Here is a 54,766-nt window from a genome sequence, read left to right on the forward strand (position 1 = left end):
CGTATCCCGTGCTCGCCGCGACCTCCGCCGGCGGCACTCCTTTCGCTGCCAGGGCAAGGGCTTTCTCCATGCGCAGCACCCGCGCCAGCGTCTTCGGCCCGTACCCGAAGGCCGCCAGACTCCGCCGCAGCAGTTGCCGTTCGCTCAGCCCCACTGCCTCCGCCACTTCCGCCACCGCTCGGCCGTTTCGCAGCCCTTCCACCACCGCGTCCGTCACCGGATCCACCTCGATCCGCTCGCGGGCGATCGCCAGCAACGCCCCCGTCCGATCGTTCGCCGCCGATACCCGGTCACTCAGGCGTTCCACCAACCGCCGCGGCCAGATCTCGTCCAGCCCCACCCTGCTGTCCGTCAGCTCGTTCGCCGGCACCCCGAGCACCGACGGTCCCGTCCCCGGCCGGAACCTCAGCCCCGCGTACTCCCGGCCCTGCGGGCTCCGCACCTCGTGCGCCACTGTGTCCGGGCCGGCCACCAGCAGCCGCCCGTCCGTCCAGATCAGATCCAGGCACCCGTCAGGCAGGATGCGATGCGTCTGCGGCTCCTCCACCACCCGACGCCACGCCACCGCCCCGGCGAGGCCCGTCACCCACTCCCGGTACACGCCGCCAGCATGCCACCGGGGTCCGACAGTTTCAGGCCGGGAGCTCGACCTTGACCGAGCACGGGTCGTAATGATTCCGGGGGTCGTACGCGCGCAGCCCGACCGAGCACAAGATGCCGACGAGCGCCGTCTGCATGAACATCGAGACCGCGCAGGCGTGCACCGACGCCGGGTCCTTGTCCAATGGGCGACCGGCCTCAGCGGCCTCAACCACCGCGTTGTTCAGCTCGACGCTCGGCTCCCACTGAACGAAAACCCCACCACCGTCGGTGTCATGCAGCCGGTCCGCCGTCACCACCGCGCCAACGCCCCAGCCGGCATCATCGGACGACCGCTGTGCCGGCAGCCCCGCCATGGTCAACTCGGCCAAGATCCGCTGCACGAGCTGTTCCCGCTGCGCCAGCACCTCTTCGGACGCCATGCGGATGTGGTAGCCATGCGAGTCACTCACGATTCACCCTCACCGTCGAGGATGTACTCCATCGACACGCCGTCCAGCACCACTCCGTTCGGCAGTGGCACCTCGGCCGCCCGCAACTCCCGGAACCCAAAGGACCGATACAGCGGCACCCCCGGCAGCGTCGCCATCAGCACCAGGGTCTGAAACCCTTCCGCCCTAGCGGTTTCCACGCAGCGGTCGAGGATCGCCCGGCCGAGCCCCCGGCGAGTCCAGTCCCCTCGTACGAACATCGCCCGCACCCTGGCCGGCTCCGTCTCCGGGTCCAACCGGCGATCATCCCCGGGCGCCGCGCCGGACCCCGTGTACAGCTTGTCGCGCTTGCTCCAGCCGCCACAGGCCACCAGCTGCCCCTCGGCCTCGCAGACGAAGTACGTGCCGTCGTCGATCAACACGGTGTCCGGCTCCGTCAGATACCTCGCCGCCGCAGCCGTCTCTCGCTCGTCGTGGAAGCGGGGAAACACGTCGAGCACCGACCGCCGCATCAGCTCACCGATCGCCGGCACATCCACCCTCGTCGCCGCCCTCAGCACTGGCGCACCCGTCATCGCCCCAGCGTGTCACCGAGAAGTCCTTCAGGCGACCGGATATCTCACGGCACATCGACCCTGACCAGAGTGGGCGCGTCCTCGTCCTCCGGGTCGTAGGCACGCAAGCCGGCCGAGCACAGGATCCCGATGATCGCCGTCTGCATGATCTTCACAACCGCGGCGTGGTGACGTACGACCGGGTGGTCGGCTGACGGCCGGGACTTGAGTGCTTCGTAGACCGCGTCGTCGTCCAGGTCGCCGTCCGGCAGCCCCAGCACGGCCCGCTTGAGCTCCGGAGATGCGGTCCACCGGAGGAAGATGCCGCCGCCCATGTCCTCGCGCATGGGATCGTTGCAGACCTCCACGCCCGCTGGCCACGCCATATCGGCGGGATAGCGATACGCCGGCAGACCGGCCCGCGCCAGCTCGGCGAGGATGCGCTCCACGAGCAGTTCCCGCCGCGCCAGCACCTCATCGGACGCCCTGCGGTCGTGGTAGCCGGTCGGTTCAGGCATGAAGATCAACCTTGACGAGGTCCGGCGCCTCGCCGTCCACCGGGTCGTAGGCGTGCAAGCCCGCGGAACACAGAATCCCGATGATCGCCGCTTGCATGTGCCGCACAATGACTTCGTGGTGTCGTACAGCCGGATCGTCAGCGCCCGGCAATGACTTGACGGCCTCATGAAGCGCGTCGTCGTCCAAGTCGCCTTCCGGCAGCCCGGCCACCGCACGGGTGAGCGCCGGGGAGGTGCTCCATTGCACGAAGACGCCGCCACCGGCATCGTCTCGCATCCGATCTATCGAGACCTCGGCGCCGGGGGTGAGAAGCTATCAGGCGGATAGCGATACGCCGGCAGGCCGGCCCGCACGAGCTCCGCACAGATGCGCTCGACGAGGTGCTCCCGCTGCGCGAGCACCTCGTCCGACGCCGTCCTGACGTCGTAGCCAGTCGGCTCAGCCATGACCTCTCGCCGAATCGTCTCCAGGAAACTCGACCTGGACCGCATACGGTTCGTACTCGCCTTCCGGATCGTAGGCGTGCAGGCCAGCCGAGCGCAGAATCGCGATGATCGCTGCCTGCATGTGTCGTTTCACCGCGCCGGAATGGATCAGGCTGGGATCGTTCGCCCGACCCGGCAGGGCCATTGCCGCACGGCGAAGGGCCTGCTCGTCCAGCTCGCCTTCCGGCAGGCCCACCGCGGCCCGGGTGAGACCGGGGTCGGGCCGCCAGTGCACGAAGACGCCTCCGCCTTCCTCCTCTTCGGTGCGGTCAACGGAAACCTCGGCCCCGGCAACCTGCTCGTCACCGACGGAGTGCCGTCGGGCCGGCAATCCGGCCCGGTTCAGCTCGACGCGGACACGGTCGGCGAGTTCGTCGCGCCGGGCGAGCACCTCGTCGGAGGCGACCCGGATGCCGAAGTCGGACGGACTGAACTCGAAGGGGTCGGCCGAATCGGCCATCGTTGTCTCCGTGTCGGGGTCGCTGTCGGTGACCGCTGATTCGCCGGAGGGCTACCGGCCGCCGGCCGCCGCGATGAAGCTGGCGAGCAGATCGGTGGCGGCTTGCCTGGTGGCGTCGGTGCTGTTGTCGTAGGGAACCGACCACAGGACCGGGGTTCCCGGCCTGAGCTTCTGCCCGAGCGTAGTCTCGCACGCGCCACACGGCTGGCGCTCCGTGTACAGCTTCTCGATCTGGCTCGCGTCGAAGCCCTCCGCGGCTCTGGCCTCGATCTGGGCCAGGATGTCGTCCTCGGAGTGGAACTTCTCCCCCTGCTTCATCCCCTTGCTGAAACCGATGATGTAGTCGCCGAACCGGCCGTTCCACCCGGGCAGGTACGCGACCGCGACGTTGCGGCCCGCGGTGAATCCGCTGCCCACCCGCGCGCGGTAGGCCAGATTGGTGATTTCGTCGCTGTTGTAGGGGATCCAGTCTTCGGGACACGCGTTGTGCACGAGGACCGACGTGTCGCCGGCCAGCACGTAGAACGTGTGCGTGCCCTTGACGGTCAGGTCGTAGACCGTCTCGGCGGGAATGTCCTCGCGGTGGCGCACCACGGCGACAGCGGGAGTGCTGCCGTCCTCGGCGTGGACACGGTCACCCGGCTGTAGCTCGGCGGCTGTCGTCCAGCCCTTGTCGACGACGTACAGCCGGTGCCCACCGGTGGTCGTGAGCCGGCCGCCGCTGTCCAGGTCGACGTCGACCAGGCTCCGGGTCGGGTGGTGGAAAGCGGAGACCACCGGCTGGGCGGAGGTCTGCCCGGTGACCGGGTTCGTGGCCAGGACGCGGTCGCCGACGGCCAGTTCCTCGATCGGCCGACGGGTCCCGTCGGCCAGCAGCACCGGCGTACCAGCCGGGAAACTGTTGACCAGGCAGCCCATCTGCCGGAGCTCGGCCTTGAGCGCGTCGGTCTCCAGCGCGGCCTTCAGCTCCGGCGCCAGGTTCGCCGTCCTGAGGGCGGCGGCAGCCGCCTCGATCTCCCGGCCGGTGGCGATGGCCACCCGAAGGTCCCGGACGGCCTGGACGGCGGCCCTGAGCTCCTCGGGCCCGACGAGCAGCGACGCGGTCCACAGGCAGCCGGAGACGCTGCCGTAGGAGCAGGCCTTCGCGTCCGCCAGGATCCCGAACACCAGGTTGGGAACGAGGTTGGCGATGTACGCGCCGAAGCCGTCGAGCAATGACCGGACGAAGTCGGCTCTGGTGATGTGGACGGTGCGCTCGACCGGGAAGTCGGCGATCTCCCGGCGGTCGATCTGGTCCTCGTGCGTGTGTCCCGCGCAGTCCCTGACCGCGGTGTTGGGCCGCTCGCAGGTGACCGCCCAGTAGAAGACGACGCCGGCGAAGTGGACCCGGATCCGAACGTCGCACGAGCTGTTCGGATCGCTCAGATCCATCACGCAGTCGTTGAGCTGCTCGTAGGACTTCCGAGACAAGCCGTCCAGATCGACACGGACGTTGGCGCCGTCGATGCCGCCGGGACCGGCCTGGCCGAGCGCGTTGGCCGCGTCCTGGTCCCGCTGTTGCTGTTCGGCCCGCTTGGCGGCGTCCTCAGCCTGCTGGGCGAGGTCACGGGCATTGGCGGCGGCGGACTCGGCTGCGGTGGCGTCCCGGTCGGCCTTGTCGGCGGCGGACTTGGCGGCGGTGGCGGCGGTCGTGGCGGCGTCGGCAGCCTTGCGAGCCGAGACGGCGTCCTTCTCGGCCTCGGTTGCCGCCGAGGCGGCGGCGTCCGCGTCGGTACGGGCGTCACGGGCGGCGACGCCGGCCTGGAAGGCGTCGTTCTGGGTCTGCTGATCGATCGCCTTGGTGGCGTCGTCAGCCTGCTGGGTCGCCTTCGCGTCGGCGGCAGCGGCAGCGGCGGAAGCCTGTGCGGCGGCAACCGACTGGAGGGCAGCGGACGCGTCAGCCGCGGCGGTGGCCGCGAACTGGGCGGCGGCCCGGGCCGACACCTCGGCGTGCGTGGCGGCTTCGGCGGCGGCCCTGGCCGCGGTGGCGGCCTCGTCGGACCGGGCCTTGGCCGCGTTGGCCTGTTGCTGCGCAAGGGTTTCGGCGGTCTGGCTGACCAGGACTGCCATGCCCGCAGAGGAGTCGGTGAGCTGGAACGGCTTGCCCAGCCGGATCGCCTCGTTGGCCGAGGTGACCGTCGCGGCGGCGGAGTCACGGGCGGCGGTGGCGGCTTCCGCCGCGGCGAAGGCCTGCCCGGCCGTCTTGATCGCGTCGGCCTGCGACTGATCCGCCTCAACACGGGAAGCCGCCGCGTTGCTCTTGGCCTGTGCCGCGGCGGCGTCGGCCTTGTCGGCCTGGTCCTTGGCCGACTGCGCGTTCCGAGCGGCCTGGCCCGATGCCACGATCGCATCGGCCGCCGCGGCGTGCGCGGTCATCATGGCGGCACGGCTGGTATCGGCATCGGAAGTCGCGGACTTCGCTGCTGCCTCGGCTCGCGCGGCCGCGCCGTCGGCCTGGGTCGCGGCCGCCCGGGCGGCCTTGGCCGCGTTCTCGGCCTGGTCCGCATCGGCCCGTGCGGTCGTCGCCGCCGCACCGGCCTGGCTGGCCGCCGACCTGGCTTGATCAGCCGCCGTACGAGCGCCTTGGGCGGCGTCGGTTCCGTCGGCGGCAGCAGCCCAAGCATCACAAGCAGCGGCACGGGCTTCGGCCGCCCGCCGTGCATTCTCCGCCGCCACCGCGTTGTTACGAGCCAGCACGGCCCTGGACTCGGCGTTCTCCGCGGCTTGCCGCTTCTGTGCCGCGGTGCCCGCCGCGGCCTGGGCGTCGGACTTCTTGCTTTCCGCGGTGGCCTGCTTGGCCTTGGCATCGGCTTCGGCCTGCTGTGCCTTGGTCCGCTGGTTCTCGGCCTCGGTTCGGGCCGCGCCGGCCTTGGCCCGCTCGGCTTCGGCCGCCGCACGCTGGTTGTGGGCGTCGTTCGCGGCGCTCTGCGCGCTCTGCTGCGCGTTTTCCGCGGCAGTGCGGTCATTGTGGGCACGCGTTGCCGCGGCGGCGGCCTGAGCGGCCTGGGCGGCCGCGGCCGTGGCGGCGGCGTGCGCCTGGTCGGCCGCTTGCTTCGCGGCGGCTTCCCGGAATGCGGCCTGGGTGGCGTGCGCCTGCGCGGATGCGTTGGCCCACAACGCGCCCGCGTCAGCGGCCGCGGCCTTGCTGGCGTTGAGGGCGGTCTGCGCCGCTGACGCCGAAGCCTGCGCGGCTGCGGCGGACGCTGCGGCGACCTGGGCGGACTGCTGCGCGTAGGCCAGGCCTCGCCCGTACGGCGTGCCGTTCGCGGCGGCAATCGCCGCCGCCTGTGCCTGCGCCGCGATCGCGTTGTCGGACTGGGTCTTCGCCGAGGTGGCGGCCTGCTGCGCCACCGGAACCTGCGCGGCGACGCGCTGCTTGGCGGTCGTCAGGTCCCGCGCCGCCTGCGCGAGCAGCGCCTGCGAGGGATAACCCGGATCGGAGGGCGAATGCTGCTGCCAGTTGCGCTGCCAGTCCAGCAGCCGGCTCACCACGGCGGCCTGGCCGACCGCCTCGATCATCGCGTCGGTCGCCGACTTCAGGTCCTTGGCCGCCTGCGCCTCGGCCGCGATCAAGGCCGCTCGCTGCGGCGCCTGCGCGGCGTACTCGGCTTCCCATTCCGTGTTGGCGGTCGAGACCACCGCGCCGAGCACCTGGTTCGGATCGGCTGGGTTGTCGCTGTCGCAGCTGGCGTAGCGGACCTTCAGCGCCTCGACTTCCATCCGGAACTCGGCCGAAGCTGTGGCCGGCGCGGTCTTCGCGAAGCCGCCGTACTGGAGGAACTCCCGGATGTCGTCGGCGGAGTGGCCGTTGACCACGGCATCGCCGAAGTAGAAGAGGGCGGCGTCGTCGTTCTTCTTCTGGTTCAGCACCACGGTCGCGGCGTCGATCGCGGCCTGGTTCGCCTTCGGCGCCATGTCGGCATGGATGGCGGCGTACGTCATGTTCTGCCGCTGGGCCAGGTACTGGTTGATGTCGTCTTCGAACCAGGGGATCACGCCGGCGTAGTACGGCTTCAGCACCGTTTCCCAGCCGGCGTGCCGAGCGGCCGCGGCCTGGGTCTCCGTGCTGTTGTCGGTCTCGTCGCGCCGATACGCGTCGCCGATCGTGCCGAGCGTGTACTCCAGGCCGTAGGCCGCCGTGCGCAGGTCCGCGTCCGAGCCGACCAGCGCCGTGTCGGCGGCGGCCTTGAGCTGCGGGCCACCGGCGTGCATGACCAGGCCGACCCGGCAGCGGTCGGTCCTGGCCTGGGTGCCCAGCGCGGACCGCAGGGCGGGCGGATTGTCGGCCGGCTGCGCCGCCGGGGCGGCGGTGCTCGCGATCGCCGCCGCGTCGGCGGTGGACGCCACGCTCAGCAGCACCGTCGCCAGTACGGCCGCGGCCAACGACCGCGACGTGCCCCGTCTCTTTCCGGGCACGCGAAACAGACCTCTTCTTGCCACCATGTCCCCCCTGACAAATCAGACAACCAGCCTGATCCTGATCAATGCGGGACACTAGCCACCAACTACGCAAACCGACAACGGTTGCACCAGAGTTACGCCGTGCGACGCACAGCCGTCGACGACCCGGTCGGCATTCGGTCTAAGAAACCCAGGCGGCGCAGCACTTTTCCGAGCACGACCGGACGACCGGCGTCGGGCAACCCGAGCGGGCATCACTCACTTGCGACGGGGAAAGTCTTGCGCTGGAAGCAAAAGCCGCTCAGGTGGCGACGATGTGGGCGCCGGGAATGGTCAGCGTGCCGCCGATCTGGTCGGCGTTGGTCACGACCACGTTCTCGAAGGTGACCTCGGGCGGCGTGATGAGCGGCGGGCTGGTGGCCGTGTAGTCGATGGGCAGCCGCAGCGGGGGCAGGCCCGGAATGATGGTGACGGCGGCGGTGCCCTTGATCTCGGCGGTGAGCATGGTGATGGTGTCACCGCTGAGGGTTGAGGTGCTGCCCGCAGCGGCGGTGGTGACGATCTTGTGGCCGCCACCGCGATCGGCGGTCTGGACCAGGTTCTTGATCTTCACGGACGTGGCCGTGAACTTGAGGACCTTGATGGTCCTGCCGCCGACGACGGTGTCGACGACGCCGTGATAGGCGAGGCCGGACATGGCCACGGAAGGCGACTCGAGGGTCCACACCCGCGTCCCCGCCGGCAGGGCGGGCGGGGACGGGGTGGCGGTGGTGGTGCTGGTCTCCGCCGCCGAGGTGGTGGTGGACGTGGCCGTCGCGCTGGTCGACGACGACGGCAGTGTCGTCGAAGTGGGCGCGACGGTGGTCGTGGTGGTGGCAGTGGCCGCCGTGGTGGTGGACGTCGCGGACGTCGAACTGGGGGTCGGATCGGCGAGCGCGCGAGGGGAGTCGCCGAGGCCGTGGGCGGTGAGGCCGAGCAGCAGCACGAGTGCGGCGGCCGCGGGCGGAACAGCCTTGGCGGCCTTGCGCTTACGGGTCTTGGGCGTCCACGACAGCGCCAGCGCGGCGCCGAGCAGGCCCAGCAGGGTGCCGACCAGGAAGCCGCCGAGGTTGGTGGTGATCAGGGCGGTCAGCGACAGGATGAGTGCGGCGATACCGGCGGCGAGGCGGAACTGGGCCCGCAGCCACATCGTCAGGGCGCACACGACGAGCAGCGAGCCGATGAGCGCGCCGGACAGCCCGCCGATGGTCTGGATGGCGATCGCCATCGACCCGAGCTTGAGCGAGGCGAACGGCGGGAACAGGATGATCAGTCCCGACAAGAGCAGGAACAGCCCGGCCCAGAACGGACGGCTGCGCCGCCAGCGGCTGAACGCGCGCCAAGCCCTGCCGATCACGGAACCGGCCACGGGGAAACTCCCTTCCAAGCACGGAAGCGGCAGCACCCGGGGGAATGTGCTGCCGCGGCCGTGCGTGATGGATCTACTTGATGCACTGGTTGTTGCCGGCCACGATCCGCAGGCTCATCCCCTTGAAGGCGATGGTCTCCGCGGACGTGCCCCAGGCAACCTGCTTCAAGTTGTAGATGTCGAGCGACTTGGCCTGCATGCCGAAGTCGCCGGGACGGCCCTGCACGCCGACCGGGCCGGCGGAGACCTGGCTGGCGTCCACGCCGATGTCCGCGGTGTGCAGCGTGAAGTCGCCGTCCACCTGCGCCACGTCGGCCACCATGTTGTCGGCGTGCATGCCCTTCGGCCCGTCCGCGGTGATCCGCAGCGTCAGGTCGCCGATGAACGGGTTGTTCGGCAGGAACACCGACTGGCAGAAGTTGTCCAGATCGGCGCTGCGGAAGGCGTTGACCGCCACCGGGTGCGCCGCGTCGGCGTTGGCCGCGACCCCGCCGAACTGGGCGAATCCGTCAGCGTGCAGGTGCGTGGACGTGACCTCGAAGCTGGTGCCGGACACGGCGAACGACGCGGCGAACGCGCCCTGGCCCACCCCGACGAGCAGGCCACCGGCCAGCACGCCACCGATGGCGAACGTGCCGGCGAAGCGCAGCCAGCGGGTGCGGCCCCGGACCGGCGCGACCTCGGGTTCGACCTCGTCGCCGAACTCGACGTCGTCGGCTTCGCGCATGGCTTTCTCCTTCCAACAGGCGAAGTACCCGTCGGTAACTTCGTGACGAGACTCACTGCCCGCCGTTGCCAGCACAAGCGATCGGCTCGCCGAAACCCAGAATTCACCCCCAGAGTGAGATATTTTCACGTTCCGATCACGGCTGAAACGCATCGCCAACCGCCGGACAGGCCGGCCTTTAGGCCAGTAGGGTGCTCGCGGCGTAGCAAAGGGCGGCAAGGGGAAACGCTGTTATGAGCACGGCAGGTCGGCGTATCGGGTCGACGGTTCTGGCGCTGGCGGCCGCGATGGCTCTGCTGAGCGACTGCTCGGCGAAAGTGGCGGGCACGGCGGGTCCACTGGGGCAACTGGATCCGGGCTCGGCCGGCGGCATGCCGGTCAATTCGGGCGCCAGCGGACCCAGGGCGGGAGTGCCGGACGCGACGCTGCCGGTGGCCAACAGCGACCACGGCGAAATGGACCGGCTGGCCGTCAACACCCTTGCTGACGTGGACGATTACTGGCGGGACCAGCTGCCGAAGGTGTTCGGCAAGCAGTTCACGCCGGCGGCCAAGCTGACCTCGTACGACTCGGACGGCGTCAACGTGCGGGTCTGCGGCGGCCACGAGGACACCGCCGGACAGGTCAATGCCTTCTACTGCGACCTCGACAACAGCGTCTCCTGGGACCGCGGCGTGCTGCTTCCGGGACTGGTGCAGAGTTTCGGCCCGCTGGCCGTCACGATGGTGCTGGCCCACGAGATGGGCCACGCGGTGCAGTCGCAGCTGGGCCCGTTGTCCGGCGTCAACAATGCGACGCCCAGTATTGTCCTTGAGCAACAAGCGGATTGTTATGCCGGCGCGTTCATGCGCTCGGTGGCCGAGGACAAGGCCAAGCATTTCCAGCTGTCCACCGGCGACGGACTGAACAAGGTGTTGGCGACGACATTCTTCGTCCGCGACCAACCCGGCGACTCATTCAAGGGCAAGGGCGCGCACGGCAACGCGTTCGACCGCGTCTTCGCCTTCCAGACCGGCTTCACCGACGGCCCCAAGCGCTGCGCGCGGATCGACGTGGCCGAGATCAACTCCCGGATCACCGAGACGGCCTTCCGCGACGACACCGACGCGGCCCAGAACGGCAACGAGCCGATCACCACCGGCAACATCCAGCGCGTCGGCAAGACCCTGGACACGGTGTTCGCCCGCAACGGCGCGAAGCCGCCGACGCTGAGCACGGCCAAGCCGGCGCAGTGCAGCGACGCCAAGCCGACCTCGCCCGCGGCCTACTGCCCGTCGACCGACACCGTCTCGATGGACCTGGCCAAGCTGAAGGTCATCGGCACGCATACCAAGAAGGGCCCGGGCATCGGCGACTTCGCGGCCTTCGGCGAGGTGGCCTCCCGCTACGTGCTGTCGGTGCAGAAGACGGCCGGTCTGCCGCTGGACGACGCCAACACGGGCCTGCGCACGGCCTGCCTGGTCGGCTTCTGGGGCTCGGCGATGAAGAAGGGCGTCAACGACCTCTCGCTCAGCGCCGGCGACCTCGACGAGGCGGTGGCCGAGCTGCTCACCACGAACAGCCTGATCGCGGCCGATGTCAACGGCAAGGCGGCCGCGTCGGGCTTCTCCCGGGTGGAGGCGTTCCGGATCGGCTTCCTCCAGGGCGCCGACACCTGCACACAGAAGTTCGAGTAGTCAGCCGGCGGCGTCCCACTCCCGGGCCAGCCGGATGAGCTCGGAACGCCGCCGGCTGCCCAACTTCTCCCGGATGTTCTCCAGGTGCCGGTTGACCGTCCGCACGGCGACGCCGAGTTCCTCGGCGATCTCCCGGTTGTCGTAGCCGCGGGCCAGACAGCCCAGCACTTCGCGCTCCCGCCCGGTCAGCGAGGACCGATGCTGGAACTCGCCGACCAGCCGTGCGGCCAGTTCCGGCGGCAGCACCGGGCCCTCGGTCACGGCCAGCACGGCGTGGGCGAGCTCGGCGGTCGTCGCCGCTTTGCTCACGTAGCCGTGCGCGCCGGCCTTCATCGCCGCCAGCACCTCGCCCGGCGACGCCTGCGACAGCACGAGAACTCTGGTCTGCGGTCGGGTTCGGGCGAGATGCTCGATGAGGTCCATGCCCTGTTCTTCGCCCAGTCGGAGGTCGACCAGCACGACGTGGACAAGTTCCAGGTCCAGCACGCGCAGCGCCATGGCGGTGCTGTCGGCCTCGCCGACCACGGTGACGCCGGGGTGCTTCTCGAGGCTGGCCCGGATGCCGGCCCTGGTCACCGGGTGGTCCTCGACGACGAGCACCCGCACGATCCTGGTCGACGCTGTCATGTCCCGCTCCTCAGTTCCAGCCGCACTTCGGTCCCCCGGCCGGGACGGCTCCGGATGGTGACGCTGCCGCCCAGCCGTTCCAGCCGGGCGCGGACGCTGACCGCGAGCCCCAGCCGGCCGGACGCGGCCAGCTCGGACTCGTCGTAGGCGAAGCCGACGCCGTCGTCACGCACGTCGACCGTGATCACGGCGCCGTCGTCGAGCACCGAGATCCACACGTGTTCGGCCTCGGCATGTTTGACGACGTTGCCGAGCAGCTCGTTGACGGCCGCCGCCAGCTCAGCGGCGACATCGGCCGACACCGCGATGTGGCCGCTGTCGACCAGTCGCACCGGCCACTGCCGGAAGCCGTCGGCCACCTCGGCGATGGCCTCGACCAGGGACCGGCTGCCGGACGGGGCGCCGGGGTCCTCGGCCAGCACGAGCCGGCGCAGGCTGGCCTCCTGCCGTCCGACGTCGGCCATCAGGGCCCGCAGCTCGGCCCTGGTGACCGAACCACGGTCGGCCAGGTCGCCGCCGTGCTTGCGGATGTGGCCGAGGCGCTGGAGGACGTCGTCGTGGATGTTGGCGGCGATCCGCTCCCGTTCGCGCAGCCCGGCGACCACGGCACGGCCCTCGGCCAGACGCAGCGAGACGCGTTCGAACTGGGCTGTGGCGATGCCGACGGCCCCGCCGAGCACCACGTACGCCAGCGCGCTGCCGAGCAGGCTCATGCGATCCAGGTCGCCGGACAGGAACAGGGAGCCGTTGAGGTAGTAGCCCACCGGCAGGAACAGGGCGACGGCCAGGCCGGCGAGCAGGCCGCCGCGCACGCCGTAGACGGTCGCCCAGGCGGCGACGGCGGCCATCGGGTAGGCACCGGCGAAGGTGGGGTGGTCGGTGAGCAGCTGCCCCTGCGGGCCGACCCAGCCGGAGACCAGCAGCACGACGACGGCCAGCAGGAGGTCGACGCTCAGCACGCGGACGGTGCGGCGGACGGCGGCGACGGTCAGCCAGGCGGTCCAGCCGAGCATGGTCGCCAGCACCGCCACGGCCAGGCCGGCGCGCTCCTCCAGCACCTGGTTGCTGAGCAGGGCAATGACGGCGGTCCACCCGACGGCGAGCCACCGGAAGCTGAGAATCAGCAGCATCGGCGCGGGATGGGCCCGCGTCTCGCCACCGTCGGCCATGCGATGACCCCCATCGCGCTGTTTGCCCTACTACTTTGGAGCATCCGGCCCTACCGTGGATACACGTGAGGACGGGGGACCTTGTCGACATAGTCGGCGTTCAGGTTGCTTGGTGGCAACTCGGATTTCGTGGTCGTCGCGACGTGTTGCGGCGGGCCAGGACCGGTGGAAGCGGTTCCGGCGACGAAGTCGGTCGCGCTTGGGCCATGCAGGTGCTGCTCGCGCCCTGGTGGTGGCGGGCCGCCCGCACCGCGCTGGCCGCCGGGGCGGCGCTGCTGGTGGTCGTGGTGGCCGAGGTCGGCCTGCTGTCGGAGATCGGCGACGCCACGGTGGCCGTGCTGCTCACGGTGCTGTCCTCGTTCGGCGTGACGGCGTACATGACGTGGCGCCAGACCCGGTGGGCCCGGGAGATCGCCGGCCCGGCCGGCGCGCACGCGCGGCCCGAGTCCCGGCAGGCGCACAAGCTGAGGCTGACCGGCGCGCTGCTGCTGGCCGTGGCCGTGCTGTCGCTGTTCCTCCAGTCCGCGGCCCAGACCGCGACCGTCGACCACAACTGCCGGATCCACGCCGGACCCGTCGACCCGCACTTCCCCAGCGTGTACGAGGGCCATGCCACGACGGACATGTGCCCGGTCGGCCTCGACCCGATCCATTACAGCGGCGACGTCGCCTGGCTCCAGGGCGCGAACGGCGACTACGACTTCTGGTTCCCGCGGTTCGGTGCCACCCTCACCATGACGCCGGCCATGCGGGACGCCTGGATCCGCTACCACCAGCTGCTCGGCGATCCCATCGACGTCTCCCGCTTCGACGGCTGCCAGCGGTACGTCAACTTCAGCAACGGCTACATCCTGGACCGGCCGCTCCAGACGGCGGTGGTCGGGGAGAAGCGCTACGTGCCGTCGCTCAACACCTCGGACTGCGTGATGCCCGACGCGCCGTACCTCACCAGCGTCGTGCAGGACGACGACGGCAACCTCCAGGTGGACTGGCGCTACACCGGGCCGGCCGACGCCTACAACGTGACGTACTGGGTGATGGGGCAGCCCGGCGGACTCGGCACCGAGGCCGCCCACACCCACTACGTCTTCGACCGGCCGGAGCCGGACGCCACCTACGGCTTCCAGATCCAGGCGTGCCAGAAGCACTTCATGGCCCGGTCCACATGCACGACCTACTCCAACGCCGTGGCCGTGAAGACCCGCCCCTGGTAATGCAGGGAAGGACGCCTTACCTGCGTTGGATGCAGGTAAGGCGTCCTTCCCTGCATCAGTACAGGGCGCTGGCCAGGCTGCGGCGCGCGGCGGCGACCCGGGGGTCGTCGGCCGGGAACAGCTCGAACAGGCCGACGAGGTGCTGGCGCACCCGGTCGCGGTCGTCGCCGAAGGTGCGGCGCACGGTGTCGACCAGCCGGGTGAAAGCGGCCTCCACGTCGTTGCCGGCGATCAGCGCGTCGGCCGCGGTGAGCTGGGCCTCGACGTTGTCCGGGTCGGCGTCGGCGGCGGCCACCGATGACGGGTCCGCGGCCTCGGCCCGCGCCATGAAGCGGACCTGGGCCAGCGCCGCCTTGGCGTCGGCGTTGGCCGGCTCTGCGGCGAGAATGTCCTGGTAGGCGGCCTCGGCGGCGGCGTAATCGCCGGCCTCGAAGGCGTCCTCGGCGGCGGTGAAGCGCGGGTCCTCGGGCTCCTCGTACGGCTCGCCGCCGGCGGCGCCCTGCTCGGCGACGCGGATGCCGGGCAGCCGGTCACGCAGCGCGTCCAGCAGGGAGTCCAGCCACTTGCGGATCTCCGGCTCGGGCAGCGCGCCGGCGAAGGCGTCGATCGGCTGGCCGCCGGCGATGGCCACCACGGTCGGGATGGACTGCACGCCGAACAGCTGAGCGATACGCGGATTGGCGTCCACGTCGACCGTGGCCAGGATCCAGGCGCCGCCCGCGGCCTGGGCCAGCCGCTCCAGCACCGGGGACAGCTGCTTGCTCGGCCCTGCCCACTCGGCCCACAGGTCCACGATCACCGGGACCTGCATGGACCGCTCGACCACGTCGTTCTGGAAGCTTGCCTCGCTGACCGCGATGACGAAATCACCCGCGGGCGTGTCCGCACCGGGCGCGCCACCGGCCGGCGGCGCGGCGGGCGGCCGGCTCGCCGCGTCGGCCTTCGCCTTCAGGCCGGACAGGTCGACGGCACCGGACAGCGCCGCGGACAGAGCTGCGCTCTGGCGGGGGTTTGGCCTTGTCACCGTTCCATCCTGGCACGAACCGCCCGACGGTTGCCCGCGAGTCCGACTGACAGGACACTGTGAACGCACAGTTACCGGTCGGGACACTGGGGGTGGCCATGGTGGCCGGTGGCGAGGACGTCCCCGCCCGACTCGAACGGCTGCCCGATTCCGGCTGGCACCTGCGGGTTCGCTGGCTGATCGGGGTCGTCACCTTCTTCGAGGGCTTCGACCAGCTGGCCATCGCCTACACGCTGCCGTCGCTGAGCGCGGAGTGGGGTCTGAGCACCGGCCAGCAGGCGTTGGCCATCACCAGCGGCTCCGTCGGCATGCTGATCGGGGCGGCGTCGTCCGGCATCCTGGCCGACCGGGTCGGGCGGGTGAACGTCGTCGTGCTGGCGCTGGCCGTGACCGCGCTGTCGTGCATGGGGCTGGCGATCTCGCCCGGGTTCGGGTGGTTCCTCGTGCTGCGGTTCATCCAGGGGCTCGGCATCGGCGGCGAGGTGCCGGCCGCCGCGACGTACATCGGCGAGCTGGCCCAATCCGACCGGCGGGGACGGTTCGTGCTGCTGTACGAGCTGGTGTTCCCGGCCGGGCTGACCGCCGTGGCCATCGTCGCCGCGTGGGTCGTGCCCGTGCTCGGGTGGCGTTGGGTGTACGGCATCGGCGTGCTGCCCGCGCTGCTGGTGGGGCCAATCCTGCGCCTCGTACCCGAGTCCCCGCGCTGGCTGGCCGCTTCCGGGCGCAATGAACGGGCCGTTGGTGTCATGGAGCGCATTGAACGGGCCGTTCAACGCTCCACCGGCCGTCCGCTGCCACCCGTCGTCGCCATCACGCGGGCGCCGTCCGTGCGGCGGCGCTACCTCCGGCGGACCGTGATCGTCGGGCTGTTGTGGCTGTTCAGCTACTTCGCCAACTACGGCATCGCCAGCTGGCTGCCGACCATCTACACCGGCACCTTCGGTCTGCCGGTGTCGACCGCTTTGACCTACAGCATCGCCACCTCCGTCGCCGGTCTCCTCGGCGCCGTCGCCGTCGCCCTGCTCGTCGACCGCATCGGCCGGCGCGCCTGCCTGGCCGGCGGCAGTGCGCTGGCCGCCGTCACCTTCGGCGTGTTGGCGGCGCTGGGGGCCGGGTCGCCTTTGCAGCTGTTGGTGCTGTCGGCGGTCGGGGCCTTGTTCGTGTTCGCCGTCAACCTCGGGCTGTACCTCTACGCCCCCGAGCTCTATCCCACGCCCATGCGCGCCGCCGGGGCGAGCCTTGGCGGCGTGTGGAACCGCGTCGGGGTCATCGCCGGGCCTTTGGTCGTCGGCGCTTTCGCCGCGAACCTCGGGCTGCCGGCGGCTTTCGCCGCGTTGGGCGTGGCGATGTTGGCCGCTGCCGTCACGGCCGCGACGGCGGAGGAGACCAGGGGTCGAACCTTGGAGGAGATCTCCCCCTAGGCGTAAGTGCCGTGACCTTCCACCACAAGGCCGTCTCGCAGCACCAGCACCTCGCTGACCTCTCCCCCGGCCTGGTTCCGATAGTTGATCACCAGCACCGCCACGCCGACCCGGACGTCAACCACCTCGAAGTGGAGGTCGGGGATGCGGCGAAGGCCCTCGGCGTAGTACGCGCGCAGCGCGGCCTTGCCGTGGAGGGTGCCGGACTGGTCGCCGGTGAAGCCGGCGACCAGGGGCGAGCTCCACACGACGTCGTCGGCGAAGTGGGAGAGCAGCCGGTCCAGGTCGTGGGCGTTCCACGCCTCGACCCACTCGGCGGCGAACTGCGAGGCGAACGAGCGGTCCAAACGTCACTCCTCGGCGATGCGGGCCAGGTCGAGGCCCATCGGGTGCGGCTTGATCACGCCGACGCCGGCGGCGACGATGCGGCGGAGGAAGCCGGTGAGCAGCCCGGCCAACCGGTCGGTGCCGGCGGTGCCGAGCACCTCCCACGGCAGCTCGGCGGCGGCGTCGGTGCGGGTCTCGACGTCGTGCCGGGCCCGGGAACCGTCGGCGGTGATCCGGTTCTCCTTGTCCAACAACCCACGCTCCCGCAAACGCTTCTGCGCGGCGGCCCAGTCGTCGGCGTCCCAGCCCCGCCACATCTCCCAACCGGCCTGGTCGGAGACGTCACGGTCGGCGGAGAAGGCGACGAGCGTCTCGACCGGATCGAGCCGGGCGGCGACCAGGGCGGCGACATGCCCGTCACCACGGGATTCCCGCAGGATCGTGGCGGCGTGCCACAGCACGAGATGCGGCGAATCAGGCCACGGCAGCGCGGCGTTGGCGGCGGCCAGCGGGCGGCCGGCGATGGGGGCGGCGAGAGCGGCCCGCTGGGCCAGCTGTGAGGCCTCGATCATGTCGTCGCCGACGACGTCGTCACCGAGGATCGCCCGCAGTCCGGCGTCGGCGCCGGCCAACCGGGCCTCGAGGAACTGCGCCGGCGAGGCGATGGTCCACGCAGTGGGAATCGCCCGGGCGACCCGGCTGAGCTTGAAGTTGTAGAAGGTGGCGGCGACGACCTCGGCCGGCACGGCGCCGAGCGGCGCGGCCCGCAGCCCGAAGTAGCCCATCCAGCCGCCGCGGCAACCCAGGGCATCGGTGGCCGCCCGCGCCTCCGGCGCGAAGTACGTGACGCCGTGGTAGGGCTCGTACAGCGTCCACATCCGCCGCGCGCTCATGACAGGTAGCTCTCCACCCGCTCCACCTTGGCGTGCAGCTGATCGGTGTGTCCCGGCCGAATGTCCGCCTTGAGCACCAGCGACACCCGCGGCGCGTGCGCCTGCACGGCCTGCACCGCCCGCTTGACGACGTCCATCAGCTCGTCCCAGTCGTCACCCTCGATGGTGGTGAACATGCTGGTCGTTTCGTTGGCCAGCCCCGACTCCCGCACCACCCGCACGGCGTCGGCCACCGCCTCGGCAACGCTGTCGGACTCGCCGCCGAGCGGCGACACACTGAACGCGACCAGCATCGGCCCTCCCTGTCATGGCTGTCGGTCAGTCAACCCGCTGCGGGGCGGTCCGGCAACAAGCCGTGATCACCGACGCGTGAACTGCTAGCGTCGACAGCCATGGCCGCCACCCCACCGTTGCCGTTCGACCCGATCGCCCGCGCCGCGGGCATGTGGGCGGAGCGGGTCGGCCCGTCGGGGGCGATGGCCGCGGTCACCAGCGTCATGCGGGTGCAGCAGATCCTCCAGTCCACGGTGGACGCGGCGCTCAAGCCGCACGGGCTGACCTTCGCCCGGTTCGAGGCCTTGGTGCTGCTCACGTTCTCGCGCCGCGGCAGCCTGCCGATGCGGGTGATGGGCGAACGCCTCCAGCTGCACCCGACCAGCGTCACCAACATCGTGGACCGGCTGGAGGCCGACGGTCTGGTCAAGCGGACGCCGCACCCGTCGGACCGGCGCACCACCCTGGTGGAGATCTGCGCGGCCGGCCGGGAGCTGTGCGAGACGGCGACCAAGGCGGTGTCGGAGGTCAACCTCGGGCTGCGCGGGTTGACGGACCGGCAGACCGAACAGCTGACCGACCTGCTGTCCAAGGTACGCAAGGCGGCCGGCGACTTCGCCGACTGAAATCCGTGGTTGCCTCGGCTCTGGCCGGACACCACGGCGTCACGGCCACCGGTTTGATCAGCTAATTCCCGCAGAACAACCTCGCATCCCACCGGCACGTCTCCTTGGCACAGAACGAAAACTTCCACCAAGGGGGATTTACGATGGGGACTAGGACTGCCCTGATGGGGTTCGTCGCGGCCGGGGCCGTGTGCGCCCTGCTGGCACCGACGGCCATGGCCGCGACGGGCACCACGTCGCCGACCAGCAGCACCAGCGCGACGCCGACCACCACGGCGCCCGCGCTCAAGCCGGTGTGGATCACCGCCTCGCCGAATTCCGGGCGACCCGGCACGGCCGTGCTGGTGGACACCAACTGCACGAGCCCCAGCAGCACCAGCCTGACCGCGCTGGACTTCTTCGCCCAGGTCGACACGATCGACGGCAAGGACGGGCCGGTGTGGCGCTCCCACGGAGTCGTCAGGGACGTGCCACCGGGCGTCTACCGGGTGAGCATCGACTGCCAGGGCGGCCCGAACCACACGTCCAGCGGCAAGGCGAGCACCACGTTCACCGTGCTGCCCAAGGCCCAGGTGCCGACCAGGCCGGTCGGCGCGCCGCAGACCGGCGGCGGCTTCACCGCCACCGACTTCACCGGCTGATTCGGCACGCTAGGCAACCTCATGTCCGTTCGGGGCGTTTCCTGAGCGCACGGGAACTCCACCCAGAAGGGATGGAACATGAGGAACAGGAGTGCGCTCATCGGTGCCGCCCTGGCCGTCGGCGCGGCGGGAGCCCTGCTCGCGCCGACCGCGATGGCGACGACCGACACCACGACACCGACCACCACCACGACGCCGGCCGGCCTTGGCTGGATCAACGTCGCGCCGACCTCGGGGCGTCCCGGCGCCGCCGTGGTCGTGGACCTCAGCTGCCCGGCGCAGGGCTTCAACAACGACGCTCTCGACGTCAACGCCAAGGGCGTCCACCAGGGCGACAAGTGGCGGTACCACGCGAAGGTGAAGGACGTGAAGGCCGGCGCCTACAAGGTCACCGCGTACTGCCCGAGCCCGAAGAGCCCGAGCGGCAGCATCCCGGTCACGACCGAGTTCACCGTGCTGGTCAAGGTGCCGGTGCCGCCGCCGACCAAGCCGCAGGTGCCGACCAAGCCGGTCGGCGCGCCGCAGACCGGCGGCGGCTTCACCGCGACGGACCTGGTCGGCTGAGGTCAGGCGTCGATTGCGACGGCCCGCTGGGCCAGCCGGCCGGTCCGGGTGGCCCAGCGCTCGAACACCACCGAGCCGAACGGCGGGATGCTCGCGATCAGCGCCCACGCGGTGGTCCGGTTGTCCCAGTTCAGGGCCTTGCGGGCGAGCAGCGACAGCACCACGTAGGCGATGAACACGACGCCGTGCACGGAGCCGAAGATGTGCACACCCATGGCGTTGCCCAGGACGTACTTGAAGAACATGCCGATCAGCAGGCCGGCCCAGGAGATCGCCTCGGCCACTGCGACGGCGCGGAACCGGCCTGACGGAGTGTCGAACATGGCGTCCAGTGTGGGGCGTGAGCGCGCTCACGCCCCACCCGGGGTTTAGCTGTCCTCCCAGGAGAAGAACCGAGAGGCGGCGAAGGCGACCACGAGCGTGAAGGCGAGCAGCACCGCCGCCGGCGTCACCAGCGCCTCAATTCCCTTGCCCCGCACCAGAACGTCCACCATGCCGTCGTTGAGATGGCGCAGCGGCAGCACTTCCGACACGGTCTGGAGCCACTGCGGGGCGTTCTGCACGGGGAAGAACGTGCCGGACAGGAAGGCCATCGGCAGCACGATCACGTTGGTGATGCCGGTCGCCGCCTCCTCCGACTTGGCGATCGAGCCGACCAGCACGCCGATGGAGAAGAACGACAGCGAGCCGATGATCAGCAGCGGCAGCGCCAGCCACCACTGGCCGGCCAGCTTGAGCCCGAACACCGGCGTCATCGCCACCGCGATGAACAGGATCGCTTGCAGCACAGTGGTTCCGATGGTCACCAGCAGCCGCGACGAGATCACCGTGCCGGTGCTCACCGGGGCCAGCCGGATCCGCCGCAGCACCTGCTTCTTACGCCAGTTGACCAGCGTCAGGGCCGAGCCGAAGATGGCCGAGGTGGCCAGGCCCCAGGACAGGATGCCTGGCGTGAGGTACTGGATCGCGGTCAGCGAGGAGTCCTCCACCTGCTGCGAGTCCAGGGTCACGGTCGGCGGCTTGCCGCTGGCCGCCAGGTTGACGTGGTCGACGACCGAGCGGATCACCGCCTGCACGGTGCCGGCCTGCACGCTGTCGCTGGCCGCGTAGCGGAGCTGAACCTGGTTGCCCTGCACGGAAATCGCCGCCGGCACGTCTCCGCTGCGCACCGCCTGCACGGCCGTGTCGAACGAGTCGACGTGCTGGAACTCCACGATGCCGGTCTGTTGCAGCGCGCTGAGCACCGGGCCGTCGCCGACGACGTCGATCTTCGTCTTGCTCGACGAGCTGGAGCCGAAGATCAGGCCGAAGATGACCAGGAACATCAGCGGCATCAGGAAGGTGAAGAACAGCGCCACCCGTTCGCGGAAGAAGCCCTTGAACATGGCCACCGAGAGGCTGCGGAACGCGGTCATGCCCGGTACTCCCGTCCGGTCAGCTCGAGGAAGACGTCCTCCAGGGTCGCGCCGCGGACCTGGAGGCCTTCCAGCGCGCCGCGTTCGGCCAGTGCGGACAACAGCTTGGCCGGGTGTCGAGTGGACAGTCGCAACGAGACACCGTCGTCGGACGCTTCCTCAGCCCCGGGAAGGCTTTTCGCCTCTTCGAGCGTGATGACGCCCCGTTCGATCAGCACGTGTGTCGGCGCGTCGAGGCCGCGGACCAGCGTCGCCGGCGCGTCCATGGCCAGGATCTTGCCCTTGTCCATGATCGCCGTGCGGTCGCAGAGGATCTCCGCCTCGTCCAGGTAGTGCGTGGTGTAGACGATCGTCTTGCCACGGGCCTTGATCGCCCGCAGCACGTCCCACAGGTTGCGCCGGGCCTGCGGGTCCAGCGCCGCCGTCGGCTCGTCGAGGAACACGATGTCCGGGTCGTGGGCCAGCGCGCAGGCGATCGACAGCCGCTGCCGCTGGCCGCCCGACAGCTTGTTCTCCCTGGTGTCCGCCTTGTCCGACAGGCCGACCAGCTCCAGCATGTCCGCCGCCGTGCCGGTGCTCACCCCGTACAGCGAGGCGAACGTCTCCAGCTGCTCCCGGGCCGTCAGCTTCTCGAAGAACGACGATGCCTGTAGCTGCACCCCGATACGCGGCAGCAGCTTCGGGTTGCGCGGCCACGGCTGCTCCCCGAACAGCGTCACGCTGCCCTCGTCGGGCTTGCGCAGCCCCTCGATGATCTCCAGCGTCGTCGTCTTCCCCGCGCCGTTCGGCCCGAGGATCCCGAAGAACTCCCCCTCGCCGACGGTGAACGACACCCCGTCGACCGCCCACAGGTCGCCGTACCGCTTGCGCAGCACCTCGGCGACGATCGTGCTCCCCTTGCTCATGGCCGGAACGGTAGGTCTCCGGGGTTCGAACGGCGGGATTTCCCGGCAATACCGGAGATTTGTCAGGGGCTCCACTAGACCGATCGGGTGCACCGCCGCGGTAGCGGCCACCGGCAGTGGGCGACCGGCTACGACGGCGGCAACACGCCCCGGTCCAGGCCGAGATCGGCCCGGTCGGCGGCGGCCCGGCCGGCGCCCCAGCCGGCGGCGTTGCTGGCCGAGTACGACTTCTGCCGCGTCGCCGGATACAGCGCCGCGAACAGCTCGTCCACGACCTTGCTCCGGTCGGCCAACACGGGCAGCAACCGGTCGTCGGACTCCGACAGGGCTGACTCCGTCACGGCGGTCAGCCGCTCGCCGATCCGGTCGGCGTAGGCCATCAGGAACGACTGCCGGTACGAGCGGATCCGAGCCTGTCCGGATCGGCCGGCCGTCACCAGCGCCCGGGTGGCCTGCAACAGCAGGGAGGTGACGAGCAGCTCGGTGATCTCCAGATCCATCTCGTCGCCCATGACGGCGACGAACCCGATCTTCTCGTGGATGACCGCGCGGCACCGGTTCGCGTCGGCGACCACGGCCACCAGGTGTGCCTTGGCGCCGAGGTAGGGGCTGTCCAGCCAGATCCGTCGTGCGGTGGCCACCTGGGCCACGTGTTCGTCGGCGTCGAGCATGGCCCGCTCGACGGCATGCCGGTTCATCAGCTCCTGCGCCTTGGCCGACAGCGCCTCCGCCTCCTCGGCGAACTCGGTCGACTCGGCCTTGGCCAGCAGGCCACGCACCCGGGCCAGGATCTTCGGGTCGACACTGTGCCTGGCCGTCGCGGCGGCGGTGCGGGCCGTGCCCGGCGGCGGCACGATCACCGGCAGCTCCGGCCACATCATGATCGTCGCGATGGTGGTGAGGACCAGCGTCAGGGCGTCGGCGCGAGTGGCTTCGCGACGCTCGATCCACTGGCCGAGGTACGGCTCGCCCGGCTTCCACCACACGGCGGCGTCGATCTGCCGCAGCTGCTCCCGCCAGCGCTCGTGCACGGTCGCCTCGGCGTACTGAGCGGCATCGGCGGCGATCACATCGGTGATCAGCTCGCCGGCCGGCTCACCCAGCAGCTTGACGAGATGCCGCACCAGGTCGTACGGCAGCCAGCCGAACCGCCACATGTGGTCGACGGTGTGCCGCAGGGCCATGTCCACACCGGTGTCCACGAGCCGAACGGCCTGGCCACGCAGCCATTTCACGCACTCGGCCAGCGCTTCGGTGTCGCCGACGGCGTGGCGGTGGGCCGCATCGAGCACCGCGTTGCCCACGATTTCGGCCGGCGGCGGCTCGAACGGGTCGAAGCTGAAGTCCGAGCGCTGCTCACGGGTGGTCCGGCGATCCCGCGCCTTCTTCTTCGCCGCGCGCCGTTCCCTGTTGCGGGTGCCCACCGACCGTCCTCCTGTTCTCGCCGCGACCAGAACAGTAGCGAAGGGCCCTGACATGGTGAGGCGGGCCGTCCCGCCGGATTGCCGGGGAACGACCCGCCTCGGGTCACTCACGAAGCCGCCGCCACGTCCTTCGCGAGCGTCTTGACGTGCTCAGCCGGTGGCGATGCTGAACACGTGGAAGGTGCCACCCTGGATGGTGCCGGGCAGGGTGATCGACTTGACCTGCTTGCCGGCCTGGAGGGCGATCGGCGCGGTGGCGAACAGGTACATGGTGAGCTGCTGCGACGTGCCGCTGCCGGCGTTGCGGTACGGCATGACGACGACCGTGCGGTTGTTGTACGCCACCGGAGCGCCGCCACCGCCGAGCGCCCAGTCGGAGAAGCCGACGGAGGCGTTCTGGGTGGTGCCGTCGGTGTAGTTGATCACCAAGGTGCCGGAGGCGTTGCCGTTGCCGGCGCTGCCGAGCAGGGCCAGCTGGGTGGCCCCGGCGGGGGCGTCGACGTTGACGGTCTCGCCGCCGGCGTTGACGTTGTCGAGCTCACCGACGGGAACGTTGGGCCACACGAACTTCAGCCCGTCGGAGTCGGTGACCGTCGACCCGGGCGTCACGCCCTTGGCAGCCAAGGCATTGCGGGAGTAGCTCCACCCGCCGCCGTCGAAGTTGGCGATCTGCTGGTTGTCGTCGGGCGAGGTGCCGATGTTGTTGAACGCGGCCCGCAGACTGCCGGGCTGCGCCACCAGCACGGCCAACGTGGAACCGCTGATGGCCTTGCCGTTGACGGTGTAGGAGATGGGGATGTTGTACGTCGCCTCGGCCGTGCCGGTGGCGACGGACACCGTCACCGGGGCGCTGGCCTTCCCGCCGGGTTCGGTGGTGATGTCCCCGGACGACGGCGTGATGCTCAACCCGGCCGGAGCGCTGGCCGTCCAGTGCACGGTGGTGCCCTGACCGGACAGGTCCTGTACGCCGACGTTGGCGGTGCCGCTGCCGCCGCCGGGCACGACGAGCCGCGACGGGTCGACGTAGGTGCTCTGGTTGACGGCCCCGTCGGTGAAGGACGGCGGCGCGTCGGCGTGCGCCGAACCCCAGCTGGTGTTGGGCGTGGACGACAGGGCGAAGTCCAGCGTGCCACCGGTGTTGACGAACGACTCCGGCAGCCAGGGCTTGGTCCACGTCTGGCCGTTGAGCTTCAACGAGTCGATGTACGGCGTGGCGGTCGACGCCCCCGGCGCGTTGATGGTGATCTTCTGGCCGCCGGGACGGGTGATCACGGCGCCGGTGAACTCCGGCGTGTTCAGGGTCAGCTCGGCGCGGCCCGGGATCTCCGGGTACAGGCCGAGCGAGGCCCACACGTACCACGACGACATCTCACCGAGGTCGTCGTTGCCGACAAGGCCGTTGGGACCGGCCTTCCAGATCTGCTGGCGGATGTTGTTGACCAGCGCCTGCGCCTTGTACGGGGCGCCGGTGTAGTCGTAGATCCACGGCGTCTCCAGCGTGGGCTCGTTGCCCAGGAAGGCATGCGGGTCGCTGGTGCCGGCGTTGAGCTTGGTGAAGAACTCGTCCAGCCGCTTGTTCACGGCGTCGTTGCCGCCGAGCGCGGTGATCAGGCCGCTGTAGTTGTACGGCACCATCCACGTGTACTGCGCGCCGTTGCCCTCGGTGTAACCACCGGGGTCGGCCGGGTTGAACGGGCTGCCGAACGACCCGTTGGCGTTGCGCGGCTGAAGGTAGCCGGTCGCCGGGTTGTACAGGTTCTGCCAGTTCTGGGCCCGCTTGATGAACGCGTTGTACGTGGCCGAGTCGCCGAGACGCTTGGCCAGCTGGGCAATCGCGAAGTCGGCGCTGGTGTACTCCAGCGTGTCGGAGGCGACGCCCGGCACGTAGCCGAGCTTGAGGTAGTTGGCCAGCCCCGGCCGCTCGTCGTAGCCGACGGTGGGCTGGGATGCCCCGCGTTCCATCAGCAGCAACGCCTGGTTGGCGTCAAAACCCTTGGCGCCGAAGGCATACGCGGTCGACACGATGATGTGGTACGGGTCGCCGTTCATCACGCCGGTGTAGTCGTTGGCCACCGTCCAGCGGTCCCACGACCCGCCCTGCGCGGCGAACTGCACCATCGAGTTGGCGATGTCCGAGGTCTCGCTCGGCGCTATCAGGGCCAGCAGCTGCGCCTCGGAACGGTAGATGTCCCAACCGGAGAAGTTGGTGTATATCGCGTGTCCCTTGGCCACCTTGTGCAGCTGGCCGTCGAAACCCGGATACTGCCCGTCCGAGTCGGAGAACACGTTGGGCTGCAACAGGGAGTGGTACAGCGCGGTGTAGAAGATGGTCTTCTGGTCGTTGCTGCCGCCGGTCACCGCGATCTGGTTGAGCCGGCTGTTCCACGACGCCCGCGCCGCCGCGGCGACCTGGTCGAACGTCTTGTTCGCGTTCTCCGCCTTGATGTTCGCCTTGGCGCCGTCCAGCGACACGAACGAGACGCCGACCTTCACGTTGACGGTCGGGGACTTCGTGTTGTCGAAGGTGACGTACGCGCCGCTGCCGGGCCCGGAAACCGTGGTGTCCTGGGGCTTCACCGACTGCGAGGTGACGTCCGACTTGGCCTTGGCCGACTTCGGCGTCGCCGTGTCGGGCGCGCTGGTGACGGGAGCCTTGGGCAGCGACATGCCGCGCTCGGCGTCCTTGCCCGGCGTCACGGCGCCGTTGTGCCAGGTGCCGGTGCTGGCGAAGTTCTGGTCGAACTGCGCGTAGAAGTAGACCCGGTAGTGGTCGTCGGCGCCGCAGAAGTGGCCGCTGGCGGCGTAACCGCTGATGTAGTTCTTGCCGATGGTCACGGACGCGTCGTCGGTACCCATGATCGAGCCGGACACGTTGACCAGCAGCGTCGAGGTCGGCCCGACCGGCCAGGTGAAGCGGCCGGCGCCGGTGCGCTGGGTGGCCGACAGCTCCACCTTGGCCCCGTTGTCCAGGCTGACCCCGTACGAGCCGGCGGTCACCTTCTCGTTGGCGTGCGAGAAGGTGGAGATGTACTTCATCGGGTTGGCCGCGGGCGAGTCGGTGATGTCGCCGACCACCGGCATGAACGGCACGTCCTGGTAGGTGTCGCAGCCCGCGCCGGACAGGTGGGTCAGGCTGAAACCCTTGATCCGGTTGTCCTGGTAGTAGTAGCCGCCGTGTTGCAGGGTGACGGTGTCCGGGCTCCACTGGACCATGCCGAACGGCACGTCCGCGCCCGGGAACGTGTTGGCGGCCCCGCCGCCCGTGCCCATGTCTGCGTCACCCGGCTGGGTGCCGATGTAGGGGTCGACCCATTGGGCCAGGTCCTGCGCCTTGGGCGTGGTCGCGGCGGACGCGGTGGTGATCGCCAGTGGCGACACCACCATCGCCAGCGCCGTGCCGATCACCGCCGCGGCGCGCCAGCGCCGTCTCGGGACTCCGAACATCTTCGCGGTCGCCTCCCGTGGCTCGAACGCACGTTCGTCGAGCGGCGGGCGTGACAACCTTGTCGCGACGCCCGGCAGGTCCGCTCGACCCGGTGGCAACACTGCGGAGCGTGTTGGATCCACGTCAAGACGTCATGGACGAGCCTGTCCGCTTCCGGACAGCCCTGTGCGTCCGTATGCAGCAACAACGCCCATTCACAGTGTGAACAGGGAAAAAAGGCCTGGGAGCGGTTCCGGGACGGCCACGGTACTTGACCGGTTCACAACCATTGACAACCGGTGTGTGGATCCGGTGAGATCGCGCCATCATGACAACGTTGTCGAGCCTCGGTCCACGACGGGTCCGCCGCGCAACCATGAGCGACGTTGCGCGACTGGCCGGCGTCAGCATCAAAACGGTCTCCCGCGTCGTCAACGACGAGCCGGGAGTGCACCCCGCCACCGCCGAGCGCGTGCTGGCGGCCATCGACCAGCTCGGGTTCCGCCGCAACCTGGGCGCCCGCAACCTGCGCCGGGGCTCGTCCACCGGCACCATCGGCATGGTGCTGGAGGACGTCGGCAACCCCTTCTACTCCGGCATCACGCGCGCCGTCGAGGAGGTCGCCCGGCAGTACGGGCGGCAGGTGCTCACCGGCTCGTCCGACGAGGACCCGAGCCGGGAGCGTGAGCTGGCGCTGGAGTTCTGCGCCCGCCGCGTGGACGGCATGCTCGTGGTGCCGGCCGGCATGCAGCACGGCTACCTGGTGCCGGAGATGCGTGCCGGCATGCCCGTGGTGTTCCTCGACCGGCCCGCCGGCGACGTCGTCGCCGACACCGTGCTGGTGGACAACATCGGCGGCACCGTGCTGGCCGTGCGCCACCTCGCCGCCCACGGGCACAACCGCATCGCCTTCCTCGGCGACGCCCCGGACATCTTCACCGCCAACGAGCGTCTGCGCGGCTTCCGCGAGGGCTGCGTGCGCGCCGGCATCCGCTACGACGAGGACCTGGTCGCCATGGGTCCGCACGACGAGCGGGGCATCGCCGAGGTGCTGCGCCGCATCGGCGAGCACCGTCAGCCGGCGACCGCCGTGGTGGCCGGCAACAACCGGATCACCGTGCACCTGCTGCGCGTGCTGGCCGGCCGGGCCAACCGCCCGGCCCTGGTCGGCTTCGACGACTTCGAGCTGGCCGATCTGCTCGACCCGCCCGTCACCGTGATCGCGCACGACGCCAGCGCGATCGGCAAGGCCGCCGCCGAACTGCTGTTCTCCCGCCTCGACGGGGACACCTCCCCGCCGCGGCGGGTGGTGCTTCCGGTGCGTTTGGTACCCCGTGGATCAGGAGAAATGCGATCTTGAGCGAGAATCTGCGGCCCGTGCGGCTGGCCGCCAACCAGCCCCGGCAGTTCTACCGGGGCGGCGCGGCGATCGCCGACCTGCGCGGCCTGCCGGCGACGGCCGAGTTCGGGCCGGAGGACTGGGTGGGGTCGATCACCACCCAGTTCGGCAAGGACGCCGGCCTGTCGCCGCTGCCCGACGGCACGCTGCTGCGCGACGCCGTGGCGGCCGACCCGACGGGGTGGCTGGGCGCGGCGCACGCGGCGAAGTTCGGGGCCGACACAGCACTGCTGGTCAAGCTGCTGGACGCGGGCCAGCGGCTGCCGGTGCACTACCACCCGTCCGACGCCTTCGCGACCGACCACCTGAGCTGCCGGCACGGCAAGACCGAGGCGTGGATCGTGGTCGGCACCAGCGGGCCGAATCCGACCGTCCACATCGGATTCAAGGACGACGCCGACGCGGCCGTGGTCGACAACTGGGTGACCGTGCAGGACCGCGCGGCCATGCTGGACGCCCTGAACGCGATCCCGGTCAAGGCCGGCGACACCGTGTTCATCCCGGCCGGCCTGCCGCACGCCATCGGCGAGGGCGTGTTCATCGTCGAGCTCCAGCAGCCGACCGACTTCTCCATCACGATCGAGTGGCAGGGCTTCCTCGACGGCCCCGACTCGTGGCACCTGGGCCTCGGCCAGACGATCGCCCTCGAGGCGCTGGACCTGTCCGGCTGGTCGAACCGGCTGGACACCATCGTCAAGCACACCGCCGACGACCACTCGCCGATCGTGGACCTGTTGCCCAACAGCGACTTCTTCCGGGCGCAGCGGCTGCACGCCGACTCGCCGATCGAGCTGGACCCGTCCTTCGCCGTGCTGGTCGTGCTGGACGGCGACGGCCGTCTGCACACCGAGGACGGCGACCCGGTCGCGCTGCGCCGGGGCGACACCGTCGTGTTGCCGCACGCCGCCGGATCGTCCAAGTTGGACGGTGGTCTGGTTGCCGTCAGGTGTCTACCCCCGGAGGTGCGGACATGAGTGAGCCGCTGCTGGAGGCGAGGTCGCTCGTCAAGCACTACGGCAGCGTCGAGGCGTTGCGCGGTGCGTCGTTCCAGGTGGCCGCGGGCGAGGTCGTGTCGCTGATCGGCGACAACGGCGCCGGCAAGTCCACGTTCATCAAGTGTCTCTCCGGCGCGGAGCAGCCCGACTCGGGCGAGATCCTGTTCGAGGGCAAGCAGATCCACCTGGACTCGCCGACCGCCGCACGCTCGCTGGGCATCGAGACCGTGTACCAGGACCTGGCCGTCGCCCCCGACCTCGACCCGGCGGCCAATCTCTATCTGGGCCGGGAGATCAAGCGCAAGGGCCTGCTCGGCGCGCTCGGCATGCTGGACAAGAAGGAGATGCGCCGCAAGGCCAGCGAGGAGTTCAGCCGGCTCGGCGTCACCTTGCAGAGCGTGGACGTGCCCATCGCCGCACTGTCCGGCGGCCAGCGCCAGAGCGTCGCGGTGGCAAGGTCGGTCGTGTGGGCCAGCAAGGTCGTGTTCATGGACGAGCCCACGGCCGCGTTGGGCGTGGTGCAGCGGGAGCGGGTGCTCGACGTCATCCGCAAGGTGCGCGACCAGGGCATCGGCGTGGTGCTGATCAGCCACAACATGCCCGAGGTCCTGTCGGTCTCGGACCGTGTGGAGGTGCTGCGCCTCGGCACGCGAGTCGCCCGGTTCAAGGCATCGGAAGCGACCCTGGAGGACCTCGTCGGCGCGATGACCGGCGCGCTGGTGCAGGAGGACGTGGCATGAGCACCGTGACCGAAAAAGCCCCGAAGCAGGAGGAGAAGCGCCCGCTGCTCAAGCGGGTGGCCGGCGCCAACTCGCTGTGGATCGGGCTCGTCCTGCTGGTGCTGATCGCCGCCTTCGGCGTGATCGACCCGACCCACGTGCTGACCATCTTCAACCTCCAGACCGTGCTGATCCAGACCTCGGTGCTGCTGGTTCTCTCGGTCGGCATGACGTTCGTGATCATCACATCCGGCATCGACCTGTCGGTCGGCACAGTGCTGGTGTTCTCCGGCGTCACGTCGGCGCTGACCATGAACGCGATGTCCGGCGGCGACTCCACCAACGCCGGCTGGGGCGTGGTCATCGTCGGCGGCATCGTCGCAGTGGCCAGCGGCGCGGCCTGGGGGCTGCTCAACGGCTGGCTGATCGCCAAGGCCAAGATCCCGCCGCTGATCGTGACGCTGGGCTCGTTCGGCGCCGCGCTCGGCGCGGCTGAGCTGCTCACCGGCGGCTCGGACGTGCGGTCGGTGCCGAACACCCTGGCGAAGTCACTGGGCTCTGGCACGTCGTTCGGCGGCATCCCGAACATGGTGCTGTTCGCGATCGTGGTGACCGCGATCGGCGCGTGGCTGCTGGCCACCACCCGGTTCGGTCGCTACACCTACGCGGTCGGCTCCAACGAGGTGGCCGCACAGCGAACGGGTATCTCGGTGACGCGACACCTGGTGCTGGTGTACGTGCTGGCCGGCGCCCTGGCCGGGCTGGCCGGCTTCATGTCGATGGCGTACTTCACCACCACCACGCTGACCAGCCACGGCACCGACAATCTGAATGCAATCGCCGGCACGGTGCTCGGTGGCACCAGCGTGTTCGGCGGCGTCGGGTCGGTCATCGGCACGGTGATCGGCGTGTTCATCCCGGCAGTGCTCAACCAGGGCTTCACGATCATCGGGGTGAACCAGTTCTGGCAGCCGATCGCGGTTGCCATCGTGCTGGTGGCGGCCGTCTGGTTCGACCAGAACCGCCGCAAGGCACGCAACCTGCGCTGACCGAATACCTGAAAGGTCTATCAACGATGACAGACAGCAGGAAGATCGCCGGCCTCGCAGCGCTGGCCGCAGTGTCGCTCTTCGCCACTGCCTGTGGTGGCGGCCAGGTCGGTCAGTCCGGCGGTTCCGGATCGTCCAATGCGGACAACAAGAGTCTGGCGCTGATTCCCGGTGTGTCGGCCGAGCCGTTCTACATCTCGATGCAGTGCGGTGCCGAGGCTGAGGCGAAGGCCAAGGGCTACACGCTGAAGACGCAGGCGCCGCAGAAGTTCGCGCCGGCCGACCAGACTCCCATCGTCACCGGCATCCTGGCCAACAAGCCGGCCGCCGTGCTGATCGCGCCGACCGACGACAAGGCGCTGGCCGGGCCGATGAAGCAGCTCAAGGACGCCAGCATCAAGGTCATCGAGGTCGACACCTCGCTGCAGGACACCTCCATCGCGGAGTCCTCCATCTCCTCCAACAACGAGCAGGGCGGGCAGCTCGCCGCTCAGACGTTGGCCAAGCTCGTCGGGGACAAGAAGGGGTCGGTGCTGGTGCTCAACACCACCGCCGGCACCTCCACCACCGACGCGCGGGAGAAGGGCTTCAAGGAGGAGATCGCCAAGTACCCGAACATCAAGTACGTCGGGCAGCAGTACACCGACAACGACGCCGCCCAGTCGGCGCAGAAGGTCACCGCGACGCTGTCCAGCACGCCCGACCTGATCGGCATCTTCGCCACCAACCTCAACACCGGCGAGGGCGCGGCCACCGGTCTGCGCACGGCCGGCAAGACCGGCCAGGTCAACCTGGTCGGCTTCGACGCCAGCCCCAAGGAGGTCAGCGACCTCAAGGACGGCAGCTTCCAGGCCCTGATCGCCCAGGACCCCGCCACCATCGGCAAGGACGGCGTCGACCAGGCCATCGCCGCCCTCACCGGCGGCTCGGTGACCCGCAACATCTCCACCGACCTGGTGTCCATCACCAAGGACAACATGGACGCGCAGTCCAAGTACTTCTACAAGTCGAGCTGCTGACCGGTCACGGTGAGGGGTCGGGCAAAACCGGCCCCTCACCGGCGATCCTCAGTGACGGGATCTGGTGGCGCGGGCGGCCTTCCGGGCCCGGTCGGCCGCTTCGGCCGCGCGCCGGGCGGCGGCCTTGGCCCGACGGACTGCGCCGGATCCCTTGGGCTCCAACGCGTTCAGGCTCGCTTCCAGGGCCGTGAGCAGATCACCGGAGCCGTTGGGCTGCATCGGCACCTCGGGCCGGATCACCTCGCTGCCGGCGGCCTTGGCCTCGATCAGCTCGTCCAGGGCCTCGCGATAGGCATCGCGGTATTCGCCGGGATCGAAGTCCCCGGCCAGACAGTCGATCAACTCGGTGGCCGCCTTCAGCTCGGGCAGCCGGACGTCGACATCCTCGTCCAGGAAAGGGAAGTCGGGCGTACGGACCTCGGCCGGCCACACCATGGTCGCCAACACCAGCACGCCGTCACGAACCCGCAGCACCCCCATGGACTCCCGTTGCCGGAAGGCGACCTTCACCACCGCGACCTTGCCCGAGCGCCGCAACGCCTCGGCGAACAGGACGTACGGGCGAACGCCGTTGGCGTCGGGTTCCAGGTAGTAATTCCTGGACAGGTAAAGGGAATCGATCTGCGAGGGCGGGGCGAAGGTGTGCACGGCGATCGTGCGCAGGGTCGGCACCGGCAGCGTCGCCAGGTCATCGTCCGTGATCAGCACGACGTCCCCGCCGCCGGTGTCGGCCGCCCGCCCCACCTCAGCCGCCGGCACCTCCGCGTCGTCCAGTTCACAGAACCGCCGCAGCCGGATCCGGCCGCCGTCCGCGGCGTGCACCTGGTGCAGGCCGAGCCCGTGCTCCTCGGTCGCCCGGTAGGCCTTGACCGGGATGCTGACGAGCCCGAAACCGATGCTGCCCTTCCAGAAGCTGCGCAAAGTCGACCCCTCCTCGACGAGTGGCCACGTCATTTACGGCGGGGGAAGCACCTCGGTGGCGCGCAGGAACGCTTGTCATCCAGGGTAAGGGCCGAATTCGGAGCTTTTGCTGCTACGAACGGGTGTCGTCGTCCAGGAACGGCAGGGCCTCGGCTATGGCGTCCGCCGTAGCGGCGGCTGCGTCGGATGCCTCAATCAGTACGTCGGCCAGCTCATTGCTCTCGAACGTCTCGCCCCGGAGCTGTAGGGCATTCGTCCGCCCGCCGACAGCGTGATCGGCGAGGTTCTTCAACACCTGTTCCAGCTGCCGCTGCGCCCGCGCCAACGTGGGCACGATCAGAGCGATCTCGCCGGGATCGGAGACGTCGGCGTTGGCCAGCGCCGCCGCGCACGCCTCCAGGTGGGCCGCGGCCACCGAGGGCGGCATGATCGAAGCACCGGTCACGCCGCCATCCTGCCACCCCCGCTCGGCCTATCGTCAGCGCCTCGCCGCCACCATCCCCCGTTCGAGGCGGATTCGCGCCAGCAAATGTCACATGCGCGTCGGACTTGCCTCCCTGAGGCACATCCGGACCGCATGTGCCAAAAAGTCAGGCGGTGGCGAGGCCGGTGATGAGGTCGTCGGCGGCGGCGTAGGGGTCGACCTCGCCGGCGGCTACGCGTTTGGCCAACTGGTCGAGGGCGGTGCCGCCGCGGAGGTCGCCGAGGCGGGCGCGAAGTTGTTGCAGGGCAATGGCTTCGACCTCGGCGGCGGCGCGGGCCTGCCGGCGCAGTTCGAGCTCGCCACGGTCGACGAGCCAGGAACCGTGCTCGTCGATGGCCGACAGGAGCTCGTCGATGCCCTCGCCACGGGCGGCCACGGCGCGAACGACGGGCGGCCGCCACGAAGGGCCGGTGCGTTCCCGGCGGGCCAGCGAAAGCCCGTGCTTGAGCTCCCGGACGGTCTGGTCGGCGCCGTCCCGATCGGCCTTGTTCACCACGAAGACGTCGGCGATCTCGAGGATGCCGGCCTTGGCCGCCTGGATGCCGTCACCCATACCCGGCGCGACCAGGACCAACGTGGTGTCGGCGAGTCCGGCGACCTCGACCTCGGACTGGCCGACGCCGACGGTCTCGATGAGCACGACGTCGCAGCCGGCGGCGTCCAACACCCGCAACGCCTGCGGGGTCGCCCACGCCAACCCGCCGAGATGCCCACGGCTGGCCATGGAACGAATGAACACGCCGGGATCGGTGGCGTGCTCCTGCATCCGCACCCGATCACCGAGCAAAGCCCCGCCGGAGAACGGCGAAGTCGGGTCGACGGCCAGCACGCCGACGCGAAGATCCTTGCGCCGCAAGGCACTGACCAGCCGCGAGGTCATGGTGGACTTGCCGACGCCGGGCGAGCCGGTGAGCCCGATGACCCGCGCCCGCCCGGTGTGCGGGGCGAGCGCGGCGGCGACCTCCCGCAGGCACGGACTGGCGTCCTCGACCAGCGTGATCAGCCGGGCCACCGCCCGCGGCTGGCCCGACCTGGCCCGAGCGACCAGGTCGGGCACGTCGACAACGCGACCCATCTACTGCTTCGGCACTCGCACGATCAGCGCGTCGCCCTGGCCACCGCCGCCGCACAGGGCGGCCGCGCCGACGCCGCCGCCACGGCGCTGGAGCTCCAGCGCCAGGTGCAGCGCGATGCGCGCGCCGGACATGCCGATCGGGTGGCCGAGCGCGATGGCGCCGCCGTTCACGTTGACCTTGTCCTCGGACAGCCCGAGCTTGCGCGCGGACACCACGCCGACGGCGGCGAACGCCTCGTTGATCTCGACCAGGTCGAGGTCGGCCGGGTCGATGCCCTCCTTGGCGCACGCCTTGCGGATGGCGTTGGACGGCTGCTCGTGAAGGCTGGCGTCCGGCCCGGCGACCACGCCGTGCGCGCCGATCTCGGCCAGCCAGGTCAGGCCCAGCTCCTCGGCCTTGGCCTTGCTCATCACGACAACGGCGGCCGCGCCGTCGGAGATCTGCGAGGCGGAGCCGGCGGTGATGGTGCCGTCGGAGGCGAAGGCCGGGCGCAGCTTGCCCAGCGTCTCCACGGTGGTGTCGGCGCGCACGCCCTCGTCGGTGCTGAACAGCACCGGGTCGCCCTTGCGCTGCGGGATCGGCACCGGAACGACCTCGGCGTCGAAGATCCCGTTCTTGGCCGCCTCGGCGGCGCGCTGGTGCGACCGGGCCGAGAAGGCGTCCTGCTCCTCGCGGGTCAGGCCGTAGCGGGAGTTGTACTTCTCCGTCGACGAGCCCATGGCGACCTGGTCGAAGGCGCAGAACAGGCCGTCGTACGCCATGTGGTCCTGGAGCGTGACGTCGCCGTACTTGAAGCCGGAGCGGGACTTGGGCAGCAGGTGCGGGGCCTGGGTCATGGACTCCTGGCCGCCGGCCACCACGATCTCGAACTCGCCGGCCCTGATCAGCTGGTCGGCCAGCGCGATGGCGTCGATGCCGGACAGGCACACCTTGTTGATGGTCAGCGCCGGCACGTCCATCGGGATGCCGGCGGCCGCGGCGGCCTGCCGGGCCGGGATCTGGCCGGCGCCCGCGGTCAGCACCTGACCCATGATCACGTACTCGACCTGCTCGGGGCTGACTCCGGCCCGTTCGAGGGCGCCCTTGATGGCCACGCCACCGAGTTGGGCTCCGGAGAAGTCCTTGAGTGAGCCGAGCAGTCGTCCCATCGGGGTGCGAGCCCCTGCGACGATGACGGAACCGGACACGACGGCCTCCAGCGGCGTTGCGGGCGGTGGTCTTGTGGACCATACCGGCCGGTAGCTTTCCCTGTGGCTGTGAGTAGCCGCACAGGTCACTGCATCGTGTCAAGGCTACTACCCTGCTCCGACATGAACCTGCGCGCTGAGCTCGCCCCGCTGGTCACCGCCGTCGACCACGTCGGCATCGCGGTGCCCGACCTGGACGCGGCGATCGCCTTCCACCGGGAGACCTTCGGGCTGGAGGTCAGCCACGAGGAGGTCAACGAGGAGCAGGGCGTGCGGGAGGCCATGCTGCGCGCCCCCGGCGACCCGGCCGGCACGGCGATCCAGCTGCTGGCCCCGTCGCGGCCGGACTCGACCATCGCCAAGTTCCTCGACCGCAGCGGTCCGGGCCTCCAGCAGCTGGCGTTCCGCGTGACCGACGTGGCCGCGGCGTGCGAAACGTTGCGGGCCAAGGGTTTGCGGGTGCTGTTCGACGAGCCGAAGCGCGGCACGTCCAACAGCCGGGTGAATTTCGTGCACCCGAAGGACGCCGGCGGCGTGCTCGTCGAACTCGTGCAGCCCGCGGAAGGCCATTAGCCAGCACGGTTTCACGCCGGCCCGGTGCTGCCCCGCACGACCAGTTCCGGAATGCCGAACACGGCGTCCGGCACCCGCTCGCCGTGGATGACCCGCAGCAGGGCACCCGCCGCCGCGGCGCCGTAGCCGGGAATGTCGCGGCTGATGGCGGTCAGCGCCGGGTGCGGCAGCCGGCACAGCGGCGAGTCGTCCCAGGCGACGATCGACAGGTCGCCGGGCACGTCCAGGCCCAGCTCGGCGGCCACGCCAACGGCGCTGACCGCCATCACGTCGTTGTCGTACACGATCGCCGTCGGGGGTTGGCCGGAAAGCAGCAGGTCACGGGTGGCGGCGGCGCCCCGCTCACCGCTGTAGTCGGCGGCGACGATCACCGCGTCCGGCCCGGCGGTCTCGGCGAACGCCCGGTCCCGCAGCACGGTCTCCTGAAAGTCGGCATGACCGCTCACGCGGGCGATGCGGGTGTGTCCCAGAGCGCGTAAGTGTGCGACTGCCGCCACCATCGCCGCTTTCGTGTCAAGGCCGACGGACGTCAGACCGCTGCCCGGCACCTCGCTCGACACCAGCACGCACGGCAGCCCGAGCTCGGCCAGCACCGGCAGCCGCTGGTCGTCCACCCGGACGTCAACGACGAGCACGCCGTCCACCCGCCGCTGCCCCCACCAGCGGCGATAGACCTCCAGCTCGTGCTGCGGATCGTCGCCGACGACCTGGAGCAGCAGCCCGATGTCGTCGGCGCCCAGCGCCGCCTCGACGCCGGCGATCAGCCGCATGAAGAACGGCTCCACCTCCAGCAGGCCGGTCGGCCGGGCCAGCACCAGGCCGACCACCTCGGCCTGCGCGGCCGACAGCGCGCGGGCGGCCCGGCTGGGCTGCCAGCCCAGCTCGCCGGCCACGGCCAGAATGCGCTGCCGGGTCGCCTCGGACACCCCGGGGAGCCCGTTGAGCGCGAACGACACCGTGCTCTTGGCCACGCCGGCTTCGCGGGCGATGTCGTGGATGGTCGGCCGCTTCACGCACACCTCGGCAGAAAGGGTTTTCTCCCAACCTCGGAAATGTGCCATTGACGGCGCAACAACACCATGCCCCGCCCGGCCACTCTGTCCGAAGGGCCACCCCCGACTGCCCCAGGGATTACGGCGCGCCCGCCCCTAGGGACAGCGCGTCGGCGATGAACGCCAGCTCACGTTCCATCGTCACGCGGCCCAGCTCGGGCTCGGTGGCGTGCCGGGCGACGGAGTGCTGGTAGCTGACGGCCAGCGCGAGGAGCTCGGCCGCACTGTCCACATCGGCCTTGCACTGCACCGCGCTGCCGGCCGCCATGATCACCTTGCGGATCAGGCCGACCAGCTTGCGGAACCGGTCCTGCAGCGCGTCGCGCACCGTGTGGTGGGTGTCGGCCTCGCGGTACAGCAGGTTGCTCAGCATCAGGGATTCCTCGCGGCGGCGGTCCAGCTCGGTCAGCAGCGCGCGCAGGCTGGCGACGACGTCGCCGTCCACGACGACCCCGGACATGTCGATGCGCTCGTCGGGCAACCGCTCGACGAGCGCAACGAGGAGATCCGGCTTGCGTTTGAAGTAGTAGTGCACGAGCCCCTTGGGCACACCGGCCCGCTCGGCGATCCGGGAGGTGGGGGTGGCCTCGAACCCGGTGTCGGCGAACAGCTCCTCCGCCGCCGTCAGGATTCGCTCCCTGGCTGGGATCTCCTCCACCCTCACCCCAAAATTCTCGTCAGTGCGCTGCCAGGCCGCGGTGCGCGGACGTCGCCACCGGCACGGCGATCGCGCCGGCCAGCACGGTCAGCACGCCACCGACCCAGGACACCCAGCTGGCGCCCATCATCGCCGTGTAGCCCATCACCCAGGGTGCCACGAAAAGCAGCACACCGAGGACGATCTGCACCCACTCGCCGGTGACCTGGCTGGGCGCCGCGAGCGACCACAGCCCGTCGAGCACGACGAGCGCGCCCAGGACGATCATCGTCCACGCCGCGGCCGTCGACGTCGTCACCACGATCGGCGACAGCGCGACGAGCGCCCCGATGACGACCTCGGTCCAGTCCTGCCACCTGGTCCATGACTTGGTCATTTGAACCCTCCACATCCTCGTGGGACCCACCGATCATGCGCCTTGGTTGGCCGGCCGGTCAATACTTGTGACCGGGTAGACATCTAGGCTCTGACCAGGCGATATCCGAAACCGTCATACCCCGGCCGTACGGTGCCGGCATGCGGAGAATCGTGTTCTCGCTATCGGTGTCCCTCGACGGCTTCTTCGAGGGGCCGAACCACGAGATCGACTGGAGCCGGGTCGACGACGAGCTGATGGCCCACATGAACGACCAGTTCCGGGACACCAGCGCGTACCTCACCGGCCGGATCACCCACGAGCTGATGGCCGCGGCCTGGTCGGCGACGGGGCCGACCCGGACGCGCCTCCACTGGCCGCCGAGTTCGCCTCGATCTGGCTGCCGACGCCGAAGTACGTCTTCTCGCGGACGCTCGACCACGCCGAGTGCAACGCCACCGTCAAGCGCGCGGTGGACGTCGAGGAGATCCGTGCCCTACAGCGCCGGCCGGGCGGGGACATGGTCGTCGGCGGGCCCGACCTGGCTCGCACCTTCCGGGAGCTCGACCTGATCGACGAGTACCGCGTCTATGTGCATCCGGTGCTCATCGGGCGCGGCCGACCGATGTTCCAGGCCGCCGACGAGCACGTCGGCCTGACCCTCGCGAGCGCAAGGACCTTCGGGAACGGGGTGGTGCGCCTGAGCTATGTGCGCTGACGGGTGAACCGGGCCACATCCGTAGTTCTGTATCGTTACTCGTGGGTAACCTGCCTCCAACCTGCGACAGGACCACTCGAGGCCCCGGAGGCACCGCCGTGCAGAAGATCCTTGACGCGATCCTCGCCGACGAGCTGGACGCGCTCGCGCATCTGGCCGTTCCCGAGTCCTACCGCGGCATGACCGTGCACGCCGACGAGGTGAACCTGTTCGACGGCATGGCGACCGCCGACAAGGACCCGCGCCGCTCGCTGCACCTGGACGAGGTGCCGACCCCGGAGCTCGGCCCGGGCGAGGCGCTCGTCGCCGTGATGGCCAGCGCCATCAACTACAACACCGTGTGGACGTCGATCTTCGAGCCGCTGTCCACCTTCGGCTTCCTCAAGCGCTACGGCAAGACCTCGCCGCTGGCCTCCCGCCACGACCAGCCGTACCACGTGGTCGGCTCCGACCTGGCCGGCGTCGTGCTGCGCACCGGGCCCGGCGTGCAGGCGTGGAAGCCGGGCGACGAGGTCGTCGCGCACTGCCTTTCGGTCGAGCTGGAGAGCCCGGACGGGCACAACGACACCATGCTCGACCCGGAGCAGCGGATCTGGGGCTTCGAGACCAACTTCGGCGGGCTGGCCGAGCTGGCGCTGGTCAAGACCAACCAGCTGATGCCCAAGCCGAAGCACCTGTCCTGGGAGGAGGCCGCCTCCCCCGGCCTGGTCAACTCGACGGCGTACCGGCAGCTGGTGTCGACCAACGGCGCCAACATGAAGCAGGGCGACACCGTGCTGATCTGGGGCGCGTCCGGCGGCCTCGGCTCGTACGCCACGCAGTTCGCCCTCAACGGCGGCGCCATCCCGGTGTGCGTGGTGTCCAGCGAGGAGAAGGCCGAGATCTGCCGGGCCATGGGCGCGGAGCTGATCATCAACCGCAACGCCGAGGGCTACCGGTTCTGGAAGGACGAGCACGAGCAGGACCCCAGGGAGTGGAAGCGGTTCGGGGCCAAGATCCGCGAGCTGACCGGCGGCGACGACCCCGACATCGTGTTCGAGCACCCCGGCCGGGAGACCTTCGGGGCCAGCGTCTACGTGGCCCGCAAGGGCGGCACCATCGTCACCTGCGCGTCCACGAGCGGTTTCATGCACAGCTATGACAACCGCTACCTGTGGATGAATCTCAAGCGGATCATCGGCTCGCACTTCGCCAACTACCGCGAGGCGTGGGAGGCCAACCGCTTGATCGCCAAGGGGAAGATCCATCCCACACTGTCCAAGGTGTACACACTGGCCGAGACCGGGCAGGCCGCGCGGGACGTGCAGAGCAACGCGCACCAGGGCAAGGTCGGCGTGCTGTGCCTGGCGCCGGAGGAAGGTCTCGGCGTGCGCGATCACGAACTGCGGGCCGCGCACCTGTCCGAGATCAACCGGTTCCGGGGTGTGTGACCGGGTTTCGCCCCATCGCCGTGCACACCGGGCTCTCTCGTACCGGTAGCGTGGGGACATGGCCCTCGGCAGCGACCGCGATCTCGTCCCGTTGGGAACCGGCTTCGACGTCGTCAAGCGCGGTTACGACAAAGCACAGGTGGAAGACCACCTGGAACGGCTGGACGCCGACCTGAAGCTGCTCGCCGCCGACCGGGACGCCGCCGTGTCGCAGGCCAACGACCTGGCGCGGCAGCTGGAGAAGGCCCGGTCGGAGATCGACGACCTTCGCGGGCAGGTGGACCGGCTGTCCTTGCCGCCCACCACGCTCGAGGGTCTGAGCGAGCGACTGCAGCGAATGCTGAAGCTCGCACAGGAAGAGGCCAACGAGACCAAGGCCCGCGCCGAGGCCGAGGCCGGGCACATCCGTGCCCGCGCCGAGGAGGAAGGCGCGGCGCTGCGGGCTCGGTACGAGCAGATGATGCGTGATCTCGACACGCGGCGGGCCGCCATGGAGACCGAGCACCAGGGTGTCATGACGGCCGCGCACGCCGAGGCCAAGCGGATCACCGACGAGTCCACCGCCAGGCGTGACGAGCTCGACGAGGCCGCCGCGGCCGTGCGGGCCAAGGCCGACTCCGACTCGTCGGCCAAGCGGACCCAGGTCGAGGAGGACTTCGAGATCGCCATGTCCGCGCGGCGCACCGACGCCATGCGGGCACTGGCCGAGCAGGAGGCAGCCAGCAAGGGCGAGGCCGAGAAGCGGGTGCGGGAGGCCACCGAGGAGGCCAACCGGCGTCGGCACGACTCCATCGCCGAGGCCACCGCACGTTTGCAGGAGGCGACGGACGAGGCCCACCGCCGCGTGCGCGAGGCCACCGACGAGTCCGCCCGCCGCGTCGGCGACGCCACCCGCCGGGTCGAGCAGCTGCGCCAGATCCGCAACCGCATCGCCGGTCAGCTCACCGAGGCCCGCGGCTTGATCATCGCCGCGGCGCCGCTGTTGGAGCGGCTGCCGGAGGAGAAGGTGGCCGACGAGTCGCCGACCGTGCAGGTGAAGGTGCCCGAGGGCGGCATCCCCGCCCCCAAGCCGGCCGGCGCGCAGGCAGAGGCTGCGGCCACCGACGGCCAGGCCGCCGGTCAGGCTCCCGGCGCTCAGGCCGCGGCCGGTCAAGCTGCTGGCGGTCAGGCTGCTGGTGCGGCCACGGGTCAGAACCAGGCTGCCGGCGCGGCTCCGACCGGCGGTACGCCGGCGCAGTCTCCGGCCGCCCCGCAGGCATCCGCCGCGCCGACGGCCGCTCAGGTCGAGGTCACGACCGCGTTGCCCCAGGTCACGCCGCCGGGCCAGCCCGCGACCGGGCCGGCCAAGGCTCAGGCCGCGCCCCAGCAGGCTCCGGCCGGACAGGCCGCCGCACCCGCCTCCGGCCAGCCCGCTCCGGCCACGCCGTTGACCGCGACCAACCCGGCCGCGCAGCCGGGCCGCCCGCAGAACCAGCCGCCGAACCAGGTCACGCAGCCGGTTCAGCAGGTCCCGGCCAGGCCGGCCCAGGGCAACGCCGCCAAGCCGGGGACGCCGCGTCGTCCGCAGCAGGGCAAGCAGCCGGCGAAGCCCCAGCAGGGTGCCCAGCAGCAGGCAAAGCCCCAGCCCGCCGCCCAGCAGCAGGCCCAGCCGGCCGCGGCCAAGGACGCCGAGCAGACCAAGAAGATCCAGCGCCCCACCCCGCCCCGCCAGTCAGCCAAGCGCTGACCCACCCCCGTTCGGAACGGACCATTCCTCTACTCGGAGTTTTGGAACGGTCCGTTCACACCTTCCGGGCCGCCGGTCAGGACGGGCCGTTCAGCCAGTTGAGGACCACGGCGGCGAAGGCGTCGGGGTCCTCGACGGGTGGCAGGTGTCCGCAGCCGGCCAGCTCCACCATCCGAGCGCCGGGCACCTGAATGGCGTCCGGGGGCATCAAGGCGTCGTCGGCGCCGCGTACGACCAAGGTCGGCATGGTGACCGAGGCCAACAACGCCGTGGAATCCGGCCGGGCGGCCATGGCGCGCTGAGCTCGAGCCACGACCGAGCCGCTCTGGGAGTCGATGAGGGAGCGCAGGGTGGTGAGCACCTCGGGACGTGCACGGGGGCTGACCAGGTTGGGCAGCATGGCGTCGGCCAACCAGCCGGTGACGCCCTCCGCCTCGGCCTGGGCGGCCACGGCGAGGCGGTTGGCCCGGGCCTCGGGAGTGTCCGCGGCGGACTTGGTGTCGACGAGCAGCAGGCCGGCGACCTGGGACGGGGCCTTGCGCAGGATGGCCATGGCCAGGTAGCCGCCCATCGAGCAGCCGCCGAGCACGAAGGGCTCGTCGCCCAGACCGGCGAGCACGGCGTCGGCGGCGTCATCGAGGCTGGGTGGCCCGTCACCGAGGTCGGGCGTGACCAGCCGCAAACGTTTGGCGAAGGGCTCGCGAACCCCGTCCCACATGCGTGAGTCCAGCGGGAACGCGTGCAGCAGGACCAAGATCATGGGTCCGACGGTACTGCGCGGGCTCTCGGGCCGTGGCTCGACAGTTCCTCGCGAACCCGGTCGAACAGGTACTGAAACGGCTCCCCGAAGCCCTTGTCGAGCACCTGTAATCGTTTGCTCGGCGCAGAATCGGCTCATGCTCACCGAGCTGCGCACGGAGCGACTGCTGCTGCGCCGGTTACGCCCCGAGGACCTGCCCGCGGTGGTGCAGATCCAGGGCGACCCGGCGGCGAACGAACACAACCCGATCGGCACGGCCAGCCCGGCGCGCATCGCCCAGCAGCTGCGCTGCTGGATCGCCGACTGGGCCGAGCACGGCATCGGCTACTGGCTGGTCGTCGACGCCGTCACCGAGCAGGCCGTCGGCATCGGCGGGCTGCGTCGCTGCGAGCACGAGGGTGCGCCGGCGCTGAACATGTTCTACCGGTTCCGGCCGTCGGCCTGGGGTCGCGGCCTGGCGTCGGAGATGGCCCGGGCCGCCGTGGACTGGGCCGACCGCGAGGGCCGCGGCGCGCCGGTCGTCGTGATCACGACACGGGACAACCTGCCGTCCATCCGGCTGGCCGAACGGCTGGGCTTCCGCCGGGCCGGCACCGATCCGTACTGGCTGGAGTTCAGACGATCTTGACCTGGCGTTCCTCCGACGGCCCGTCCCAGGTCCGCGGCAGCGGCACCGGGACGTCCGGCGCGACCGTCGCCACGATCGCGTCCAGCACCTGCTCGGCGTAGCCGACGAACAGGTGCTTCGCGCCGGCGAACTCCTCAACGCGGGCCTGCGTGAAGCGTTCCCGGGCCTGCGCCGGCCGGAGGTAGTCGTCGAACTCCGGCACCAGGCAGACCAGCGGTTTCGCCCACGCCGTCAGGTGTTCCGGCGTGCTGTAGCGCAGCGGCGGCGAGATCAACACCGCACCTTCGACGCCGTCGCCGCCGTGCCGCAGCGCCAGGTCCGTGCCGAACGACCAGCCCACCAGCCACACGTTCGGCATGCCGTGCACGAACTCCAGCGCCGCTTCGACGTCCAGCCGCTCGCTGTCACCGTTGTCGAACGCGCCCTCGCTACGACCGGCTTCGCTCGCCGTGCCGCGCGTGTTGAAGCGCAGCACCGCGATGTCGGCCAGCGCCGGCAGGCGGAACGCCGCCTTGCGGTACAGGTGCGAATCCATCATGCCGCCGTGCGTCGGCAGCGGGTGCAGGCAGACCAGCGTCGCCTTCGGCGTTCCCGACGGCAGCGCCAGCTCCCCCACCAGCTTCAGGCCGTCGGCCGTGGTCAGCGTGACCGGCTCGCGGCGGGCCGGCAGCATCGTGTTGGCGCGGATCTCGGTGCTCATCGCCAAAAATCGTTGCAGGTCATCGGCACAATTACCGCATGACCTCGACCACCCTGTGGCGGCCGACCGGGCCGGCCGAGCTGGATCTCGTACGCGACTCCGGTTGGCGTCGCTGGCCGCCTCGACTACCCGACCAGCCGATCTTCTATCCGGTGTTGAACGAGGACTACGCCGTACGGATCGCCCGTGAGTGGAACGTGCCCGCTTCCGGCGTCGGCTACGTCACCCGGTTCTCCGTCGCGACCGAGTTCCTCTCCCGGTACGAGGTGCACCAGGTCGGCGGCGAGACCATTCTCGAGTACTGGATTCCCGCCGAGGAGCTCGAGGAGTTCAACGACCACCTCGACGGCCTGATCGAGGTCGTGCACGAGTTCCGCTGACTCACCACCGCCGGCTCTGCGGCTTCCGCCGACCTCGGCTGTTCCAGCATCCCGTGTGCCAGTGCCGGCGGTCGTCAACGCCGCCGTGGTCGTCCGCCGGCCAGGCCACGACGTGCGGCGTGCCCGGCCGGATCTCGTGGTCGCAGCCCGGGCACCGGTACGTCTTCTCGCCCGCCCCCACCGGCCGGACGTTCCAGTCCCCGTCCGGTCCCGACTCCGTCCGGGCCCATCCGTGCGTCGTCGGGCGCGGCTCGTCGTCCCCCTTGGGTCCGGGGCGCTGCGGTCGGTTACGGCGTGGCACGGGTGCCCAGGCTATCCGGCGGCCCACGGGATGCCCGACAATGGCCCCATGCCGACCTACGACTTCCGGTGCCGCCAGTGCGGCGACACCTTCGAGGTGAACCGGCCCATGAGCAGCGCCACCGACCCGGCCGCCTGCCCCGCCGGCCACGACGACACCGTCAAGCTGCTCACCACCGTCGGCGTCAACACGGGCGCGAGCGCCCCCGCCTCCGGCGGCGGTTGCTGTGGCGGGGGCTGCTGCGGCTAGGGCTGACTACCCGGCCGCTACCAGGGCAGCCTCGATGGACGCGAGCACTTCCTGCTCGGTCGGCCGGGCGGCCATCGCGATCACCCACGCACGGAGGTACGCCTGCCTCGACTGGCCGGCAGCCAGCGCTCGCAGTCGGATCGTGTCCAGCGTTTCCTTCGGCACCTTGCGGATCTTGAGCGTTGCCATGCCACTACTCGCTTCCGGGATCCGAGGACAGTCCGGACAGTGGTCGGGCCAGTCGGGCCTCGATCTCGTTCAACATGTCGTCGGATGTCCGCTGTGACGCCAGCGCGATCAGGTGGCCGCGCACGTAGTCCTCGACCGACTGGCCGGCGGCGCGGGCCTTGGCCTGGAGGGTGTCGGAGATACGCGGCGGCAACCCGAGGAGGCGCATGATCGTCACGTGCGAAGGGTAGCGGAGGGTCACACGGTGTAGTCGCGGAACCCCTTGCCGGTCTTGCGGCCGAGGCGGCCGGCGGTGACGAGGTGCTCGAGCAGCGGGGCGGGGGCGAAGCCGGCCTCGCGGAACTCCAGATAGAGGGTGCGCTCGATGGCCAGCGAGACGTCGAGGCCGACGACGTCGAGGAGCTCGAAGGGGCCCATGGGCAGGCCGCAGCCGACCTTCATGGCGGTGTCGATGTCGTCGGCCTCGGCGTAGTGGGCCTCGAGCATCTTCACGGCGTCGTTGAGGTACGGGAAAAGCAGCGCGTTGACGATGAAACCGGCCCGGTCACCGCAGTGCACGGGCTCCTTGCGCAGGGACCGGCAGACGGCGTCGGCGGTGGCGACGACGTCGGCATCGGTGGCGATGGTGGAGACGATCTCCACGAGCTTCATGACCTGGGCGGGGTTGAAGAAGTGCAGGCCGACGACGTCGCCGGGACGCGAGGTGGCGGCGGCGCATTCGATGACGGGCAGGGAAGAAGTCGTTGTGGCGAGCACGGCCCCGGGCTTGCAGACCTCGTCCAACGCCCCGAAAACGGCCTGCTTGACCGAAAGCTCCTCGGCGACGGCCTCGATGACCAGGTCGCAGTCGGCCAAGGCCTCGAACTCGACGGCGGTGTGGATACGGGCCAGCGCGGCGTCGCGGTCGGCCTCGGCGAGCTTGCCCCGCACGACGGCCTTGTCCAACGACTTGCGGATCTTGGCGACGGCGGCCTCGGCCTTGTCCGCGCCCCGCGCCCGCAACACGACATCCTTGCCGGCCTTGGCAAAAACCTCGACGATGCCGGTGGCCATGGTGCCGGTGCCGATCACGCCGACCCGGTGCACGTCACGAGGCGTGCCGGCGACCGAAGCCGAAGCGCCGCCCTCAGCAACGACAACCGGCGAGTCGGGAGCCTCATAGGTGTAGAAACCGCGGCCGGACTTACGGCCGAGCAGCCCGGCAGTGATCATCTGTTTCAGGATCGGCGCGGGGGCGTGCAACCTGTTGCGGGACTGGTGGTACATCGTGTCGAGGATCTCGTACGCGGTGTCCAGACCGATCAGATCCAGCAGTGCCAACGGCCCCATCGGGTACCCGCAGCCGTAGCGCATCGCGGCGTCGAGGTCTTCCCTTGTGGCGTAACGGCTCTCGTACATCCGCACGGCGTGGTTGAGGTAGCCGAACAGCAGCGCGTTGGCGATGAAGCCGGCGCGGTCGCCGATCACCACCGGCGTTTTGCCCAGCCCGCCGAGGAATGCAACGGCGTCGTCGACCACGTCGTGCTCGGTGACGACGGTGCGCACCACCTCGACCAGCTTGAGCACCGGCGTGGGGTTGAAGAAGTGCAGCCCCAGCACCTTGCCCGGCCGCCCGGTGTGCACGCTGATCTCGGTGACGGACAGCGAGGACGTGTTGGACGCGAGGATCACCTCGGGCCGCACGATCTTGTCCAGCTGGGCGAAGATCTCGGCCTTCAGGGCGAGGTTCTCCGGCACGGCCTCGATCACCAGGTCGACGTCGGCCAGTGCGGAAAGGCTTGTGGCGCAAGAAATCCGATCCAGCAGTTCGGCGCGGCCGGCCTCGTCCAGCTTGCCACCGCGCAACGCGCGATCGGTGGAGTGCTCGATGTGCCCGCGCCCCTTGGCGATCGCCGCCTCGTCCACTTCGACCGCGACCACGCGTAGCCCGCTTCGCGCGCACACCTCCGCGATGCCCGCACCCATGGTGCCCAGGCCGACAATCCCAACGGTACTGATGCTCGACCCTGCAAGCAGGTCTTCGGGGCTGATTTCGCGCGTCACGGCGGACCTCCGGCGCTCGTCGAAGCGGCGTCACTGACTGGCTACCTGTCAGTAACATCCGAGCTTGGCGGAGATACTGCCATGCCGCGACCGCTCAACCGGGTGAGCTTCACCACCGAATCGTGCAAGTAGGGCCGGCGCCGGGACGTGTCACCCAGGATCGACACGCCCCGGCGCCGACGACCGGCTAGGCCAACACGGCGGACACGATGATGTTGTCCACGTAGTTGCCGCTGGCCTTGTCGAACGCGCCGCCGCAGGTGATCAGCCGCAGCTCGCGCTGGTTGGACGGCCCGTACACGGCCTGGGTCGGGAACTGGGCCTTGGGCACCTGCTGAACCTGCCGCACCACGAAGTTCAGCACCTGCCCGCCGGCCTCGGTCACCTTGATCGCGTTGCCGGCCTTGAGCTGGTCGAGCTTGTTGAACACGCCCAGCTGCCCGCCGCCGTCCACGTGCCCGAGGATGACCGCCTTGCCGACCTCGCCCGGCCGCACGCCGAACTTGTACCAACCGGCCTGCAGCGGCTGGTTGACCGGCGGCACCTCCACGGTCTTGTCGGCGTTGAGTCCAAGTTGGACCAACGAGGAGTGGGCGTTGATGGCGTCCACGTCCACCCGCACCGGCAGCGCCGGCCGACCGCTGTTGTCGGCCGGCGGCGGCGCCTGCTGGCCGGCCGAGGTGGTCGGCACGGTCGCCACCTGCTGGCTGGTGGTCGGCGCGGACGGGCTGGTCAGCGCGGTGTTCTCGGGCTTGGCCGAGTGGATGAGGCCGAGCGCGAACGCGGCCACCGCGACCACCACGACCAGCGCACCGGCCACGATCAGCGTGGTCCGCGTGCCGGACGGCGGCTTGCGCTCGCCGCCCGGCCTGGGGATGTGCAGTGTCGGCTCCATGCCCCGCCCTCAGCCGTGCTGGACGGCGAGCCTGCGCCGGCGGGCCACCGCGGCGCCGACGCCGGCGGCACCGATCAGGGCGACGCCGCCGAGTTCGGCCAGCAGCAGCCCGGAACCGGTGTCGGTAGGGCCCTGGCCACCGGTCTGCGGCGCGCCGCTCGGCAGGGCCATGGTGGTCGAAGTGTCCACAGTGGTCGATGTGGTGGTGTTGGTGGTCGTGGTGCCACCGCCGCCGTTGCCGCCGCCACCGCGGTTGCCGTTGTCCACGTTGATGGTCACGGAGATCTTCTGGTTGCCGCAGCGGAAGGCGACCTCGAAGTTGCCCGACCGCACGTCGCTGCGGACCCGGGCGGTGGCCTGGATGTTGAAGTCCCGGCGACCGGTCTTGATCCATTCCTTGACGTTGTCCAGCGCGGCCGACACGGCGATGTCGGCCCGGTCGGAGTCGCAGCGCGCGTCCAGCTTGATCTGGTCGCCGCCGCGGTAGGAGCGCTTCGACGGGTCGATCTTCAGTGACGCGTTGCCGTTGTTGTTGTCGCGGTTGTTGCTGGTGTCGGCGTACGCGGCCGGCGCGACCGCGACGATGGTGAACGCGGCGATGGCCGCGCCCGCGGCGATCACCCGGGTGACAACCATGAGCAGTCCTTCCTGAAAAGCACAGAGCCGGCCGGTCGGTCGTGCTCGCAGAGACGATCGCCGCCAACTACGCCGGCAACCGCCCGCCCGGTTCAGTGCTTTTTCGGACTACTCCTCGAACTCGATCTCCACCAGCTTGCCGATCCGCCGCAGGGCCTCGGCCGCGTCGGGCCCGTCGGCCACCACCTTGATCGTGTCACCACCCCGCGCGGACAGGCCCATCAGCGCCAGCACACTGCGCGCGTCGGCCTGCTGTCCGTTGTGGTGGACGGTGACATCGGCCTTGAGGCTGGCGATCGTGCGCACCAGCAGCGCCGCCGGCCGCGCGTGCAGGCCGACCTCGTTGCGCAGCAGCAGTTCGACAGATTCACCGTTGGCCGGCGGCGCCTCCTCGCCGAACTCCGGCGGCCGCTCGCCGGCCGCCCGCGCCACGCCGGCCAGATCGCCGCCGCCCTGCGCCGCAACCGCCGCCGCGACGGCGCCTTCCACTACCGGGGCGTCAACCACGACCGCCCGCAACGGATTCGCGTGCGACTCCACCGCCAGGTCGGCGATCATCCGGGCGCTGCCGAGGTCGTAGAGCAGCACCGCGCCGTCGCCGGAGTCGGCCTTCTCCAGTGCCGTGCAGACGCGGTCGAAGTCGGTGCCGATGGAGCCGTCCTCCATGCCGCCGGCCGCCTTGATCACCACGTCCGGGGCCATCTGGCCGGCGAGTTCGGCCACACCCTCGGCCAGCTTGGCGCTGTGCGAGACGATCACCAGGCCAACGGTCACGACGCACTCGCCGAATCGGCCAGCGAGCGCAGCAACAACGCCGTCGACCGCGCGCCGGGGTCGAGGTGCCCGGCCGAGCGCTCGCCCAGATAGGACGCCCGTCCCTTGCGCGCCACCAACGGAATCGTCGACTCGGCACCGGTTTCGGCCGCGGTTGCCGCGGCCGCCAACACCTCAGCCACCGACTTGTCCTTCACGGCCTCGGCCGCCTCGACCGCCGGCAGCAAGGCGTCGACCATGGTCTTGTCGCCGATCTCGGCCTTGCCCCGCGCGACCACGCCGTCCAGCGCCGCCCGCAGTGCCGCGGCGACCGACGCGCCGTCAACCTCCTCGAGATCCGTGGCGGCCCGCAGGAAAGCCGTGCCGTACAGCGGTCCGGACGCGCCGCCGACCTTGGAGATCAACGTCTTGGCCACCAGCTTCAACACCGCCGCCGGACTGTCCACTTCGGACGAGTCCACTGCGGACACCACGAAGTCGAAGCCGCGCTTGAGGTTCTCGCCGTGGTCACCGTCGCCGATGACCCGGTCGAGATCGACCAACTCGTCTCGGTGCGCCGCGACCACCACGGCCATCGCTCTTACCGCGTTCACCACGTCCGCCGTCGAGCAGCCCATCGTTCACATCCCCCAGCGCAGCGCCGCGGTCCGCACCGGGGCGTCCCACAGCTCGGTCAACTCGTCGTCCAGCTTCAGCAGCGTCAGGCTCATGCCCTGCATCTCCAGACTGGTCACGTACGGGCCGACGAGTCGGCGCTCGACCACGATTCCCCGTTCCGCCAACAACTTCTCCGCGATGCCGTGGGCCAGGTACAGCTCGACCAGCGGTGTGCCACCCATGGAGTTGGTGAACAGCAACACCTTGTCCCCGGAGGCGAACGGCAGATCCTCCACCACGGGCTCGATCAGCCTACGTACCAACACATCCGCGGGCTCCATGGTCCGGCGCTCCCGACCGGGCTCGCCGTGAATGCCGATGCCCAGCTCGTACTCGTCGTCGGCCAGGTCGAAGCTCGGCTGCCCGACATGCGGCACCGTGCACGCGGTCAGCGCCAGGCCCAGTGACCGGACTCCGGCCACCACCTTGCGCGCCAACGCTTCGCAGCGGTCGAGGTCCGCGCCCTGCTCGGCCGCCGCGCCGACGATCTTCTCCAGCAACACCGTGCCGGCCACGCCGCGCCGGCCGGCCGTGTACAGCGAGTCCTTCACGGCGACGTCGTCGTCGATCACGACCGTGCGCACCTCGATGTCGTCCATGGCGATCAACTCGGCCGCGGTCTCGAAGTTCAGCACGTCACCGGTGTAGTTCTTGACGATCAGCAGCACCCCCGCGCCACCGTCGACCTTCGCCACCGCGGCCTGCACCTGGTCCGGCGTCGGCGACGTGAAAACCGCACCCGGGCACGCGGCGTCCAGCATGCCCGCGCCGACAAAGCCGCCGTGCATCGGCTCATGGCCGGAGCCGCCGCCGGAGACCAGCGCCACCTTCCCCCGGACCGGGGCGTCGGCTCGCCAGACCACCGCCGGATCCGGCTGCACCGCCAGCAGGTCCGGATGGGCCAAAGCCATGCCCCGCAAGGCCTCCTCGACCACTGCGGCCGGGTCGTTGATGATCTTCTTCATCGCGGTGTCCCCTCGTCGCGGCCCACAACCGGCCCGACCTTCCTACCCCCGCGAACACATCACACGCCAGCCGTGAATTCCCAAGGGTAGGCTCACCTAACATGAGATCCAGGGGAATCGCCGTGCTGATCGCGGCCGCGCTCATGTTGACCGCCTGTGGGCAGTCGCCGGCCACCGACGGCCGTTCCGAGGTCGCCGTGGGCGGCGCCGGCTTCCAGGACGCCGGCGCGCGCACCGCCAAGTACGGGACCGACGCGCTGCCCGGCGTGTTCCCGCGCACCATCACCCACGCCATGGGCAAGACCACCCTGGAGAAGAAGCCGACCCGGGTGATCGTGCTCGACACCGGCGAGCTGGACAACGTGGTCGCGCTGGGCGTGCAGCCGGTCGGCGTCGCCTTCCCCGACGGCTCGCCCGACATGCCGTCCTACGTCGGCGACAAGGCCGGCAAGCCGGCGAACGTCGGCACCACCAACACGCTCAACCTGGAAGCGATCGCCGCGCTCAAGCCGGACCTGATCCTGGGCTCCAAGCTGCGGGCCGAGAAGCAGTACCCGCTGCTGGCCAAGATCGCGCCGACGGTGTTCAGCGAACGTCCCGGCTACACCTGGAAGAGCAACTTCCGGCTCAACTCGGCCGCGCTGGACCGGACCGAGCAGGCCGACAAGATGATCTCCGACTACGAGGCCGCGGCCCGCAAGCTCGGCCAGGACGCGCAGGCCAAGCTGGGCAAGCTGCCGGTCATCTCGATGCTGCGCTTCATGCCCGGCAAGATCCGCCTGTACGCCACCAAGTCGTTCGTCGGCACCGTGCTGGCCGACACCGGGCTGCCGGTCACCGAGTCCGGCAAGGCCAACGACCTGGCCGTGGAGGTCAGCCCCGAGCAGATCGGCAAGGCCGACGCCGACTGGATCCTCTGGGGCACCTACGGCTCCCCCGGCAAGACCGGCCAGGCCGCCGTGCTCGGCGGCCCGCTGTGGCCGACGCTCGGCGCGGTCAAGGCCGGCCACGCCAAGCAGGTCCCCGACGAGACCTGGTACCTCGGCCTCGGCGTCCTCTCAGCCAACTCCGTCCTCAAGGACCTCCGCGGGCTCCTAGGGGTCTGAACCGAAGCTGTGAACGGACCATTCCTAAACTCCGAGTTTTGGAATGGTCCGTTCCGAACTTCACTTGCGGCCGTAGCGGAGTTTGACGATGGCCAGGAGCTGGCGGACGGTGCCGGCGCCGCGGGTGAAGGACATCGGGTTGAGCAGGGGCTTGAACTTGCGGCGGGCGACCGCCTGCGGACGGGCGAACTCGCGCAGGCCGTCCTCGCCGTGGATGCGGCCGAAGCCGGAGTCGCCGATGCCGCCGAAGGGCAGCGACGGGATGGCCGCGAAGGCGACCACGCCGTTGATCGACACCATGCCGGCCTTGAGCCGACGGGCCAGCTGCTCGCCGCGGGCCTTGGAGAACACGGTGCCGCCGAGGCCGTACCGCCCGGCGTTGGCCAGCCGGATCGCCTCGTCGGTGTCGCGTACTCGGTTGATCGTGATGGTCGGCCCGAAGGTCTCGTCGGTGATGGCCAGCGAGTCCTCCGGCACGTCGGCCAGCACGACCGGCTCGACGAACGGCGGCCGCACCGACTCGACCCCGCCGACCAGCGCCTTCGCGCCCTTGTCGATGGCGTCCTGCACGTGGCTGCGGATGATGTCCACCTGGGACGGCATGGTGATCGGCCCGAGGTCGGCGCCGGGGTCGCCGCCGGGACGGACCTTGGCCGCGAGCTTGCGGACCGCGGCGGTGAACTCCTCGGCGACGTCCTCGTGCACGTACACGCGCTCGACGCCGATGCAGGTCTGACCGGCGTTGGACATCGCGCCCCACACCGCCGCATCGGCGGCCAGCGCCACGTCGGCGTCGAAGTCGACGATCAACGCGTCCTTGCCGCCGCACTCCACCAGCACCGGGGTCAGCGACTCGGCACAGGCGGCCATCACGCGCTTGCCGGTCGCGGTCGAGCCGGTGAAGGCCAGCTTGTCCACACCGGACCGGCACAGCGCCGCGCCGGTCTCGCCGAAACCGGTGACCACGCTGAGCACCGGGTGCTCGGGCACGATCTCGGCCAGCGTGTCGGACAGCCAGGTGCCGACGCCCGGCGTCAGCTCGGACGGCTTGAACACGACCGTGTTGCCGGCGGCCAGCGCGTAGGCGATGGAGCCCATCGGCGTGAAGGCCGGGTAGTTCCACGGGCCGATCACGCCGACCACGCCGACCGGCAGGTACTCGATCGTCGCGGACTGGTTGGACATCAGCAGGCCGGCCGGCACGCGACGCTTGCGCAGCACGCGCTCGGCGTTCTTCGCCGCCCAGTGCAGGTGATCGATGACGATCACCATCTCCAGCTTGGCGTCGGCCGCCGGCTTGCCGGTCTCGGCCGAGATCAGGCCGGCCGCCTCGTCAAGGCGTTTGACCAGCAGCCGCCGCCACGCGTCGAGGCGAGCCTTGCGGCCGTCGAAGCCCAGCTCCTGCCACCAGTTGCTGGCCCGGCGGGCCTGCGCCACCGCGTCCGCGACCTGTTGGGGCGTGTGGACCGGGTGGTGCGCGACGACCTCTCCCGTGCGCGGATCCAGTGAGGCGAACCGTCCGTCACCCGTGGTGGTCACCGCACTGCTCCCCGGCGCTGTCTGAGTCATCGACCCTCCCGGCATTGGGCACTCAGCTTGTTACTGAAGAGTACGCAAGGCGACCCGTACTCGTCAGCACCCATTCTCCTGGCCGTGTCACACGGCCATGCGGGTGAATCAGGATTTGGGCAGATTCGCGACGACGATCTTGCCCGCGACGACGGCCTTGGCGCACGTGTCAAAGTCCGGCAGCTTCTGCCCGTTGGCCACGTAGACCGTGACGATCTCGCCGACGCCGTCGGCCATCGGCCGGTCGGCCCACTTCAGCGTGCAGGACGGGTACCCGGCCGAGGTGTCGGACCGGTACGCGGTGAC

The 54,766-nt window shown here is 70.2% G+C and carries 60 protein-coding genes (2 of these 60 running past the window's edge); 19 read left to right on the top strand and 41 right to left on the bottom strand.

The genetic code is table 11. The annotated features are described in order from the left end of the window. From M3Q35_RS27310 to M3Q35_RS27355, 10 genes are all read right to left on the bottom strand, one after another. A protein-coding gene (locus M3Q35_RS27310) for a helix-turn-helix transcriptional regulator (RefSeq protein ID WP_273935387.1) crosses the window boundary here: on the bottom strand, positions 1–601 show its 5' portion. 65 nt of this gene lie to the left of the window's left edge; only the first 601 of its 666 coding nucleotides appear in the window; its start codon is at positions 599–601; its stop codon lies beyond the left edge, outside the window. Between the two features lie 31 nt (positions 602–632). Further along, the gene (locus tag M3Q35_RS27315; protein WP_273935388.1) at positions 633–1,052 is read right to left on the bottom strand and encodes a hypothetical protein; all 420 of its coding nucleotides are present in this window, start codon (positions 1,050–1,052) and stop codon (positions 633–635) included. Then, positions 1,049–1,606 (bottom strand): GNAT family N-acetyltransferase, encoded by a 558-nt coding sequence (locus tag M3Q35_RS27320; RefSeq protein ID WP_273935389.1) that lies wholly within the window; start codon positions 1,604–1,606, stop codon positions 1,049–1,051. The genes M3Q35_RS27315 and M3Q35_RS27320 overlap by 4 nt, the downstream gene beginning before the upstream one ends. A gap of 44 nt (positions 1,607–1,650) precedes the next feature. Continuing rightward, positions 1,651–2,103, bottom strand: a complete 453-nt coding sequence (locus tag M3Q35_RS27325) for a hypothetical protein (RefSeq protein ID WP_273935390.1) — start codon at positions 2,101–2,103, stop codon at positions 1,651–1,653. Then, on the bottom strand, positions 2,096–2,380 hold the full coding sequence (locus M3Q35_RS27330) for a hypothetical protein (protein WP_273935391.1): 285 nt from the start codon (positions 2,378–2,380) through the stop codon (positions 2,096–2,098). The genes M3Q35_RS27325 and M3Q35_RS27330 overlap by 8 nt, the downstream gene beginning before the upstream one ends. A gap of 5 nt (positions 2,381–2,385) precedes the next feature. Next, the gene (locus M3Q35_RS27335) at positions 2,386–2,550 is read right to left on the bottom strand and encodes a hypothetical protein (RefSeq protein WP_273935392.1); all 165 of its coding nucleotides are present in this window, start codon (positions 2,548–2,550) and stop codon (positions 2,386–2,388) included. Further along, positions 2,543–3,049 carry a hypothetical protein gene (locus M3Q35_RS27340; protein ID WP_273935393.1) on the bottom strand — a complete coding sequence of 169 codons (507 nt, stop codon included), beginning with the start codon at positions 3,047–3,049 and terminating at the stop codon, positions 2,543–2,545. The genes M3Q35_RS27335 and M3Q35_RS27340 overlap by 8 nt, the downstream gene beginning before the upstream one ends. Positions 3,050–3,100: 51 nt before the next feature. After that, positions 3,101–7,504, bottom strand: coding sequence for a polymorphic toxin-type HINT domain-containing protein (locus M3Q35_RS27345; protein WP_273935394.1), 4,404 nt, complete (start codon positions 7,502–7,504; stop codon positions 3,101–3,103). Positions 7,505–7,790: 286 nt separating this feature from the next. After that, entirely contained in the window at positions 7,791–8,897 is a 1,107-nt protein-coding gene (locus M3Q35_RS27350; protein WP_273935395.1) for a DUF6114 domain-containing protein, read from the bottom strand. A 73-nt stretch (positions 8,898–8,970) separates the two neighbouring features. Further along, positions 8,971–9,624 (bottom strand): DUF6230 family protein, encoded by a 654-nt coding sequence (locus M3Q35_RS27355; RefSeq protein ID WP_273935396.1) that lies wholly within the window; start codon positions 9,622–9,624, stop codon positions 8,971–8,973. A 233-nt stretch (positions 9,625–9,857) separates the two neighbouring features. Between M3Q35_RS27355 and M3Q35_RS27360 the strand changes: the two genes are divergently transcribed. After that, positions 9,858–11,300 (top strand): neutral zinc metallopeptidase, encoded by a 1,443-nt coding sequence (locus M3Q35_RS27360; RefSeq protein WP_273935397.1) that lies wholly within the window; start codon positions 9,858–9,860, stop codon positions 11,298–11,300. On the opposite strand, the gene M3Q35_RS27365 is transcribed toward M3Q35_RS27360, so the two are convergent. Continuing rightward, a complete protein-coding gene (locus tag M3Q35_RS27365; RefSeq protein WP_273935398.1) occupies positions 11,301–11,927 on the bottom strand; it encodes a response regulator transcription factor in 627 nt (208 codons plus the stop codon). Continuing rightward, positions 11,924–13,096: a sensor histidine kinase gene (locus M3Q35_RS27370; RefSeq protein ID WP_273935399.1), complete on the bottom strand. Its 1,173-nt coding sequence runs from the start codon at positions 13,094–13,096 to the stop codon at positions 11,924–11,926. The genes M3Q35_RS27365 and M3Q35_RS27370 overlap by 4 nt, the downstream gene beginning before the upstream one ends. Before the next feature lie 206 nt (positions 13,097–13,302). Here M3Q35_RS27370 and M3Q35_RS27375 point away from each other — a divergent pair, with 206 nt between their 5' ends. Beyond that, positions 13,303–14,310, top strand: a complete 1,008-nt coding sequence (locus M3Q35_RS27375) for a hypothetical protein (protein WP_273935400.1) — start codon at positions 13,303–13,305, stop codon at positions 14,308–14,310. Positions 14,311–14,365: 55 nt separating this feature from the next. On the opposite strand, the gene M3Q35_RS27380 is transcribed toward M3Q35_RS27375, so the two are convergent. Then, on the bottom strand, positions 14,366–15,334 hold the full coding sequence (locus tag M3Q35_RS27380) for a tetratricopeptide repeat protein (RefSeq protein WP_273935401.1): 969 nt from the start codon (positions 15,332–15,334) through the stop codon (positions 14,366–14,368). 59 nt (positions 15,335–15,393) lie between these two features. Between M3Q35_RS27380 and M3Q35_RS27385 the strand changes: the two genes are divergently transcribed. Then, the gene (locus M3Q35_RS27385) at positions 15,394–16,755 is read left to right on the top strand and encodes an MFS transporter (protein WP_273935402.1); all 1,362 of its coding nucleotides are present in this window, start codon (positions 15,394–15,396) and stop codon (positions 16,753–16,755) included. Here M3Q35_RS27385 and M3Q35_RS27390 read toward each other — a convergent pair. The 3 genes from M3Q35_RS27390 to M3Q35_RS27400 are packed head-to-tail and all read right to left on the bottom strand — an operon-like array spanning position 16,752 to position 18,268. Next, complete coding sequence (locus M3Q35_RS27390; protein WP_273935403.1) at positions 16,752–17,102, bottom strand: nuclear transport factor 2 family protein; 351 nt, start codon at positions 17,100–17,102, stop codon at positions 16,752–16,754. The genes M3Q35_RS27385 and M3Q35_RS27390 overlap by 4 nt on opposite strands. Positions 17,103–17,105: 3 nt before the next feature. Then, positions 17,106–17,975 carry an SCO6745 family protein gene (locus tag M3Q35_RS27395; protein WP_273935404.1) on the bottom strand — a complete coding sequence of 290 codons (870 nt, stop codon included), beginning with the start codon at positions 17,973–17,975 and terminating at the stop codon, positions 17,106–17,108. After that, entirely contained in the window at positions 17,972–18,268 is a 297-nt protein-coding gene (locus tag M3Q35_RS27400; RefSeq protein ID WP_273935405.1) for an MTH1187 family thiamine-binding protein, read from the bottom strand. Before M3Q35_RS27400 ends, M3Q35_RS27395 begins: the two co-directional genes overlap by 4 nt. Positions 18,269–18,367: 99 nt before the next feature. Between M3Q35_RS27400 and M3Q35_RS27405 the strand changes: the two genes are divergently transcribed. The 3 genes from M3Q35_RS27405 (at position 18,368) to M3Q35_RS27415 (ending at position 20,079) form a co-directional block, all read left to right on the top strand. Continuing rightward, positions 18,368–18,874, top strand: coding sequence for a MarR family winged helix-turn-helix transcriptional regulator (locus tag M3Q35_RS27405; RefSeq protein WP_273935406.1), 507 nt, complete (start codon positions 18,368–18,370; stop codon positions 18,872–18,874). Between the two features lie 143 nt (positions 18,875–19,017). Beyond that, positions 19,018–19,515 (top strand): hypothetical protein, encoded by a 498-nt coding sequence (locus M3Q35_RS27410; protein WP_273935407.1) that lies wholly within the window; start codon positions 19,018–19,020, stop codon positions 19,513–19,515. 78 nt (positions 19,516–19,593) lie between these two features. Then, positions 19,594–20,079: a hypothetical protein gene (locus M3Q35_RS27415; RefSeq protein WP_273935408.1), complete on the top strand. Its 486-nt coding sequence runs from the start codon at positions 19,594–19,596 to the stop codon at positions 20,077–20,079. 2 nt (positions 20,080–20,081) lie between these two features. Here M3Q35_RS27415 and M3Q35_RS27420 read toward each other — a convergent pair whose 3' ends face one another. From M3Q35_RS27420 to M3Q35_RS27440, 5 genes are all read right to left on the bottom strand, one after another. Beyond that, positions 20,082–20,402 (bottom strand): DUF3817 domain-containing protein, encoded by a 321-nt coding sequence (locus tag M3Q35_RS27420; RefSeq protein WP_273935409.1) that lies wholly within the window; start codon positions 20,400–20,402, stop codon positions 20,082–20,084. 45 nt (positions 20,403–20,447) lie between these two features. Further along, positions 20,448–21,494 (bottom strand): ABC transporter permease, encoded by a 1,047-nt coding sequence (locus tag M3Q35_RS27425; RefSeq protein ID WP_273935410.1) that lies wholly within the window; start codon positions 21,492–21,494, stop codon positions 20,448–20,450. Then, entirely contained in the window at positions 21,491–22,399 is a 909-nt protein-coding gene (locus M3Q35_RS27430; protein WP_273935411.1) for an ABC transporter ATP-binding protein, read from the bottom strand. The genes M3Q35_RS27425 and M3Q35_RS27430 overlap by 4 nt, the downstream gene beginning before the upstream one ends. A gap of 128 nt (positions 22,400–22,527) precedes the next feature. Then, positions 22,528–23,823 (bottom strand): DUF2786 domain-containing protein, encoded by a 1,296-nt coding sequence (locus M3Q35_RS27435; protein ID WP_273935412.1) that lies wholly within the window; start codon positions 23,821–23,823, stop codon positions 22,528–22,530. A 150-nt stretch (positions 23,824–23,973) separates the two neighbouring features. Then, complete coding sequence (locus tag M3Q35_RS27440; protein ID WP_273935414.1) at positions 23,974–27,267, bottom strand: GH92 family glycosyl hydrolase; 3,294 nt, start codon at positions 27,265–27,267, stop codon at positions 23,974–23,976. A gap of 356 nt (positions 27,268–27,623) precedes the next feature. Here M3Q35_RS27440 and M3Q35_RS27445 point away from each other — a divergent pair, with 356 nt between their 5' ends. Genes M3Q35_RS27445 through M3Q35_RS27465 form a run of 5 tightly spaced genes read left to right on the top strand, consistent with a single transcriptional unit; the run spans position 27,624 to position 32,428 of the window. Next, complete coding sequence (locus M3Q35_RS27445; RefSeq protein WP_273935415.1) at positions 27,624–28,607, top strand: LacI family DNA-binding transcriptional regulator; 984 nt, start codon at positions 27,624–27,626, stop codon at positions 28,605–28,607. Next, positions 28,604–29,620: a class I mannose-6-phosphate isomerase gene (locus tag M3Q35_RS27450; RefSeq protein ID WP_273935416.1), complete on the top strand. Its 1,017-nt coding sequence runs from the start codon at positions 28,604–28,606 to the stop codon at positions 29,618–29,620. The genes M3Q35_RS27445 and M3Q35_RS27450 overlap by 4 nt, the downstream gene beginning before the upstream one ends. Beyond that, positions 29,617–30,381: an ATP-binding cassette domain-containing protein gene (locus M3Q35_RS27455; protein WP_273935417.1), complete on the top strand. Its 765-nt coding sequence runs from the start codon at positions 29,617–29,619 to the stop codon at positions 30,379–30,381. Before M3Q35_RS27450 ends, M3Q35_RS27455 begins: the two co-directional genes overlap by 4 nt. Then, positions 30,378–31,409 (top strand): ABC transporter permease, encoded by a 1,032-nt coding sequence (locus tag M3Q35_RS27460; protein WP_273935418.1) that lies wholly within the window; start codon positions 30,378–30,380, stop codon positions 31,407–31,409. The genes M3Q35_RS27455 and M3Q35_RS27460 overlap by 4 nt, the downstream gene beginning before the upstream one ends. A gap of 26 nt (positions 31,410–31,435) precedes the next feature. Further along, on the top strand, positions 31,436–32,428 hold the full coding sequence (locus tag M3Q35_RS27465) for an ABC transporter substrate-binding protein (protein WP_273935419.1): 993 nt from the start codon (positions 31,436–31,438) through the stop codon (positions 32,426–32,428). Positions 32,429–32,476: 48 nt separating this feature from the next. Here M3Q35_RS27465 and ku read toward each other — a convergent pair whose 3' ends face one another. The 4 genes from ku to M3Q35_RS27485 form a co-directional block, all read right to left on the bottom strand. Next, positions 32,477–33,349 (bottom strand): non-homologous end joining protein Ku, encoded by an 873-nt coding sequence (gene ku / locus M3Q35_RS27470; protein WP_273935420.1) that lies wholly within the window; start codon positions 33,347–33,349, stop codon positions 32,477–32,479. A gap of 112 nt (positions 33,350–33,461) precedes the next feature. Continuing rightward, on the bottom strand, positions 33,462–33,794 hold the full coding sequence (locus tag M3Q35_RS27475) for a hypothetical protein (RefSeq protein WP_273935421.1): 333 nt from the start codon (positions 33,792–33,794) through the stop codon (positions 33,462–33,464). 145 nt (positions 33,795–33,939) lie between these two features. After that, entirely contained in the window at positions 33,940–34,908 is a 969-nt protein-coding gene (gene meaB, locus M3Q35_RS27480; RefSeq protein WP_273935422.1) for a methylmalonyl Co-A mutase-associated GTPase MeaB, read from the bottom strand. Further along, complete coding sequence (locus M3Q35_RS27485) at positions 34,909–36,096, bottom strand: acetyl-CoA C-acetyltransferase (RefSeq protein ID WP_273935423.1); 1,188 nt, start codon at positions 36,094–36,096, stop codon at positions 34,909–34,911. A 123-nt stretch (positions 36,097–36,219) separates the two neighbouring features. Between M3Q35_RS27485 and mce the strand changes: the two genes are divergently transcribed. Beyond that, a complete protein-coding gene (gene mce / locus M3Q35_RS27490; RefSeq protein ID WP_379794174.1) occupies positions 36,220–36,669 on the top strand; it encodes a methylmalonyl-CoA epimerase in 450 nt (149 codons plus the stop codon). Positions 36,670–36,680: 11 nt separating this feature from the next. On the opposite strand, the gene M3Q35_RS27495 is transcribed toward mce, so the two are convergent. The 3 genes from M3Q35_RS27495 to M3Q35_RS27505 all read right to left on the bottom strand — a co-directional run bounded on the left by M3Q35_RS27495 (position 36,681) and on the right by M3Q35_RS27505 (position 38,755). After that, positions 36,681–37,682, bottom strand: a complete 1,002-nt coding sequence (locus M3Q35_RS27495) for a LacI family DNA-binding transcriptional regulator (protein WP_273935424.1) — start codon at positions 37,680–37,682, stop codon at positions 36,681–36,683. Between the two features lie 118 nt (positions 37,683–37,800). Continuing rightward, on the bottom strand, positions 37,801–38,379 hold the full coding sequence (locus tag M3Q35_RS27500; protein WP_273944488.1) for a TetR/AcrR family transcriptional regulator: 579 nt from the start codon (positions 38,377–38,379) through the stop codon (positions 37,801–37,803). Between the two features lie 19 nt (positions 38,380–38,398). Beyond that, a complete protein-coding gene (locus M3Q35_RS27505) occupies positions 38,399–38,755 on the bottom strand; it encodes an SPW repeat domain-containing protein (protein ID WP_273935426.1) in 357 nt (118 codons plus the stop codon). Between the two features lie 451 nt (positions 38,756–39,206). Between M3Q35_RS27505 and M3Q35_RS27510 the strand changes: the two genes are divergently transcribed. The 3 genes from M3Q35_RS27510 to M3Q35_RS48965 all read left to right on the top strand — a co-directional run bounded on the left by M3Q35_RS27510 (position 39,207) and on the right by M3Q35_RS48965 (position 42,608). Further along, complete coding sequence (locus M3Q35_RS27510; protein WP_337960478.1) at positions 39,207–39,452, top strand: dihydrofolate reductase family protein; 246 nt, start codon at positions 39,207–39,209, stop codon at positions 39,450–39,452. Positions 39,453–39,550: 98 nt separating this feature from the next. After that, positions 39,551–40,882, top strand: a complete 1,332-nt coding sequence (ccrA, locus tag M3Q35_RS27515; protein WP_273935427.1) for a crotonyl-CoA carboxylase/reductase — start codon at positions 39,551–39,553, stop codon at positions 40,880–40,882. 58 nt (positions 40,883–40,940) lie between these two features. Continuing rightward, positions 40,941–42,608: a coiled-coil domain-containing protein gene (locus tag M3Q35_RS48965; RefSeq protein WP_379794176.1), complete on the top strand. Its 1,668-nt coding sequence runs from the start codon at positions 40,941–40,943 to the stop codon at positions 42,606–42,608. Positions 42,609–42,684: 76 nt separating this feature from the next. Here M3Q35_RS48965 and M3Q35_RS27525 read toward each other — a convergent pair whose 3' ends face one another. Beyond that, a complete protein-coding gene (locus M3Q35_RS27525) occupies positions 42,685–43,368 on the bottom strand; it encodes an alpha/beta fold hydrolase (RefSeq protein WP_273935428.1) in 684 nt (227 codons plus the stop codon). A gap of 136 nt (positions 43,369–43,504) precedes the next feature. On the opposite strand from M3Q35_RS27525, the gene M3Q35_RS27530 reads away from it, so the two are divergent. Next, positions 43,505–43,996, top strand: coding sequence for a GNAT family N-acetyltransferase (locus M3Q35_RS27530; RefSeq protein ID WP_273935429.1), 492 nt, complete (start codon positions 43,505–43,507; stop codon positions 43,994–43,996). Here the strand turns inward: M3Q35_RS27530 and M3Q35_RS27535 are convergent. Next, positions 43,983–44,696, bottom strand: a complete 714-nt coding sequence (locus tag M3Q35_RS27535; RefSeq protein ID WP_273935430.1) for an alpha/beta hydrolase — start codon at positions 44,694–44,696, stop codon at positions 43,983–43,985. The genes M3Q35_RS27530 and M3Q35_RS27535 overlap by 14 nt on opposite strands. 38 nt (positions 44,697–44,734) lie before the next feature. Between M3Q35_RS27535 and M3Q35_RS27540 the strand changes: the two genes are divergently transcribed. After that, positions 44,735–45,076, top strand: coding sequence for a hypothetical protein (locus M3Q35_RS27540; RefSeq protein WP_273935431.1), 342 nt, complete (start codon positions 44,735–44,737; stop codon positions 45,074–45,076). Between the two features lies 1 nt (position 45,077). Here the strand turns inward: M3Q35_RS27540 and M3Q35_RS27545 are convergent, their stop codons facing one another. Beyond that, positions 45,078–45,377 (bottom strand): hypothetical protein, encoded by a 300-nt coding sequence (locus tag M3Q35_RS27545; protein WP_273935432.1) that lies wholly within the window; start codon positions 45,375–45,377, stop codon positions 45,078–45,080. A gap of 48 nt (positions 45,378–45,425) precedes the next feature. On the opposite strand from M3Q35_RS27545, the gene M3Q35_RS27550 reads away from it, so the two are divergent. Then, positions 45,426–45,626: an FmdB family zinc ribbon protein gene (locus M3Q35_RS27550; RefSeq protein ID WP_273935433.1), complete on the top strand. Its 201-nt coding sequence runs from the start codon at positions 45,426–45,428 to the stop codon at positions 45,624–45,626. A gap of 6 nt (positions 45,627–45,632) precedes the next feature. Here the strand turns inward: M3Q35_RS27550 and M3Q35_RS27555 are convergent, their stop codons facing one another. From M3Q35_RS27555 to dhaK, 8 genes are all read right to left on the bottom strand, one after another. Then, positions 45,633–45,815: a FitA-like ribbon-helix-helix domain-containing protein gene (locus tag M3Q35_RS27555; protein ID WP_273935434.1), complete on the bottom strand. Its 183-nt coding sequence runs from the start codon at positions 45,813–45,815 to the stop codon at positions 45,633–45,635. Between the two features lie 4 nt (positions 45,816–45,819). Next, on the bottom strand, positions 45,820–46,032 hold the full coding sequence (locus M3Q35_RS27560; protein ID WP_273935435.1) for a hypothetical protein: 213 nt from the start codon (positions 46,030–46,032) through the stop codon (positions 45,820–45,822). A 20-nt stretch (positions 46,033–46,052) separates the two neighbouring features. Beyond that, complete coding sequence (locus M3Q35_RS27565; RefSeq protein WP_379794177.1) at positions 46,053–47,780, bottom strand: 3-hydroxyacyl-CoA dehydrogenase family protein; 1,728 nt, start codon at positions 47,778–47,780, stop codon at positions 46,053–46,055. A gap of 265 nt (positions 47,781–48,045) precedes the next feature. Next, complete coding sequence (locus M3Q35_RS27570) at positions 48,046–48,753, bottom strand: class F sortase (RefSeq protein WP_273935436.1); 708 nt, start codon at positions 48,751–48,753, stop codon at positions 48,046–48,048. A gap of 9 nt (positions 48,754–48,762) precedes the next feature. Further along, positions 48,763–49,389, bottom strand: a complete 627-nt coding sequence (locus tag M3Q35_RS27575; protein ID WP_273935437.1) for a hypothetical protein — start codon at positions 49,387–49,389, stop codon at positions 48,763–48,765. A gap of 108 nt (positions 49,390–49,497) precedes the next feature. Then, on the bottom strand, positions 49,498–50,163 hold the full coding sequence (dhaM, locus tag M3Q35_RS27580) for a dihydroxyacetone kinase phosphoryl donor subunit DhaM (protein ID WP_273935438.1): 666 nt from the start codon (positions 50,161–50,163) through the stop codon (positions 49,498–49,500). After that, the gene (gene dhaL, locus M3Q35_RS27585) at positions 50,160–50,780 is read right to left on the bottom strand and encodes a dihydroxyacetone kinase subunit DhaL (protein WP_273935439.1); all 621 of its coding nucleotides are present in this window, start codon (positions 50,778–50,780) and stop codon (positions 50,160–50,162) included. The genes dhaM and dhaL overlap by 4 nt, the downstream gene beginning before the upstream one ends. A 3-nt stretch (positions 50,781–50,783) precedes the next feature. Next, positions 50,784–51,785, bottom strand: coding sequence for a dihydroxyacetone kinase subunit DhaK (dhaK, locus tag M3Q35_RS27590; protein ID WP_273935440.1), 1,002 nt, complete (start codon positions 51,783–51,785; stop codon positions 50,784–50,786). A gap of 101 nt (positions 51,786–51,886) precedes the next feature. On the opposite strand from dhaK, the gene M3Q35_RS27595 reads away from it, so the two are divergent. Further along, positions 51,887–52,891, top strand: a complete 1,005-nt coding sequence (locus M3Q35_RS27595) for an ABC transporter substrate-binding protein (RefSeq protein WP_273935441.1) — start codon at positions 51,887–51,889, stop codon at positions 52,889–52,891. 60 nt (positions 52,892–52,951) lie between these two features. On the opposite strand, the gene M3Q35_RS27600 is transcribed toward M3Q35_RS27595, so the two are convergent. Further along, positions 52,952–54,460: an aldehyde dehydrogenase family protein gene (locus tag M3Q35_RS27600; RefSeq protein ID WP_273935442.1), complete on the bottom strand. Its 1,509-nt coding sequence runs from the start codon at positions 54,458–54,460 to the stop codon at positions 52,952–52,954. A gap of 108 nt (positions 54,461–54,568) precedes the next feature. Continuing rightward, a protein-coding gene (locus tag M3Q35_RS27605) for a hypothetical protein (protein ID WP_273935443.1) crosses the window boundary here: on the bottom strand, positions 54,569–54,766 show its final stretch. The gene runs 762 nt beyond the window's last position; the window shows 198 of its 960 coding nt (coding positions 763–960); the start codon falls outside the window, past its right edge; its stop codon occupies positions 54,569–54,571.

The sequence above is a fragment of the Kutzneria chonburiensis genome, from assembly GCF_028622115.1.
Classification (GTDB): domain Bacteria; phylum Actinomycetota; class Actinomycetes; order Mycobacteriales; family Pseudonocardiaceae; genus Kutzneria; species Kutzneria chonburiensis.

Bases quoted from the DNA above. Each gene is read 5' to 3' on its own strand.
- M3Q35_RS27445 (WP_273935415.1), top strand. From the start codon at position 27,624: ATGAGCGACGTTGCGCGACTGGCCGGCGTCAGCATCAAAACGGTCTCC.
- dhaL (WP_273935439.1), bottom strand. From the start codon at position 50,780: ATGGGCTGCTCGACGGCGGACGTGGTGAACGCGGTAAGAGCGATGGCC.
- M3Q35_RS27555 (WP_273935434.1), bottom strand. From the start codon at position 45,815: ATGGCAACGCTCAAGATCCGCAAGGTGCCGAAGGAAACGCTGGACACG.
- M3Q35_RS27405 (WP_273935406.1), top strand. From the start codon at position 18,368: ATGGCCGCCACCCCACCGTTGCCGTTCGACCCGATCGCCCGCGCCGCG.
- M3Q35_RS27420 (WP_273935409.1), bottom strand. From the start codon at position 20,402: ATGTTCGACACTCCGTCAGGCCGGTTCCGCGCCGTCGCAGTGGCCGAG.
- M3Q35_RS48965 (WP_379794176.1), top strand. From the start codon at position 40,941: ATGGCCCTCGGCAGCGACCGCGATCTCGTCCCGTTGGGAACCGGCTTC.
- M3Q35_RS27365 (WP_273935398.1), bottom strand. From the start codon at position 11,927: ATGACAGCGTCGACCAGGATCGTGCGGGTGCTCGTCGTCGAGGACCAC.
- M3Q35_RS27575 (WP_273935437.1), bottom strand. From the start codon at position 49,389: ATGGTTGTCACCCGGGTGATCGCCGCGGGCGCGGCCATCGCCGCGTTC.
- M3Q35_RS27505 (WP_273935426.1), bottom strand. From the start codon at position 38,755: ATGACCAAGTCATGGACCAGGTGGCAGGACTGGACCGAGGTCGTCATC.
- M3Q35_RS27320 (WP_273935389.1), bottom strand. From the start codon at position 1,606: ATGACGGGTGCGCCAGTGCTGAGGGCGGCGACGAGGGTGGATGTGCCG.
- M3Q35_RS27400 (WP_273935405.1), bottom strand. From the start codon at position 18,268: ATGCTGGTCGCGTTCAGTGTGTCGCCGCTCGGCGGCGAGTCCGACAGC.
- M3Q35_RS27375 (WP_273935400.1), top strand. From the start codon at position 13,303: ATGCAGGTGCTGCTCGCGCCCTGGTGGTGGCGGGCCGCCCGCACCGCG.
- M3Q35_RS27325 (WP_273935390.1), bottom strand. From the start codon at position 2,103: ATGCCTGAACCGACCGGCTACCACGACCGCAGGGCGTCCGATGAGGTG.
- M3Q35_RS27525 (WP_273935428.1), bottom strand. From the start codon at position 43,368: ATGATCTTGGTCCTGCTGCACGCGTTCCCGCTGGACTCACGCATGTGG.
- M3Q35_RS27360 (WP_273935397.1), top strand. From the start codon at position 9,858: ATGAGCACGGCAGGTCGGCGTATCGGGTCGACGGTTCTGGCGCTGGCG.
- M3Q35_RS27540 (WP_273935431.1), top strand. From the start codon at position 44,735: ATGACCTCGACCACCCTGTGGCGGCCGACCGGGCCGGCCGAGCTGGAT.
- M3Q35_RS27355 (WP_273935396.1), bottom strand. From the start codon at position 9,624: ATGCGCGAAGCCGACGACGTCGAGTTCGGCGACGAGGTCGAACCCGAG.
- dhaK (WP_273935440.1), bottom strand. From the start codon at position 51,785: ATGAAGAAGATCATCAACGACCCGGCCGCAGTGGTCGAGGAGGCCTTG.
- M3Q35_RS27535 (WP_273935430.1), bottom strand. From the start codon at position 44,696: ATGAGCACCGAGATCCGCGCCAACACGATGCTGCCGGCCCGCCGCGAG.
- M3Q35_RS27565 (WP_379794177.1), bottom strand. From the start codon at position 47,780: ATGGGTGCGGGCATCGCGGAGGTGTGCGCGCGAAGCGGGCTACGCGTG.
- meaB (WP_273935422.1), bottom strand. From the start codon at position 34,908: ATGGGTCGCGTTGTCGACGTGCCCGACCTGGTCGCTCGGGCCAGGTCG.
- M3Q35_RS27335 (WP_273935392.1), bottom strand. From the start codon at position 2,550: ATGGCTGAGCCGACTGGCTACGACGTCAGGACGGCGTCGGACGAGGTG.
- M3Q35_RS27440 (WP_273935414.1), bottom strand. From the start codon at position 27,267: ATGTTCGGAGTCCCGAGACGGCGCTGGCGCGCCGCGGCGGTGATCGGC.
- M3Q35_RS27340 (WP_273935393.1), bottom strand. From the start codon at position 3,049: ATGGCCGATTCGGCCGACCCCTTCGAGTTCAGTCCGTCCGACTTCGGC.
- M3Q35_RS27600 (WP_273935442.1), bottom strand. From the start codon at position 54,460: ATGACTCAGACAGCGCCGGGGAGCAGTGCGGTGACCACCACGGGTGAC.
- M3Q35_RS27395 (WP_273935404.1), bottom strand. From the start codon at position 17,975: ATGAGCGCGCGGCGGATGTGGACGCTGTACGAGCCCTACCACGGCGTC.
- M3Q35_RS27410 (WP_273935407.1), top strand. From the start codon at position 19,018: ATGGGGACTAGGACTGCCCTGATGGGGTTCGTCGCGGCCGGGGCCGTG.
- mce (WP_379794174.1), top strand. From the start codon at position 36,220: ATGAACCTGCGCGCTGAGCTCGCCCCGCTGGTCACCGCCGTCGACCAC.
- M3Q35_RS27570 (WP_273935436.1), bottom strand. From the start codon at position 48,753: ATGGAGCCGACACTGCACATCCCCAGGCCGGGCGGCGAGCGCAAGCCG.
- M3Q35_RS27530 (WP_273935429.1), top strand. From the start codon at position 43,505: ATGCTCACCGAGCTGCGCACGGAGCGACTGCTGCTGCGCCGGTTACGC.
- M3Q35_RS27455 (WP_273935417.1), top strand. From the start codon at position 29,617: ATGAGTGAGCCGCTGCTGGAGGCGAGGTCGCTCGTCAAGCACTACGGC.
- M3Q35_RS27465 (WP_273935419.1), top strand. From the start codon at position 31,436: ATGACAGACAGCAGGAAGATCGCCGGCCTCGCAGCGCTGGCCGCAGTG.
- M3Q35_RS27460 (WP_273935418.1), top strand. From the start codon at position 30,378: ATGAGCACCGTGACCGAAAAAGCCCCGAAGCAGGAGGAGAAGCGCCCG.
- M3Q35_RS27415 (WP_273935408.1), top strand. From the start codon at position 19,594: ATGAGGAACAGGAGTGCGCTCATCGGTGCCGCCCTGGCCGTCGGCGCG.
- M3Q35_RS27330 (WP_273935391.1), bottom strand. From the start codon at position 2,380: ATGCGAGACGATGCCGGTGGCGGCGTCTTCGTGCAATGGAGCACCTCC.
- M3Q35_RS27425 (WP_273935410.1), bottom strand. From the start codon at position 21,494: ATGACCGCGTTCCGCAGCCTCTCGGTGGCCATGTTCAAGGGCTTCTTC.
- M3Q35_RS27430 (WP_273935411.1), bottom strand. From the start codon at position 22,399: ATGAGCAAGGGGAGCACGATCGTCGCCGAGGTGCTGCGCAAGCGGTAC.
- M3Q35_RS27595 (WP_273935441.1), top strand. From the start codon at position 51,887: ATGAGATCCAGGGGAATCGCCGTGCTGATCGCGGCCGCGCTCATGTTG.
- M3Q35_RS27370 (WP_273935399.1), bottom strand. From the start codon at position 13,096: ATGGCCGACGGTGGCGAGACGCGGGCCCATCCCGCGCCGATGCTGCTG.
- M3Q35_RS27550 (WP_273935433.1), top strand. From the start codon at position 45,426: ATGCCGACCTACGACTTCCGGTGCCGCCAGTGCGGCGACACCTTCGAG.